At 70.4% G+C, this 41791-nt stretch carries 35 protein-coding genes and 1 tRNA gene (1 of these 36 only partly in view); 16 read left to right on the top strand and 20 right to left on the bottom strand.

Annotated elements, in window-relative coordinates; translation table 11 throughout:
* The 4 genes from Mth01_RS16620 to Mth01_RS16605 form a co-directional block, all read right to left on the bottom strand.
* A partial coding sequence (locus Mth01_RS16620) for a DEAD/DEAH box helicase family protein (RefSeq protein ID WP_204016767.1) occupies positions 1-2578 on the bottom strand: 2578 nt, incomplete at its 3' end.
* 186 nt (positions 2579-2764) lie between these two features.
* Positions 2765-3280 carry a GNAT family N-acetyltransferase gene (locus Mth01_RS16615; RefSeq protein ID WP_204016766.1) on the bottom strand — a complete coding sequence of 172 codons (516 nt, stop codon included), beginning with the start codon at positions 3278-3280 and terminating at the stop codon, positions 2765-2767.
* Positions 3277-3552, bottom strand: a complete 276-nt coding sequence (locus tag Mth01_RS16610; protein WP_204016765.1) for a type II toxin-antitoxin system TacA family antitoxin — start codon at positions 3550-3552, stop codon at positions 3277-3279. The genes Mth01_RS16615 and Mth01_RS16610 overlap by 4 nt, the downstream gene beginning before the upstream one ends.
* Before the next feature lie 281 nt (positions 3553-3833).
* Positions 3834-4556 carry a hypothetical protein gene (locus Mth01_RS16605; protein ID WP_204016764.1) on the bottom strand — a complete coding sequence of 241 codons (723 nt, stop codon included), beginning with the start codon at positions 4554-4556 and terminating at the stop codon, positions 3834-3836.
* A gap of 129 nt (positions 4557-4685) precedes the next feature.
* Between Mth01_RS16605 and Mth01_RS16600 the strand changes: the two genes are divergently transcribed.
* The 11 genes from Mth01_RS16600 (at position 4686) to Mth01_RS16550 (ending at position 14733) form a co-directional block, all read left to right on the top strand.
* Complete coding sequence (locus Mth01_RS16600) at positions 4686-5639, top strand: nitrilase-related carbon-nitrogen hydrolase (protein WP_204016763.1); 954 nt, start codon at positions 4686-4688, stop codon at positions 5637-5639.
* 296 nt (positions 5640-5935) lie between these two features.
* On the top strand, positions 5936-6334 hold the full coding sequence (locus Mth01_RS16595) for a phage holin family protein (protein ID WP_204016762.1): 399 nt from the start codon (positions 5936-5938) through the stop codon (positions 6332-6334).
* A gap of 41 nt (positions 6335-6375) precedes the next feature.
* On the top strand, positions 6376-7233 hold the full coding sequence (locus Mth01_RS16590; protein WP_204016761.1) for a DUF3618 domain-containing protein: 858 nt from the start codon (positions 6376-6378) through the stop codon (positions 7231-7233).
* A gap of 31 nt (positions 7234-7264) precedes the next feature.
* On the top strand, positions 7265-8440 hold the full coding sequence (locus Mth01_RS16585) for a sensor histidine kinase (protein WP_204016760.1): 1176 nt from the start codon (positions 7265-7267) through the stop codon (positions 8438-8440).
* A 124-nt stretch (positions 8441-8564) separates the two neighbouring features.
* Entirely contained in the window at positions 8565-9149 is a 585-nt protein-coding gene (locus tag Mth01_RS16580; protein WP_204016759.1) for a Uma2 family endonuclease, read from the top strand.
* 127 nt (positions 9150-9276) lie between these two features.
* Positions 9277-10029, top strand: coding sequence for a LytR/AlgR family response regulator transcription factor (locus Mth01_RS16575; protein ID WP_204016758.1), 753 nt, complete (start codon positions 9277-9279; stop codon positions 10027-10029).
* A 38-nt stretch (positions 10030-10067) separates the two neighbouring features.
* Complete coding sequence (locus Mth01_RS16570; RefSeq protein WP_204016757.1) at positions 10068-10508, top strand: DUF485 domain-containing protein; 441 nt, start codon at positions 10068-10070, stop codon at positions 10506-10508.
* Positions 10505-11980 (top strand): sodium/solute symporter, encoded by a 1476-nt coding sequence (locus Mth01_RS16565; protein ID WP_239089733.1) that lies wholly within the window; start codon positions 10505-10507, stop codon positions 11978-11980. The genes Mth01_RS16570 and Mth01_RS16565 overlap by 4 nt, the downstream gene beginning before the upstream one ends.
* Positions 11981-12142: 162 nt before the next feature.
* A complete protein-coding gene (locus tag Mth01_RS16560) occupies positions 12143-12463 on the top strand; it encodes a DUF485 domain-containing protein (RefSeq protein ID WP_239089732.1) in 321 nt (106 codons plus the stop codon).
* Positions 12460-14070: a solute symporter family protein gene (locus tag Mth01_RS16555; RefSeq protein WP_204016756.1), complete on the top strand. Its 1611-nt coding sequence runs from the start codon at positions 12460-12462 to the stop codon at positions 14068-14070. Before Mth01_RS16560 ends, Mth01_RS16555 begins: the two co-directional genes overlap by 4 nt.
* A gap of 96 nt (positions 14071-14166) precedes the next feature.
* Complete coding sequence (locus tag Mth01_RS16550; RefSeq protein WP_239089731.1) at positions 14167-14733, top strand: TetR/AcrR family transcriptional regulator; 567 nt, start codon at positions 14167-14169, stop codon at positions 14731-14733.
* Here the strand turns inward: Mth01_RS16550 and Mth01_RS16545 are convergent.
* The 4 genes from Mth01_RS16545 to Mth01_RS16530 all read right to left on the bottom strand — a co-directional run bounded on the left by Mth01_RS16545 (position 14730) and on the right by Mth01_RS16530 (position 19471).
* Positions 14730-16103 (bottom strand): WS/DGAT/MGAT family O-acyltransferase, encoded by a 1374-nt coding sequence (locus Mth01_RS16545; RefSeq protein ID WP_204016755.1) that lies wholly within the window; start codon positions 16101-16103, stop codon positions 14730-14732. The two genes, Mth01_RS16550 and Mth01_RS16545, sit on opposite strands and share 4 nt — an antisense overlap.
* A 179-nt stretch (positions 16104-16282) precedes the next feature.
* On the bottom strand, positions 16283-18073 hold the full coding sequence (gene selB, locus Mth01_RS16540) for a selenocysteine-specific translation elongation factor (protein WP_204016754.1): 1791 nt from the start codon (positions 18071-18073) through the stop codon (positions 16283-16285).
* Positions 18073-19377: an L-seryl-tRNA(Sec) selenium transferase gene (selA, locus tag Mth01_RS16535; protein WP_204016753.1), complete on the bottom strand. Its 1305-nt coding sequence runs from the start codon at positions 19375-19377 to the stop codon at positions 18073-18075. The genes selB and selA overlap by 1 nt, the downstream gene beginning before the upstream one ends.
* Positions 19378-19471 (bottom strand) — tRNA-Sec (locus tag Mth01_RS16530).
* Positions 19472-19639: 168 nt separating this feature from the next.
* Here Mth01_RS16530 and selD point away from each other — a divergent pair.
* Positions 19640-20725 carry a selenide, water dikinase SelD gene (gene selD, locus Mth01_RS16525; RefSeq protein ID WP_204016752.1) on the top strand — a complete coding sequence of 362 codons (1086 nt, stop codon included), beginning with the start codon at positions 19640-19642 and terminating at the stop codon, positions 20723-20725.
* 30 nt (positions 20726-20755) lie between these two features.
* Here the strand turns inward: selD and nrfD are convergent, their stop codons facing one another.
* From nrfD to polX, 5 genes are all read right to left on the bottom strand, one after another.
* Positions 20756-21670 carry an NrfD/PsrC family molybdoenzyme membrane anchor subunit gene (nrfD, locus tag Mth01_RS16520; RefSeq protein ID WP_239089730.1) on the bottom strand — a complete coding sequence of 305 codons (915 nt, stop codon included), beginning with the start codon at positions 21668-21670 and terminating at the stop codon, positions 20756-20758.
* 1 nt (position 21671) lies between these two features.
* Positions 21672-22430, bottom strand: a complete 759-nt coding sequence (locus Mth01_RS16515) for a 4Fe-4S dicluster domain-containing protein (protein WP_204016751.1) — start codon at positions 22428-22430, stop codon at positions 21672-21674.
* A 370-nt stretch (positions 22431-22800) separates the two neighbouring features.
* The gene (locus Mth01_RS16510; RefSeq protein WP_204016750.1) at positions 22801-23103 is read right to left on the bottom strand and encodes a hypothetical protein; all 303 of its coding nucleotides are present in this window, start codon (positions 23101-23103) and stop codon (positions 22801-22803) included.
* Positions 23104-23233: 130 nt separating this feature from the next.
* Positions 23234-26434 (bottom strand): formate dehydrogenase, encoded by a 3201-nt coding sequence (fdh, locus tag Mth01_RS16505; RefSeq protein ID WP_239089734.1) that lies wholly within the window; start codon positions 26432-26434, stop codon positions 23234-23236.
* Positions 26435-26465: 31 nt separating this feature from the next.
* Positions 26466-28148: a DNA polymerase/3'-5' exonuclease PolX gene (gene polX, locus Mth01_RS16500; RefSeq protein ID WP_204016749.1), complete on the bottom strand. Its 1683-nt coding sequence runs from the start codon at positions 28146-28148 to the stop codon at positions 26466-26468.
* A 79-nt stretch (positions 28149-28227) separates the two neighbouring features.
* Here polX and Mth01_RS16495 point away from each other — a divergent pair, with 79 nt between their 5' ends.
* Entirely contained in the window at positions 28228-28479 is a 252-nt protein-coding gene (locus Mth01_RS16495) for a type II toxin-antitoxin system Phd/YefM family antitoxin (RefSeq protein WP_204016748.1), read from the top strand.
* Positions 28476-28904, top strand: a complete 429-nt coding sequence (locus Mth01_RS16490; RefSeq protein ID WP_204016747.1) for a type II toxin-antitoxin system VapC family toxin — start codon at positions 28476-28478, stop codon at positions 28902-28904. Before Mth01_RS16495 ends, Mth01_RS16490 begins: the two co-directional genes overlap by 4 nt.
* Before the next feature lie 26 nt (positions 28905-28930).
* Here Mth01_RS16490 and Mth01_RS16485 read toward each other — a convergent pair whose 3' ends face one another.
* Together Mth01_RS16485 and Mth01_RS16480 are read right to left on the bottom strand one after the other, a co-directional pair.
* The gene (locus Mth01_RS16485) at positions 28931-29446 is read right to left on the bottom strand and encodes a GNAT family N-acetyltransferase (protein WP_204016746.1); all 516 of its coding nucleotides are present in this window, start codon (positions 29444-29446) and stop codon (positions 28931-28933) included.
* 63 nt (positions 29447-29509) lie between these two features.
* Positions 29510-30493, bottom strand: a complete 984-nt coding sequence (locus Mth01_RS16480; RefSeq protein WP_204016745.1) for an aldo/keto reductase — start codon at positions 30491-30493, stop codon at positions 29510-29512.
* Positions 30494-33652: 3159 nt separating this feature from the next.
* Here Mth01_RS16480 and gdhA point away from each other — a divergent pair.
* Complete coding sequence (gdhA, locus tag Mth01_RS16465; RefSeq protein WP_204016742.1) at positions 33653-34996, top strand: NADP-specific glutamate dehydrogenase; 1344 nt, start codon at positions 33653-33655, stop codon at positions 34994-34996.
* A gap of 115 nt (positions 34997-35111) precedes the next feature.
* Complete coding sequence (locus tag Mth01_RS16460; protein ID WP_239089729.1) at positions 35112-36032, top strand: GNAT family N-acetyltransferase; 921 nt, start codon at positions 35112-35114, stop codon at positions 36030-36032.
* 47 nt (positions 36033-36079) lie between these two features.
* Here Mth01_RS16460 and Mth01_RS16455 read toward each other — a convergent pair whose 3' ends face one another.
* The 5 genes from Mth01_RS16455 to Mth01_RS16440 all read right to left on the bottom strand — a co-directional run.
* Positions 36080-36952, bottom strand: a complete 873-nt coding sequence (locus Mth01_RS16455; RefSeq protein ID WP_239089728.1) for a sirohydrochlorin chelatase — start codon at positions 36950-36952, stop codon at positions 36080-36082.
* Between the two features lie 82 nt (positions 36953-37034).
* Positions 37035-39305: an FAD-dependent oxidoreductase gene (locus Mth01_RS16450; RefSeq protein ID WP_204016741.1), complete on the bottom strand. Its 2271-nt coding sequence runs from the start codon at positions 39303-39305 to the stop codon at positions 37035-37037.
* Positions 39306-39346: 41 nt separating this feature from the next.
* Positions 39347-40033: an alpha/beta hydrolase gene (locus tag Mth01_RS29760; protein WP_239089727.1), complete on the bottom strand. Its 687-nt coding sequence runs from the start codon at positions 40031-40033 to the stop codon at positions 39347-39349.
* Entirely contained in the window at positions 40030-40464 is a 435-nt protein-coding gene (locus Mth01_RS29755; protein WP_239089726.1) for an alpha/beta fold hydrolase, read from the bottom strand. The genes Mth01_RS29760 and Mth01_RS29755 overlap by 4 nt, the downstream gene beginning before the upstream one ends.
* 100 nt (positions 40465-40564) lie before the next feature.
* On the bottom strand, positions 40565-41791 hold the final stretch of the coding sequence (locus tag Mth01_RS16440; RefSeq protein WP_204016740.1) for an ATP-binding protein. 1686 nt of this gene lie beyond the right edge of the window; only the last 1227 of its 2913 coding nucleotides appear in the window; the start codon falls outside the window, past its right edge; the stop codon is at positions 40565-40567.

The following is a 41791-nucleotide window of genomic DNA, read 5'->3' as shown; positions in this document are numbered from 1 at the left end:
TCGCCTGGCACAGCGGGTCGTCGGTCACCCCGACGGCGTCGACGATGACGAAGCGGTCCTTGGTCCTGACGGCCTCGTCCGGGGTGACGGCCTGCAGGTCGTCGGGGTCGATGGTCCGGCAGCCGCGTCCCTTCATCTGCTCGAAGTAGACCGCGCTCTGCACGCCGCGCATGAAGAACACGCACTCCAGGGGTTTGACGTCGGTCCCGGTCGCGACCATGTCCACGGTGACGGCGATCCGCAGCTCCGGACTCGTACGCAGCCGCCGCAGCAGGTCCTTGGGATCCTGGCCGGCCAGCTTCGACCGATAGGTGATCTTCGCGCAGAAGTCGTTGCCCTTGCCGAACACCTCGCGTACGGCCTGCACGATGTCGTCGGCGTGAGAGTCGTCGCGGGCGAAGATGAGCGTCTTCGGCACCGACGTCGTGTAGTGCGGGAACATGCGCGGCAGCACCCGTTCCCGATAGGCGGCGATCACCGTCTGGATCTGGTCCTTGGCGACCACCGATCGGCCGATCTCCCGCGCGCCGTACGTGAAGTCCTCATCGAGTTCCTCGTACCGCTGCCTGCGGGTGTGGCGGTCCCGCTTGGGGACGACGGTCCTGGTGCCGTCCTCGTCCAGCGCGGGAATCGTCGAGCCGTCCTCGCCGATTTTGGTCTTGATCCGGAACACGGCGAAGTCGACGTTGACCCGGTCGGCGACCGACTGCTCGTAGGTGTACTCGCTGACCGGGTCGCCGAAGAACGCGAGCGCCTGGGCGGTGGGGGTGGCGGTCAGGCCGATGATCGGCGCGTCGAAATACTGCAGCACGGCCCGCCACCGCCCGAAGATCGACCGGTGACACTCGTCCACCACGATCAGGTCGAACGCCTCGGGTGGCAGCTCCCTGCTGTAGACCGCGTCCACCGGGCGGGGCGGTACGAAATCGTCCACGCCCGGCTCGTCGGCCTCTCCAGTCGGCAGCGGTTGGCCGGTGAGCGCGCCGTACAGCCGCTGGATCGTGGTCACCACCACGCTGGCCGACGCCAACATGGCGCCGCCGGACAGGCGCTGGACGTTGTAGTCCTCCCCGAGCGTCTGCCCGCTGTCGGTGACGTACCGGGCGAACTCGCCCGCCGCCTGATCGCCCAGGTTGTTCCGGTCGACCAGGAACAGGACCCGCTGGGCCCCCGCGTGCTTGAACAGCCGGTAGGAGAGCGTCACGGCGGTGAATGTCTTGCCCGCGCCGGTCGCCATCTGGACCAGCGCCCGCTGATGATTGCCCCGCAGGTGGCGCTCGACCCGTTCGATGGCGTCGGCCTGGGCGGGCCGCAGCCCGTCGGCGTCGAGCGGGGGCATGGCGCGCATCCTGGCTCGGAACGTCGGTGCATCCGGAGCCGCGTCGGCCTCGTCCATCCACCGGGCGATGGTCTCGGGCCGGTGGAAGGAGAACACCTCCCGCGACCGCGCCTCGGGGTCGAGGGTGCAGGTGAAGCGGGTTTCGACGCCGGTGCTCTCGTACCGGAACGGCAGCGGCTCGTCCCGCCGCCACACCGCCATCCGGTAGTCGCCGGGCAGCGTGGCGGCGTAGTCGCCGGACTGCCACTCCACCCCGGTCAGCGGCGTTCCCTCGCGCTTGGCCTCGATCACACCCACGATCTTGTGGTCGACATAGAGCACGTAGTCGGCGCGCTTACGGCCGATGGGGAACTCTCGGACCGCCACGCCCCGGCCGGCGGCGGGGTTCATCTCCGCGAGATCCTGTACGGCCCAGCCGGACTCGGCGAGCATCCCGTCGATGCGCTGCCGTACCTGCGCTTCGGTGAGTGGCGGAGCCTGACGAGCCCGCTGAGCGATGACGTCTCGGCGGGCCGGGCCGACCTTGACCTGCTCGGATGTCCTGCGATCGAACTCGGCCTGCAGCGTGCCCAGTTGCGCCGCAAGGGCCTGGACCTGCGCCGCCACCGCATCGCGCTCGGCCCATGCCCTGGCAAGCTCGGCCTCGGCGGCCTGCCGGGCTTCGGCCTCGGCCTGCTCCCTCGTACGCGTGCCGTCGAGCACCAGCTTGGCCGCGGCCAGCTCAGACTTGAATCGTTCCAGCTCGGTGTCGAGTTCGGTGGCGAGCTCGGTGCCGTCGAGAGCCGTGGCCGGTGTGGCCGGTGTGGGCGGGACGAAGGCGACGAGCTCCCGCCGACCGGTGATCGCCCGATCGAGCAGCAGGCCGAGCTGGAAGCAACGTTCCAGACAACGCAGGGCCATGGGGACGTGGATGGTGTGGCCGTGCACCGCGTCGTTGCCCGTGCGCCGGATCTCGTGGAAGGCGTTCGCGACCCCTTGAGTGATCACGTTCGCGTTGCTCAGCGCGTTGATCCGGTGCACCAGATCGCGGCCGTCCACGGGGATGCCGGTGGCGCGGACCATGACAGCCGTGAGGACCTCGACGAACTGGCGGCACTTGACCAGTGCGCCGTTGGGGTCGGTGAAGACGATCGATTCGGCGCCCGCGCCGTACACCAGCAGGAGCGGTTCGTGCCGGAGGAGGAACCCGAAGTTCGGCGAGTGGTCGGCCAGCCCCCGTAACCGTGGATCCTCCGCCACCCCGGCTCCCTCCGTGCCTGCCGCGCAGTGTCTTTCGCCCAGTCTGCACGATCAAGTACGCGGCTTTTCCGGCATTCGAGACATCCGAGGCCAACCTTCACCGGCACAATCTGGTCACGACCCGATCACCCAGTCCCGCATCCAGGGCGACCGGCGCCCAGGAAGGTCCGGAGCCGATGTCCCTCGTCACGGATGTGCCTCAATGGCGCGTCGCAGGTCCTTGAGCATCAGGAAGAGGTGCAGCGGATCGGTGGGACTCGCCTCGAACCTTGAGAGCTTGAGGTAGAAGGCCCGCGCTGCTTCGGTTTCACAGTGGATCAGCAGAGCCCGTACGCCGACCTGGTCGGCCACGTCCGCCACTCGTCGGAAGGCATCCACCACAAGAGCCCGGCCCAAACCAGCACCCTGCACGGCTACGTCGACACCCAGTCGGGTGAGGACGACAACAGGCTGGTCGTAACGACCCGCACCCTGAAGCAACCTTGCCGGTGCCGATGCGGGCACCACGCTTCCCGCCGCCAGAGCGTAGTAGCCGACCACCCTGTTGAGGCCGATGTCACGCACTACGTAGACCCGCGAACTGCCGCTGCTGTGTGCCTGCAACGCATGACGCTTCAGCCACTCACTCTGGGCTGTGGAACCGCAGTCGAAGTCATTCAGACGATCATCACGCTCGATGGGCCCGACGCGTGCCAGCTTCACGACATCTCGTCGAGGATGGTCGGGGAGTTCATCAACTCGCGCAGACCGGGAACATCACCGGCTTCGCGTGACAAGGCCGCGTCGAAAGCGGCCCATTGCTCCTCATCGAGCCGGAATACCGTACGATCTGCCAGCTCTTGCTGGGCCGCTGAGGTCGCCGCATCGAGGATGAAAGAAGAGACCGTGGCTCCCGCGACTTCGCTCGCGGCCTCGAGCAAACGCTTGGTCCCAGCGTCCACCCGCAAGCTGATGCGTTCATTCTTGGCTCCCACAACGAGAGCGTACGCACGTTGTGCACACACAGCAAAGAGCTTAGCAAAACTTTTGCGTTGAGCGCATGCACAACTACCGAGCGTTACATTTCTTGTGTGGGAGTGCCGGCGACCTGGCAGGAGCCATGTAGCCCTGCTTCCGCTCCCCACACCAAACGCCCGTTGAGCTCCACGGCGGGTTCCCGGGACGGGCGCGAGGGTCGCGGGACGAACCTGGCCAGCTCGGCGCCGAGGTGGCCGACGGGCTTCCGGTCCAGCCGGTGGGCAACGAGTTGGACGTACTACTCCCCGAGGACGTTGACCCACTCCTCGGCATCTTTCCGGGCGGCAGCATCGACCAGGGCCGGGTCCTGCAGCAGCTCCTGGAACAACTCCACAGCCACATCCCGGCAGTCGCCATCGTCCGTGAGCGCCGTGACCGCTCGGACCCGCTCCTTGCCCATGAGACTGCGGTCGGCGGCGATTTCCCTGATCACATCGATGGCCGGTAGCGAATCTCCCTCGCTCATCATCTCTTCAAGGCCGAAGATCAGATTGCGTGTGGGAATGAGTGGCTTGAGAGATCCATATCTGGCCGCTCTTCCGGGACCGTCGCCAAGGCTCTTGGCGAACGCCGATGCCCGATCGACGTCGGACAGGCGCGTGTCCTCAATGATCACCTTGAGTCCGGCCGTTCGATCCTCGGCACTGAGCGAGAGGCCGGTGACCAGATCGTTCACCTCGCTCCGGTGGTCGAACCCCTCAAGCCGGTGAAGGTGACGCGAGTGCATCAGCCACTGGATCGCCGCGGCTGATGAGGAACCAAGCTTTATCAGCTTCTCAACCGCCACGATCCTGTCGTCGTTCTCCGTGTCGGAGTCAACGGCTACCTCAAGGAGCTGATAAACATCCATGCTCTCCAGATCCAGTCGCTCCTCGCCATCGTCGTCTCCGTACTCCTCCTCATCGAAATCAAACTCGTCTTCGAGCCCGAAGTCCTCAGAAGGGAGCTCGTGGTCTGTCATGGCAACGTCTCCAGATGTCGTCGCGGCAGTTGGGTGATCGCACGTTACCTGACAAGCGGTGCTCGAAGAGGGATCGAAGTGGATGATCGAGTGGAGCGCGACGGCCGAAGAGTTTCTATCCTCGACGGCATGACCTCCGCCTCCCCTGAACCCCAGCGCACCGTGAACGTCGCCGTCGTCCAGGCGGCCGCCCCCCTGTTCGACACGCCGGCCGCGCTGGCCCGCGCCGAGGAACTGATCCGCGAGGCCGTCATCGGCCGCGGCGCCCGGGTCGTCGTACTGCCGGAGGCGTTCCTCGGCGGCTACCCCAAGGGCCTGGACTTCGGCATCACGGTCGGCAGCCGCACCCCGGCCGGGCGTGACCTGTTCCGTCGCTACCACGCCGCCGCTATCGAGATCCCCGGCCCCGAATTCGGGGCCCTGGCCGCACTCACCAGGGAGCTCGGCTGCCACGCCGTGGTCGGCGCGGTCGAACGCCGGGGCGGCACGCTGTACTGCGTGGCGCTCTTCTTCGGCCCCGACGGCTATCTTGGGCTGCACCGCAAGTTGATGCCGACCGCAGCCGAGCGCTACCTGTGGGGCCAGGGCGACGGCTCCACTCTTCCCGTCATCGACACCGGCATCGCCCGCCTCGGTGCGGCGATCTGCTGGGAGAACTACATGCCGCTGTTCCGCACGGCGATGTACGCCAAAGGCGTCGACCTGTGGTGTGCACCGACGGTGGACGACCGCGATGCCTGGCAGGCCACGATGCGCCACATCGCCCTGGAGGGCCGCTGCTTCGTCCTCTGCGCCAGCCAGTACCTGCGTCGCGACGCCCTGCCCGCCGACCTGCACCCTGTCCAGGGCGACGAGCCCGACACCATCCTGATCGGCGGCGGCTCCGTCATCGTCTCCCCGCTCGGCGAGGTCCTGGCCGGGCCGCTGCGTGGCGGCGAGGGCATCCTGACCGCCGAACTCGACCTCGACGACCTCGCCCGCGCCCGCTTCGATTTCGACCCCACCGGCCACTACGCTCGCCCCGACATCTTCACCCTCCACGTCAACGAGTCCCCCCCAGACCGCCACGATCACCAGGGTTGATTCGGGGCGTCAGCTGTAAAGATCGACAAAATGGATGCCCGCCTTCCTCGGAGACGGGTCCGCCCGGGGAAGGCGGGCTGCTGGGAAGGTCAGGCGGGGGTGCGGGTCATGGGCGACGGTACGGCGTTCGCGCCGTTCCGATCGAGGGCTGGCCTTTTGCCCGGCATGGGGAATGCCTCGCCGTCGCGTTACTGAAAATTTCATCTTTCGCCGCGAGCGAGTCGGCCCTGCGCGGGGCCGTGGTTAGGCCTCTCGGCTGGGGGTAGGCGCTCCCCAATCCGGAAGGGAGGCAGTCCATGACCAACCAAGTGGAAACGCTGTCCACCGGCGAGCTCGTCCGGAGGCTGTCCGATGACGTCTCACGCCTGGTGCGCGACGAGCTGCGGCTGGCGCGGCTGGAGATGACGCAGAAGGGAAAGCGGGCCGGGACCGGAGCCGGGCTGCTCGGCGGCGCGGGAGTGGTCGCGCTGCTCGGGGCCGCGGCCCTGGTGGCCGCCGCGATCCTGGGGCTGGCCCTGGTGATGCCCACGTGGGCGAGTGCCCTGATCGTGGGCGTCGGGCTGCTGCTGGTGGCCGGACTGCTCGGCCTCATGGGCAAGCAGCAGGTGTCCCAGGTCACCAGGCCGACCCCGGACCAGACGATCCAGAGCCTCAAGACGGATCTCGAAATGATGAAGGAGAGCGTACGCAGATGACCGAGACCGATCCCGGAAGCGCTCGGACCACTGCCGGACGCATGGGAGTACATAGACAGGACGTCGCCGAACCGGTGACGGAGGCCGAGTCGCGGAACGCCGTACCGCAACTCCTCGACGCCCCGCCGGCGCAGCACGAGGCAAGCCGTCAGCGTGGCAACCCGGGGGACGACGTCACCAGAGTGCGCGAGGACATCGAGCGGACGCGAGACGACCTCGGCGACACCATCGAGGCCCTCGCCGCCAAAGCCGACTTGAAGGGCCGGGCGCAGGAGCGGATGCACGCGACCGCCACGCTGGCGCGGGAGAAGGCCGCCGGGGTGGCCGACAGGGTGCGGGCGGTCACGCCCGAGCCGGTCAAGGGGGCGGCCGGCAAGGTCACGGAGCAGGCCAGGCGGCGGCCGATGACGGCCGCGACGGGTGCAGGCGCGCTGGCCGCCGGGCTCATGATCCTACGCGGGATCACCCGGATGGCCCGGAACCGGCGGACCACACCGAAGATGGCCGTCCAGAGCATCCGCGGTGTCTCGGGCCTGCGCCGGATGTTCGGTCCACGTCAGATATCCGGTCCACGCCAGATATCTGGCCTGCGGCGGACGTCGGGCCTGCGGCGGATCTTGGGTGCACGTCGGGCATCTGGTCTGCGCCAGATTTCTGGCCTGCGGCGAGGGTCTGGCCTCCGCCGGATATCGGGCCTGCGCGACATCTTCGGCACGGGCGGTGTCACGGGCGCCCGCGCGATCTCCGGCATGCGAGGCCTGCCGGGCATCGGCCGCACGCCCATGCGCAGATCGGTGCGGAGCGCCGGCATGGCGCGCATGCGACGCATGGCGCGAATGACCCGCATGACGCGGCCGGCCAGAAGGGGGCGCCGGGGCCTCACCGGGCTGTTCACGTAGCCGGGGAGGTGACCGAGTAGGCTCCGGCGGCGTGGAACCCGTCGTAGCCGCTCTGGTCGTCGCCGCGCTCATCGGGGTGCCCGCCGTGGTGTTGTGGCGGGTGTTGCGCGGCCGCCGTGACCTCGGCAGCGGTCCGGCCGAGCGGGCGACGTTCGAGACCCTGCACACGGCCTCACTCGCGGCGCCGCCACTGCGGGCCGGGCTGACCCAGGCCGGCGCGCTCAGGGCGTCGCGCCACCTGCGGGAGCTGCTCGGGTCTCCGGCCATCGCGATCACCGATCGGGATGAGCTGCTCGTCTACGACGGCGCGGGGGAGCACCACGCCGGTGAGGCGTTCGGGCACGCCGGAGCCACGTTGAAGGACGGCAGGACCCAGGTGCTCTCGCTCGACTGCGGGTCGCCCGAGTGTCCGATCCGGCACGCCGTGGTCGTACCGCTCACGACCGACGACCGCGTGGTCGGCTCGCTCGCGGTGTACGGCGATCATGCCTCCGCCGGCCTGGTCAGGGCGGCGCAGGAGGTGGCGCGCTGGGTCGACTCCCAACTCGAGTTGGCCGAGCTCGACCGGTCGCGCACCATGCTCATGGAGGCCGAGGTCAGAGCGCTGCGTGCGCAGATCTCGCCGCATTTCATCTACAACTCGCTGACCACGATCGCCTCGTTCGTCCGGACCGATCCGGAACGAGCCCGCGAGCTGCTGCTCGAGTTCGCCGACTTCACCCGATACTCCTTCCGCCGTCACGGGGACTTCACCACGCTCGCCGAGGAACTGCGGTCGATCGACCGCTATCTCACGCTGGAGCGGGCGAGGTTCGGCGACCAGCTTCAGGTGACGCTGCGGATCGCGCCGGAGGTGCTCGCCGTCGCCGTGCCGTTCCTGTGCCTGCAGCCGCTCATCGAGAACGCGGTACGGCACGGCCTCGAGGGCGTCGGCCGGATCACGATCGTCGCCGAGGACGCGGGCGCCGAATGCGCCATCAGCGTCGAGGACGACGGCGTCGGCATGGATCCCGAACGCCTGCGGCGGGTGCTGGCGGGGGAGGACCGCTCCGGCACGGGCGGCAGCGGCGTCGGCCTGGCCAACGTGGACGAGCGGCTCCGCCAGGTCTACGGCGACGAGTACGGCCTGGTGGTGGAGACCGCCCCCGGCGCCGGCACCAAGGTCACGCTCCGGCTCCCCAAATACCACCCGGCCGTCTCGGCCTGACCCGGGTGAACCTTTTACCACTCCGGACCTTTACCATTCGAAACACTGTACGTATCCAATTGATTACGTGTAGTGTCTCTCCTGGTCAGGCCGCACGACGCCCGGAGGACCTACCCTGATGACTATGACGATCGAGTTCGGCCAGCACGGGCCGCTCTACCCATGGACCCGGGAGGACACGCGCGACCTGCCGGAAGGATTCCGGTACGAGATCGAGGACGGGAACCTCCTGGTCATGAACTCCCCCGCACCCGAGCACCAGTACGTCGCCAACCGACTCATGCGTCTTCTCGATGATGCCGCGGAGGAGGCGGGGCTGGACGTGGTCACCCTCGGACCGCTCGATGTCGATATCCCCGGCCCGCACCCCGGCTATCGCAGTCCGGACCTCGTCACGATCCCCTACAAATTGACCGAGGGTGGGTACGACCTGCTCACCGGCCACGACATCCTGCTCGCCATCGAGATCACCGGCAAGGACGCCGTCACCCGCGACATGATCACCAAGCGGCAGGTGTACGCGGCCATCGGCATCCCCTACTACTGGGTGGTCCGTCTCGACCAGTCGGAGCCGCGACTGATCGCCTTCGAACTCGTCGCCGGGGAGTACCGGGAGACCCACAACGTCCTGGCCGGCGGTCCGGTCACCATCACTGATCCGTTCCGGGTCACCGTGGATCCCGCCACCCTGCTGCGCCGCCGGACCTGATCCGCCGGTGGTGCCCGTACCGCTCCTGACATCGGACGTAACCCTGTCGTGATGGTGAGAGTCGTTGACTTTCCAGTGCCCGGGTCATCACTCTCTAGGGGATCGTCGGCGGTGAGAGGGGTGTGTGGTGACCGGCCTGCGCGTCCTGGCGGTGGACGACGAGCAGCCCGCGTTGGAGGATCTCGCCTACTTGTTGCGGGCCGATCCGCGGATCGGAGACGTGCTGACCGCCCGTGACGGGGCCGCCGCGCTGAAGCTGCTCGACCGAGCGATGGCGGACGGCCGGCCCGTCGAGGCCGTGTTCCTCGACATCCGGATGCGGGGCCTCGACGGCGTTGTGCTCGGCCGGCTGCTGACCAGGTTCACCCGGCCCCCCAAGATCGTGTTCGTTACCGCGTACGACGATCACGCGGTCGACGCGTTCGAGCTCAAGGCCGAGGACTACCTGCTCAAGCCCGTCAGGCCCGAGCGTCTGGCCGAGGCGATCAGGCGCGTGTGCGGGAGCCGTACCGACTCGCCCGAGGGGCAGGAGGTGGACACGATCCCGGTGGAGCTGGGCGGGGTCACCCGCTTCGTGGCGAGCACCGAGGTGCGGTACGTCGAGGCCCAGGGCGACTACGCCCGGCTGCACACGGCGACCGGCAGTCATCTGGTGCGCATCCCGCTGGCCACGCTGGAGGAGCGCTGGGCGACGGCGGGCTTCCTGCGGGTCCATCGCAGCCATCTCGTCGCGGTCAAGCACATCGACGAGCTGCACATAGACTCCGGCAAGTGCGTCGTACGGGTCGGGGAGACCGAGATCCCGGTCAGCCGCCGTCATACCCGGGAACTGCGCGATCTCCTCGTGCGTCGTGCCCGCCGGGCCAAGCGGGACGGATGAGCCATGCTGAGTGCGATGGATGAGCCGATGGGTGCGCGATGAGCGGGAAGCCGCGCCGGGTCGTGGTGACCAGTCCGCGTACCGGCGCCGCACGTCGCCCCCGCCATCCGCTGACCCGCGAGATAGACGAGCAGACCCAGCTCGGCGAGGTTTACATGCGGTCGCTGGTGCGGACCCAGTTCCGCCTGGCGCTGTTCGTCTGCACCCTGCTCGCCTGCGTGGTGGGCGGGCTGCCGCTGCTGTTCCTGCTGGTCCCCGAGTTGGGCGAGGTACGGCTGCTCGGCGTGCCGCTCGCGTGGGCGGTGCTGGCCGGGTTCATCTACCCCGCCTTCGTGATCGGCGCGTGGCTCTACGTGCGGCAGGCCGAGCGCGGCGAGCGGGACTTCGCCGAGATCGTGGACCCGGTCGCCCCAGCGGACCCGGTGGACCCGGTCGTGGACGCGGTGGACCCGGTCGCGAACCCGGCGGACGCTGAGTGAGCGGCATCATCGCGGTCGTCATCGTGATGCTGGCGACCGTCCTGATCGGCGCGTTCGGCATCCGCTTCTCGCGCACGACCTCCGATTTCTACGTCGCGTCCCGGACGGTCTCACCCCTGTGGAACGCGTCGGCGATCGGCGGCGAATATCTGTCGGCCGCGTCGTTCCTCGGCATCGCCGGGTTGATCCTCGCGCACGGCGCCGACATGCTCTGGCTGCCGGTCGGCTGGACCGGCGGCTATCTCGTGCTGCTGGTCCTCGTGTCGGCACCGCTGCGCCGGTCGGGGGCGTACACGCTGCCGGACTTCGCCGAGGCGCGGCTCGAGTCGATGACCGTGCGCCGGGTCTCCAGCGTCCTGGTCGTGCTGATCGGCTGGCTCTATCTGATGCCGCAGTTCCAGAGCGCCGGGCTGGTCTTCCGTACGATCACGGGCGCGCCCGCCTGGGCGGGCTGCCTGCTGGTGGCCGTCGTGGTCGCGGTCAACGTCCTGTCGGGCGGGATGCGGTCGATCACGTTCGTCCAGGCGTTCCAGTACTGGCTGAAGCTCACCGCGCTCGCGGTGCCGCTGGTGTTCATGCTGCTCGCCTGGCGGGCCGACGGCGCGCCGGGGCTCGCCCCGGGCGACACGTGGGCGCTGCCGCTGCACGGCCGCGACCACGTGGTGTACGAGACGTACTCGCTGATCCTGGCGACGTTCCTCGGGACCATGGGGCTGCCGCACGTGCTCGTGCGCTTCTACACCAACCCCGACGGGCGGGCGGCCCGCCGGACGACGCTGGTGGTGCTGAGCCTGCTCGGCGCCTTCTACCTGATCCCCGCCGCCTACGGCTACCTGGGCCGGGTGTACGGCCTGCCGGAGAGCGACATGGTGGTCATCGCGCTGCCCGACCGGGTGATCGGCGGGACGCTGGGCGAGCTGCTGACCGCGCTGGTCACGGCGGGAGCGTTCGCCGCGTTCCTGTCGACGTCTTCGGGGCTGACGGTGTCGGTGGCGGGTGTGATCGCGCAGGACATCCTGCGCGGCGGGGTGCGCTCGTTCCGGATCGCCACGGTCCTCGCCGTCGTCGTGCCGTTCGTGCTGGCGGGGACCGCCAGGTCGCTGCCGGTCGCCACCGTGGTCGGGCTGGCGTTCGCGGTGGCCGCCTCGTCGTTCTGCCCGCTGCTCGTGCTGGGCATCTGGTGGCGCAGGCTCACCACGGCCGGGGCGATGGCGGGACTGCTCGTCGGGGGTGGGCTCGCCTGTGTCGCCGTGCTGGCCACCATCACCGGCGGGCCGTACGACGGCTGGACGGGCGCGCTGCTGTCCCAGCCGGCGGCCTGGACGGTGCCGGTGGCGTTCGCGGTGATGATCCTGGTCTCCCTGCTCACGCCGTCGCGGGTGCCGCCCGGCGTGGCCAGGACGATGGTCCGCCTGCACACCCCCGAGACGCTGAACGTCGACCGCGGCGACTGGCGACCGCGCTCGGTCTGAGGCTCGACCGTTCGGCGCGCGGGATCGACCTTTCGTCGCACGTGCTTCTCATGTGAACGACCGGGCGGTACGGCTGGGCGACGCGTCGCCGTGCGGGTCTCGAAAGGGCTGGGAGGGTGCTCATACGTTGAGGTGATCCAGATCACTGTCGAAGGAGGGCACGTGACCGTTCAGCATGATTCATCGGTCTACGAGCGGATACAGGCGGGTGAACGGTTCCAGGAGTTGCGCCGGCGCTACCGCTCCTGGGCCTTCCCGATGACTGTCGCGTTCCTGGTGTGGTACCTGCTGTACGTGCTGTTGTCGGGCTTCGCCCGCGACTTCATGGGGACCACGCTGTTCGGCCACTTCAACGTGGCGCTGCTGTTCGGGATCCTGCAGTTCGTCTCGACGTTCCTGATCGCCTGGCTGTACTCGCGGCACGCCGCCGCCAAGCTGGACCCGATCGCCGACGAGTTGCGCGCCGAGGAGGAGGACAAGTGAGTCACGAGACTCTGTCGACGATCCTGTTCGTCGTCTTCGTCGCCGCCACGCTCGGCATCACGTTCTGGGCCGGCCGCAACACGAAGACCGCCGCCGACTACTACGCGGGCGGCCGGTCGTTCAGCGGCCTGCAGAACGGCCTGGCGATCGGCGGCGACTACATGTCGGCCGCGTCGTTCCTGGGCATCGCCGGCATCATCGCGCTGTCCGGCTACGACGGGTTCCTCTACTCGATCGGCTTCCTGGTGGCGTGGCTGGTGGCGCTGCTGCTCGTCGCCGAGCTGATGCGCAACTCCGGCAAGTTCACCATGGCCGACGTGCTCGCGTTCCGGATGTCGCCCCGGCCGGTGCGCACCGCGGCCGGGGTGTCCACGATCGTCGTGAGCATCTTCTACCTGCTGGCCCAGATGGTCGGCGCCGGCGCGCTGGTCGGCCTGCTGCTCGGCGTTCACTCCGAGGCCGGCAAGATCTGGACGATCATCGCGGTCGGCCTGCTGATGATCATCTACGTGGTCTTCGGTGGGATGAAGGGCACCACCTGGGTTCAGATCGTCAAGGCCGTTCTGCTGATGACCGGCGCCGCACTGATCACCCTGCTCGTCCTCGGCAAGTTCGGGTTCAACCTGTCGGGCCTGCTCGGCGACGCCGCGGCGCAGAGCGGCAAGGGCGAGGCGTTCCTGCAGCCCGGTCTGAAGTACGGCACCGAGGCCCAGGGACTCGCCGGCAAGATCGACCTGATCAGCCTGGGCCTGGCCCTGGTGCTCGGCACCGCCGGCCTGCCGCACGTCCTGATCCGCTTCTACACCGTGCCCACCGCGAAGGACGCCCGCAAGTCCGTGCAGTGGGGCATCGGCATCATCGGCGTGTTCTACCTGCTCACGCTGGTGCTCGGCTTCGGCGCCGCCGCACTGGTCGGCCGCGATGCGATCGTGGCGCAGGACAAGGCGGGCAACACGGCCGCGCCGCAGCTCGCCCAGAAGGCGGGTGAGCTGATCTTCGGCGAGGTCGGCGGCACGATCCTGCTCGCGATCATCGCGGCGGTCGCGTTCGCCACGATCCTCGCCGTGGTCGCCGGGCTGACGCTCGCGTCCTCCTCCAGCTTCGCGCACGACCTGTACGCCCATGTGTTCAAGCGCGGCAACGCCACCGAGCGTCAGGAGGTGGTGGTCGCCAGGATCTCCGCCTTCGTCATCGGCGCGGTCTCGATCGCGCTGAGCATCTTCGCCCAGTCGCTGAACGTCGCCTTCCTGGTCGCGCTGGCCTTCGCGGTCGCGGCCTCCGGCAACCTGCCCGCGATCCTGTACAGCCTTTTCTGGAAGAGGTTCAACACGGCGGGCGCGGTCTCGGCGATCTACGCCGGTCTGATCGCGTCGGTCATCCTCGTCTTCTTCTCGCCGGTGGTGTCCGGCGCGGCGACGTCGATGTTCCCCGACTCCGACTGGCACTGGTTCCCGCTGTCCAACCCCGGCATCGTGTCGATCCCGATCGGCTTCCTCGCCGGATACCTCGGCACGATCCTCAGCAAGGAGCACAACGCCGCGAAGTACGCCGAGATCGAGGTCCGCTCGCTCACCGGCCTCGGCGCCGAGAAGGCCTCCCAGCACTGATCGTCTGGTGATCGACCGTACGCCACGGTCGGGGTGTGGTCGCCCTGACCGTGGCGGCATGGTGTGAGGGGGGCGGCAGTGGCTATCGTCTGCCCTGTGGACAGGAAGGAAGCGCCGGACGCCGGCGCCCGCGCGCGCATCATGGACGCGGCCGAGAAGCTGTTCGCGGGCGGCGGCTACGACGCCACCCCCACGGCGCGGATCGCGGAGCTGGCCGGGGTGCCCAAGGGGCTCGTTTTCCACTACTTCCCCCGGAAGATCGACGTGCTCATCTCGCTGGTGGACGAGCGGACGGTGGTGACCGACGAGGAAGTCGAGGCCTTCCCGGGAGACCCGGCCGGCACGTTGTCCCGCCTGGCCCGCCGGATTCCGCTGCGTGCCTCCCCGGCGATGCGGCGCATCCTGTTCCGTGAGGCGGACACCCACCGCAGCGTCCGCGAGCGGCTGGGCCGCCTCAACAGTGAGATCATCAGGCGGGCCCGGTTCGCTCTGGAGCTCGCCCTGCCGGGCAGCCGTGGGGACGCCGCCCGGCTGGAGGCCGCGGCCGCCACGTTCGCCGCCGTCCTGATCTACCAGGAGAGCCTCTGCCTGCTCACCGGCCACCACATCGACCCCGACGCCGTCGCCGAGTTGATCGCCCACGCCCTGGGCAACCTGGGTTAGAGGAGATCCAGGAGCTCGTCCATGGAGTCGCGCAGGTGGCCGATCATGCTCCACACGTCCGGCACCCGGGACGGGCAGGCGACGATGCCGAAGTCCAGCCGCCCGTCGTAGGACACGCAGGTGATGCTGATCCCGCCGGTGGCGTCGGTCACCACGGACAGCGGGTGGTAGGACACCATCCGCGCCCCGCACAGGTAGAGCGGCGTCCGCGGTCCGGGGACGTTGGAGACGATGAGGTTCACCCCGGCCCCGGCCAGCCCCGCCAGCCGGAACGCCACCGGAGTTGCCAGGGTGGACAGCGTCGAGGGAAGCACGGCGCAGACGTCGCTCAGCCAGCTCCTGTGGGAGCGCGCGAAGCGACGCTTGGCCGTCGCCATCGCCGTGCGGACGGCCGACAGCCGCTCCTTGGGGCACGCCACGTCGGTGGCCAACGGCGTGATCATGGCGGATATCCGGTTGCCGACTCCGTCGCTCGCCCCGCCGGCCGACCTGCGCAGCGCGACTGGGACGGCCGCGACCAGCGGACGGCCGGGCAGCGCCTCGCGGGCCAGCAGCCAGCGGCGCAGCGCCGAGGAGCACAGCGTCATCACGACGTCGTTCGGGCCCATCCCGAAGGCCCGCGCGACCTGCCTGACCTCGCTCATCGGGACCGATCCGAAGGAGAAGGCCCGCTCGGATGTGATCGGGCCGTTGAACGGCGTGCGCGGCACGGCCAGCATGGGCAGCGCGTCCAGGTCGGCCGCGGCGCGGGCGAGCGAGCACAGCGTCTCGACCGGCTGGACGATCGACCGGGTGATCGCCCCGGCCAGCATCCCGAAGACCCCTGGCCCGGGATCGGGCGGCGGGACCTCAGGCGGGACCTCGGGCGGGGGCTCGACGGCGCGCGGCTCGGGGGACGGGTCGAGCAGCGAGGAGAGGATCTCCGAGCCGGACACGCCGTCGATCGCGCAGTGGTGGACCTTGATGTAGAGGGCGACCCGGCCGCCCGCCAGGCCGTGGATCAGGTGCGCCTCCCACAGCGGGCGCCGCCGGTCCAGCCGCCGCGCGTGGATCCGCGCCACGTACGCCGCGAGCTGCCGGTCGTCTCCTGGGGCGGCCAGGACGGTCTCGTGTACGTGGCGGTCCAGGTCGACGGCAGGATCGTCGATCCAGTACGGCCGGTCCAGCCGGAACGGCACGTCGGCCAGCCGCATCCGCAGCGGCGGCGCCAGATGCAGACGCTCGCGCAGCAGCGTGACGAGCCGGTCGCGGGTCATCGGCCCGGCGGAACCGGTGCCGGGGTCGAGGACCGCCATCCCGGCGACGTGCGCGGTCGTGGTGGCCGACTCCAGGCTCAGGAACTGGGCGTCGAGTGCCGTCAGTTGGCGCATCGCCGTCCTCCACCCTGGCCCGCGGCCGCGCGATCACATTTCCGTTCTCCGGAATGACTCTCCGGATGACGGTAACGGTACGCCCGGCCATCCGGCCGAAGCGACGGCCCATCGCGATGTAAGCCGTGCGCAAAGACTCATGGCCGAAGACTCATGCGCGAAGACTCATGTGCGAAGACTCAGGAGCCGCCCGGAGAGCCGGTCGGCCGGCAGCGGCGGTGGACATCGTCCAGCCGCTCGGTCAGTCCCTTCCCGTCCAGGTGCTCCAGCAGCGGCACCGCCGCCCTGCGGGTGGTGCGCAGGGCGGTCCTCGCCTGGCCGACCGTGAACGGCTGGGGCAGCGTGGCAAGCAGGGCGGCGGCGCGCTCATCGGCGTCCGGCGGCAGCACGACGCCGTCGGCCACGCGCAGCAGCGCCCCGGCCCGTACGGCCGCCGCCAGCTCGCGTGGTCCCAGGCCCAGCTCGGCCAGGCGTCCGGCCTCCGGCGCCCGGAACGGGCTGCCCGCGAGTTCGGCGAGAAGACGGCGTACGGCCAGGGCCACCGGAGCGGGCAGGCTCCCGGGCCCGCCCACCATCCGGCCGGTCATGATCCGTCCGTCCGCGAGCGTGAGCGGGGGCCGTACGAGCGCCGCGACCAGGCGGTGATCCGGCAGCCCCAGCGCGTGGCGGGCCGCCGCCAGGGGCATCCCCGGCTCCAGCGGGTCGCGGGCGGCGTGACGCCGGACGATCTCGGGAAGCCGGGCGGCGAGACCGGCCCAGTGCTCGGGGTCGGCGTGCCAGTCGGCGAGCACCGGCCGTGTCCGCGGCGGGCAGCCCATCGCGATGAGGTCGCGCTCCCGGAGCAGCAGGTGCGTGCGCAGGAGGGACGCCGCGTCCGCCGACGCGTGAGCGAGCGCGTGCGCCCGCTCCCGGGCAGCGCCGCGGCGGCGCAGTGCCGGCGGGCGCACGTCGAGTACCGTCGCCCCCGCCCGCACCCGCGATACACCGTGTGCGTCGTGCTGCTGCTGCGCGCCGGGGTCGCGCAGCAGCAGCACGTCACCCAGGTGCAGGGGCAGCGGCCGGGCCAGGCGCAACCGTGCCACGCCCGGCCCGAGCGGCCGCACCTGGCACGCCACGGCCGCCGAGCCGACGTGCGCGACGACACTTGCGGGCAGGGCGACCGCGGGGGACACCCGTACGTCGACCAGGTCAGCCGGATACCAGGCATCGGGGGTGACGAGCGCCTGCCCGCGCTCCGGTGCGATCCGCCCGCGCAGGTTGACGGCGACCCGGGCCACCCCGGCGACGGATGTCACCGGCTCCTTCAGCGACTCCATGCCGCGCACCCGCACCCGCTCGCCGTCGAGTTCGAGCTCGTCACCGGTAGAGACGCGGCCCGCCGGGAGGGTCCCCGTCACCACCGTCCCGCTGCCGCGCACCGTGAACGCGCGGTCGATCCACAGCCGCACCGGCGCTTCGATGTCCGGCGCGGGCAGCGCGGCCACCAGCCGGTCCAGCGCCGCGCGCAGCTCGTCCAACCCCTCACCGGTGCGCCCGCTCACCGCCAGCGCCTCCGCCTCGCCCAGCCCGGCCTCCGCTAGGCGGGCCCGCGAGTCCTCCAGGGCGGGAGCGGGGTCGGCGAGGTCGGCGCGCGTGATCGCGAGCAGGCCGAGCCGTACGCCGAGGGTTCGCAGCGCGATCAGGTGTTCCTCCGACTGCGGCATCCACCCCTCGTCGGCGGCGACGACGAACAGCACGGCGGGCACCGGACCGACCCCGGCGAGCGTCGTGCGCAGGAACCGCTCGTGCCCGGGGACGTCGACGAACGCCACCCGTTCGCCGGAGGGCAGGGTCGTCCAGGCGTAGCCCAACTCGATCGTGAGCCCCCGTCGCCGCTCCTCGGCCAGCCGGTCGGGCTCCATCCCGGTGAGTGCCCGCACCAGCGTCGACTTGCCGTGGTCGACGTGTCCCGCGGTGGCGACGACGTGCATCAGGGCCGCCCGCGTCCGCCGGCCGCCGCGAGGACGGCCGTCAGCACCTCGCCGTCGCGGGCCGGGGCGACCATGCGCAGGTCGAGCAGCAGCCGGCCACCCTCGAACCGGCCGACGACCGGCGGATCGCCCGTCCGCAGCGGCACGGCGAGCCGCTCGGGCAGGCTGACCGCCGCGCTCGGCAATCTCACGCCCGGTGCCGCTCCGCCGCCCACGGTCGCCTCGGCCGGTACGGCTCTCGCCTCGATCCCCGCCCGGTGCAGCGCCTCCGCCAGGGCGGCGGCCCGCCGGGCGAGGACGGCCGGTTCGGCGTGCAGCGCCCGGTGCACGGGGGTCTCGGGGCCGCGCAGCGTGGCCTCCAGTGCGGCCAGCGTCAGCTTGTCCACCCGCAGCGCCCTGGCCAGCGGGTGGCGCCTGAGCCGGTCGACGAGGCCGCGGCGGCCGAGCAGCAGGCCGGCCTGGGGCCCGCCGAGCAACTTGTCGCCACTGGCCGTCACCAGGTCGGCGCCGGCGGCGAGCGTGCTCGCGGCATCAGGCTCGCCGGGCAGCAGCGGCTCGCGTCGCAGCAGGCCCGACCCGATGTCCGCGATCACGGGCACGCCGAGCCCGGTCAGCTCCGCCACCTCGACCGAGCCGGTGAAGCCCGCGACCTGGAAGTTCGACGGGTGGACCTTGAGCACGAACCCGGTCCGCGGTCCGATGGCCGCCCGGTAGTCGTCGAGCGTGGTGCGGTTGGTCGCGCCCACCTCGCGCAGCCGGGCACCGGTGGAAACCAGCAGGTCGGGGATCCGGAACCCGTCCCCGATCTCCACCATTTCGCCGCGGCTGATCACGATCTCCCGTCCGGCGGCGAGCGCGGTGGCCGCCAGCACGAGAGCGGCCGCGTTGTTGTTGACGACGTGCACGTCCTCGGCGGCCGGCACCGCCCGGGCGAGGGACTCGAGCGCGCCGCGTCCCCTGCGCGCCCGCGCCCCGCCCGTCAGGTCGAACTCCACGTCGGTCGCCCCGGCGGCGGCCGTGACCGCCTCGACGGCGGCCGGGGACAGCGGCGCCCGGCCCAGGTTGGTGTGCAGCAGCACACCGGTCATGTTGATCACCGGCCGGAGGCTCGTGGGATGCGGCGGCAGCACGGCCAGGGCGGCGTCCGTCACACACTCCGGGCCGATCTCGCCCTGCCGTACCCGCTGCTGGGCGCGCGCGACGGCGTCCTTGACCACCGCGCGGCCGAGCCGCTCCGTCAGGGCGGCCAGCCGGGCATCGGCCAGGACGGCGTCGGTGCGCGGCACCCGCCTTCGTGGATCCACGCGGAGGTGGACGGGAATCGAACCCGCCAGGCCGAGAGCCTCGGCCTCGTCGGTTTTGAAGACCGCGGGGGCCACCAGGCGCCCAGACACCTCCAAGAGCAGCGGACGTCCAGGAGAACCGGAACTCCGCGTGGAAATCTAACCGGAGCCGGTTGGCCAGGTCACGGCACCGCCCGGCGCGGCGCGTCGTACGCGGCGTGCTGTGCGAGGGATATTCGGGCTGGGAACCCACCTCCCACGGGCGCGGCGGATCGGAGAGACGATGACGGCGACGGAGAGGGACACGACGCGGCTGACCCGGCATGCGCGCGGAGGCGGGTGCGCCTGCAAGATCCCGCCAGGCGAGCTGGAGAGCATCGTGGCCGACCTGCTCGCACCGCAACCGGCGGATCCCCACGGGCCTGGGTCCTCCCGGCCGTCTCGGCTCGCGGCCCGGCCCTCCTCGGACGGGCTCACGCCGCCTTCGCCGAACGGCGAGCTGGTCATCGGGCTCGACGACGGAGACGACGCGGCGGTGGTCCGTGTCGAAGGCGGCCGGGCGATCGTCGCGACCGCCGACTTCTTCACCCCCGTGGTGGACGATCCGTACGACTGGGGGCGGATCGCCGCGACCAACGCGCTGTCGGACGTGTACGCCGTCGGCGGCACACCCGTCGTGGCGGTGAACCTGCTCGCCTGGCCACGTCAGACGCTCCCGACGGACCTCGCCCGCGCGGTGCTGCGCGGCGGTCTCGACGTCGCCCGAATCGCCGGGTGCCACGTGGCGGGCGGCCACAGCGTCGACGGCCCCGAGCCGATGTACGGCATGGCGGTCACCGGCCTGGCCGATCCCGAGCGGCTGCTGCGCATCGACGAGGGCCGGCCGGGGATGCCGATCTCGCTCACCAAGCCGCTCGGCGTCGGCGTCCTGAACACCAGGCACAAGGCGACCGGCGAGGTGTTCCCCCAGGCGATCGAGGCGATGACGACCCTGAACCGGGACGCGTCGCTGGCGGCCCTGGCCGCCGGGGCCCGGTGCGCCACCGACGTGACCGGGTTCGGCCTGCTCGGCCACCTGTACAAACTGGCCAGGGCGAGCGGGGTCACCGCGCTGGTCGACGTCGCGGCCGTGCCGTACCTGGAGGGGGCCCGCGAGGCGGTGCGCGACGGCCACGTCAGTGGCGGCACCCGCCGCAACCTGGCCTGGGTGGCGCCCCACCTCGACGCGAGCCGGTTCGGCGAGGAGGATCTGCTCCTGCTGGCCGACGCCCAGACTTCCGGCGGCCTGCTCGTCGCGGGGGAGATCCCCGGCGCGCCGGTCGTCGGCGAGCTCGTCCCGAGAGAGTCCGCTGCGCTGCGGCTGATCTGAAGGACTGACCTGAAGGGGGCCGGCCTGGGATCAATCTCCCGCCGCCACGCGCCGCCGCTGCGGGACGACCGTGTACTTCGGGTCGGCGGCGGAGCCGCGTCCGGCTTCGAGCACGCCGAACCGGGTGCACAGCGCGCCGGCCGTGATGGCGAGTCCGGACAGCGCGGTGAGCGCCCGGCTGCGCCCGGCCACCGCGGCGAGCAGACCGCCGGCGAGGGTCAACGCCCGGGACGCCTTCATCAGCCTGCCCGCCCTGCCCAGCCGGTACGGCTCGCCGACCAGGCCGAGACGGCGTTCCATCAGCATGCCCGCGGCCGTCTCGGCGGCGGCGCCCGCGACGGCGGCGACGCGGGCGGGCCCGGCCTCGGCCCGGGGGGTGGTCAGCATGAGGGCCGCGCCCGCCGAGGCGAGCGCGCTTCCCGCGAACAGGAACGGCAGTTCGCACAGGGCCTCGTGCCAGGCCGGCACCGCGGTGTCGGCCAGGAGCACGGCGGTGTAGGTCGCCATCACGGGCCCGGTCACCGCGCCGCCCGCGGTCGCCGCGCGCCCGACAGCCGGCAGGACGCCGGTCACGGCGCAGGCGGCGCCGATCGCCGTCAGGCCGCCGTGCGCGGCCAGCGTCCAGGAGCCGACGCTCATCGGCGAGGTCGGTTTGAACAACCTCAGCATGTTGAGGAAGCGCTCCGGCCTGCCCAGCTCGGTGATGAGGAGGACGGATCCCACACCCGCCCCGGCGGCGGCGGCCACCCGCGCGGCGAGCGCGAGCCGGTCGTGCCCGGTGACGCGTGCCACGGCGGCCATCACCGAGGCCGCCCCCGACATGCCGCCCAGATAGAGATAGACCGGCATGTGCGGCTCGTGCCAGACGGGCGCCTTGATGACCGGCCGGCCGTAGTAGGACCGGAACTCGGCCTCCGGCACCGTCTCGTCCCGCCGCTTCGGCACGTCAGTTCCTCCTCAGGAAGCAGGCGGCCACGCCCGCGGCCAGGGCGAGTGCTGCGCCGCCGGCCCACCGCCACATGGCGGGCAGGTCCCGCGTGGTCACCACCGGATCCGGCGGCAGGCCGTACGTCTCGGGCGCGTCCAGCAGCAGGAAGAACGCACCGGTTCCGCCGACGCCGTCGCCGGTGCTCTCGCCGTACAGCCGGGCCTCGGTCACGCCGTCGGCGCGCAGTCGCCCGACCCGCTCCTCGGCGCGCTCGCGCAACTCGTCCAGCGGCCCGAACTGGATCGACTCGGTCGGGCACGCCTTGGCGCAGGCCGGCTCCAGCCCGCCGCGCAGCCGGTCGTAGCAGAGCGTGCACTTCCACGCCCGGCCGTCCCCCCGCCGGCGGTCGATGACTCCGTACGGGCAGGCCGGGACGCAGTAGCCGCAGCCGTTGCAGACGTCGGGCTGGACGACGACCGTGTCGAACTCGGTGCGGAACAGCGCGCCCGTGGGACAGACGTCCAGGCAGGCCGCATGCGTGCAGTGCTTGCACACGTCGGACGACATCAGCCACCGGCCGTCCTGCTCGACGAACGCCACGTGCCGCCAGGTGTCCGCGCCGAGCGACCCGGTGTTGTCGTAGGAGGTGGCCAGGAAGACGAAACCGTCGTCGGGCACCTCGTTCCACTCCTTGCACGCCACCTCGCACGCCTTGCACCCGATGCAGATGCTCGTGTCGGTGAAGAAGCCGTACCTATGTGGTGCTACGTCCGTCACGGGAAGCCCTCGAATGATGAGTGTCCGAGTTTCTGCCCAGACCTGGGAGAACGCTGAGGCGTCTCTGCCCGGGTCGGAGCGGGACAAAACTTTCAACGGCCGTCGTGACGGACTCGGTGACAAATTCCCCTGACAACGCGAACGGCCCCAAGCCGGTGCTCGAACACCTGCTCAGGGCCTTGATCCCCCACCTGCATCAACCAGGAGAGGACCCATGAACGACGTTAGTATCAGTCCCGAGCCGGATGACATCTCCGTGTTGATCATCGAGGCGGAGGCCTTTCTGGCCAACCAGCAGTCGGCGCAGCCCGTACCCCGTCGTGGAGGAACCATCGCCGGCCCGATTTTCCGGCCCGGCGTGGGGCGCGTCCTACTGGTGGGACAGCCTGGCGTCAATCGCGTCGAGTCGCTCCAGGATCCGGCCGAGTACCTCGGTGTGCTTGGTGAGGATCTCGCTCTGCTGTGCCTGGGTAGCCTGAAGGTCCCGGACATCGGCGTGCGTCTCCTGCACGATGCGGTAGGTCTCAGAGATCGCTACACCGGCCATCGCGTCCTGGCGGGCCCGCAGTGTACGAACCTCTTCCTCCAGGCGCGCGGTTCGCTCGGCCTCGGCCGCCAGCACGGCAACCCGCGACTCCAGGTAGGTCAAGCGTTCCTCCATGGTGTTCGCCATGAGTCGATGGTAGACGCACCGGGCGACATCCGCAGGCCTGGTCGATTCTCCGGACCGACGTGCGGGGGGGCCGAGGGGTTCCATCTGTGCGTCAGGTGGCTCCCCTCGGCCTTGCGCAAGGGTCATCCGCTCAGCCACGCCGATACCTCTCGATGAGTTCGAGCAGCGCCGTGCCCGTTGGCCGCCTGCCCGGCAGCACATCGCACGTGCCGGCCTTGCTCTCCTGGATGAACACGTTCGGGTCGAGCACGATCGGGATCAGATCGTTGACCACGTCGCCGGTCGCCAGCCCGCGATACCCCCAGTGGTAGGGCAGGACCACCTGGTGCACGGTCGCCTGTTGCTCGGTCGCCTGTTGCTCGGTTGTACCGCGCAGCCGGATCGGCCTGACCCGTTCGGTCACCAGCACCCGCGTCTCGATCGCGGCGCGCGCGGTCACGATCGTCGCCCAGCCGCCGTTGACCAGCCCCACCTCGGCGGCGAGCTCGGGCGACACCTCGCAGAACGGCTCCGGCTGCAGCTCGGTCAGATACGGCAGGGTCCGGCTCATCGCGCCGGAGGTGTGGTGCTCGGTGAGCCGGCTGGTCGTGAACACGTACGGGAACCGCGACGAGAGCGGCGGGTTGTACGGATTGTCGCGCCGGTGGAAGACGCGCCGGGCGGGGTTGGCCCGGGTGCCGTACAAGGTGTTGCGCACCGGCGACTCGTGCGGCTCGTAGTGCACGGGCAGCGGCCCGTCGGACAGCCCGGACGGCACGTAGAGCCAGCCCCTGCCGTCCGACTGCATGATGAACGGGTCGGTCCCGCGCAGCGCCGCCTCGGCCTTCGCCCCCTCCGGGGGTTCGTAGCCCGGCGGTTTGTCCTCCTCGAAGTCCGGCACGTCGGCCCCGGTCCACACACCGCGGTCCGCGTCCCACCAGACGTACCGCTTGCGCTCGCTCCACGGCCGGCCCTCCGGATCGGCGGAGGCCCGGTTGTAGAGGATGCGCCGGTTGGCGGGCCAGGCCCAGCCCCACTCCGGCGCGACCCGCGACTGCTCCCGCCCCGGCCTGCGCCGGGCGGCCTGGTTCACCTCATCGGCGTACACCCCGCAGTAGATCCAGCAGCCGCAGCTCGTCGACCCGTCCGGCCGCAGCTCCCTGATGTGCGAGAGCGCCCGGCCGCCTGGCCCGATGCCGCCGATCTCGCGCAGCACGGCCCGCGCCGAGGGCTCGCGAAGCGCCCCCTCCTCGGGGTAGTCCCAGGTCAGCTCGCGCACCGGCCGGTCGATCTCGTCGTCGGTCAGCCGCTCCCTGATCCGCCTGCCCAGGTGGTAGAAGAACCACAGGTCGCTGCGGCAGTCGCCCGGCGGGTCGAGCGCCTTCTCCCGCCACTGCAGCAGCCGCTGGGTGTTGGTGAACGTGCCCTCCTTCTCCACGTGGCTCGCGGCGGGCAGGAAGAACACCTCGGTGCCGATCTCGCCGGGGTGCGGCCCCCCGGTCTCGATCTCCGGGGCGTCCTGCCAGAACGTCGCGGTCTCCACCAGGGTGAGGTCCCGTACGACCAGCCAGTCGAGGTTGGCCAGACCGAGGCGCTGCGCCCTGCCGTTCGCCGATCCGACCGCCGGGTTCTCACCGATGACGAAGTAGCCCTTGACCGTGCCGTCGATCTGGCCCATCACGGTCGCGTAGTGCCCGTGGTCGCCGGTGAGCCGCGGCAGGTGGTCGAAGCAGAAGTCGTTCTCCTCTGTCGCCGCGTCGCCCCACCACGCCTTCAGCAGGCTGACCACGTAGGCGCGCCGGTTCCCCCAGAAGCCGGTGTCGGCGCCCTCCCCGCGGATGTAGTCGTCCAGGTCGTCGTGCCGGTGGGCGTGCGGCATCGCGATGTACCCCGGCAGCAGGTTGAACAGTGTCGGGACGTCCGTGGAGCCCTGGATGTTCGCGTGGCCGCGCAGGGACAGGATCCCGCCGCCCGGACGGCCCATGTTGCCCAGCAGGAGCTGCAGGATCGAGGCCGCGCGGATGAACTGCACCCCGGTCGTGTGCTGGGTCCAGCCCACCGAGTACACCCAGGCCGTGGTGCGCTCCCGGCCGGAGTTGGCGGTGATCGCCTCGGCCAGCTCGGCGAACTGTGCGGCGGAGATCCCGCACAGCTCCTCGACCAGGTCAGCGGTGTAACGGGAGAAATGCCGCCTGAGGATCTGGTAGACGCAGCGCGGGTGGCGCAGCGTCGGGTCCGCAGGCGGGCGGGCGCTCGCCCCGGCCCCGCGGGCGCCATAGGAGTCGGAACCGGCCGCCTCCGCGTGGGCCAGACCGCCCTCGCTCAACATGCGCATCCGCCCCACGTCGCCTTCGTACGCCCAGGAGGACGGGTCGTACCTGCCCGTCTCCGGGTCGTAGCCGGAGAACAGGCCGTCGAGGTCCTCGGTGTCCCGGAACTCCGCATTGATGATCGTCGCCGCGTTCGTGTACGCGAGGACGTACTCGCGGAAGTCGAGCCCGCCCGTGAGCACGTGGTTGATCAGCGCCCCGAGCAGCACGATGTCGGACCCGGCCCGGATCGGCAGGTAGCGGTCGACGGACGCGCTGGTCCGGCTGAACCTCGGATCGATGTGGAACACCTTCGCACCGCGCAGCCGGGCCTCCGTCACCCACTGGAACCCCACCGGGTGGCATTCGGCCATGTTGGAGCCCTGGATGACGATGCAGTCGGACTCCGCCAGGTCCTGCTGGAACGTGGACGCGCCGCCACGCCCGAAGCTGGTCCCCAGACCGGGGACGGTGGAGGAGTGTCAAATGCGCGCCTGGTTCTCGACCTGGACCGCGCCCAGGGCGGTGTAGAGCTTCTTGATCAGATAGTTCTCCTCGACGTCGAGCGTCGCCCCGCCCAGATGCGCGATGCCCGTCGTCCGCCTGACCGTCCTGCCGTCACGCGTCTGCTGCCAGGTCTCCCGCCGGGTGCGGACCACCCTGTCGGCGATCATGTCCATGGCCGTCTCGAGGTCGAGCGGTTCCCAGCCCGTGCCGTACGGCCGGCGGTAGAGGACCTGCGTCGCGCGGCCGGAATGGGTCACGAGCTGCTTGCTCGCCGAGCCCTTGGGGCAGAGCCGGCCGCGGGAGATCGGCGAGTCCGGATCGCCCTCGATCTGGGTGACCCTGCCGTCCTCGACGTAGACGAGCTGACCGCAGCCGACCGCGCAGTAGGGGCAGACCGACCGGGCGACCGTGTCGGCCCGCTCGACCCGCGGCCGCAGCGCGTCGGTCCGCGCCGAGCGCGCCGCCTCCCGCCTGCCGTCCTCTCCCCGCAGCTGCCGCACCAACGGCCAGCGGGAGACCCAGCCACCTGCCACGATGTCTCTAGTCCCCGCGGCCTGTCCGGTTCAATCACCGCAGGTGTGCGAGCAGCCGGTCGAGCGGCCAGGTGTTGACCACGTCGTCGGGGGTGAGCCAGGCCCGCTGGGCGATCCCGACGCCGAACCGCTGGTGTGCCAGGTGCGGGATCGCGTGGGAGTCGCTGTCGATCGAGAACTTCACCCCGTGGTGACGGGCGAGCCGTACCAGATCGGAGGGCAGGTCGGCCCGGTCGGGGTAGGAGTCGATCTCCATGATCGTGCCGGTGCGGGCCGCGGCGCGGAAGACCTCGTCCCAGTCGGCGTCCACCGGCGGCCGTTTGCCGATCTTGCGGGTGGTGGGGTGCCCGATGATGTGCACGTGCGGGTTCTCGCAGGCGGCGATGAAGCGACGGGTCATCTCCTCGCGTGACTGGTTGAAGTGCGAGTGCACTGAGGCGACGCAGACGTCGAAGCCCGCCAGGATCTCGCCGGGCCAGTCCACCGAGCCGTCCGGGGCGATGTTCAGCTCGGTGCCGTGCAGCAACCGCATATCCGGATATTTCGTTTGAAGGTCGGCGATCTGAGCACGCTGGGCGAGGGCCTTGTCGAGCGTCATCCGCTGCATGACCAGGTCCGGAGCATGATCGGTGATCGCGTAGTAGGAATGGCCGCACCGCGCGGCCGCGGCCACCATGTCCTCCAGCGAGGCGATGCCGTCGGTCAGATCGGTGTGCGTGTGCAGGTCGCCCCGCAGGTCGGCGAGTTCGACCAGCCGGGGCAGCGCGCCGCGCAGCGCGGCGGCGATCTCGCCGCCGTCCTCACGCAGCGTCGGCGGGATCCACCGCATGCCGAGCGCGTCGTAGACGTCCTCCTCGGTCTCCGAGACGATCAGGTGATCCTCACCGTCGAACAGGCCGTACTCGGAGAGCTTCCAGCCCTTCTTGACGGCCATCTCCCGGATGCGGACGTTGTGCTCCTTGCTGCCGGTGAAATAGATCATCGCGGCGCCCCACGACTCGGCGGGCACCACCCGCAGGTCCACCTGCAGCCCCCGGTCGGTCCGTACCGAGGTCTTCCGCTCGCCCTTCGCGATCACCTCGGTGACGTACGGCTGTCGGGCGAACAGGTCCATCAGGCTCGGCGGGCCGACCGCCAGGATGTCGATGTCGCCGATCGTCTCGCGCATCCTGCGCAGCGAGCCGGCGTAGGCGATCCGCTCGGCGGGCAGTGAGGCGATCACCCGCTCGGCCAGGTCCATGGCGATGCCGAGGTGGACCCGGCCGCCCGACAGCTCCAACTGCTCGACCCCCTTGAGCAGGTTCTCCTCGGTCTTGGGGCCGAAACCCCTCAGCCCGGCCAGCCGGCCGTCTCTGATCGCGTCGGCCAGCGCGGCCGGTGAGTCGATCCCGAGCTCCTCGAACAGGAAAAGCGCGCGTTTGGGCCCGAGTGACGGGACCCTCGTCAGCTCGCGCACCCCCTCGGGCACCCGGCCGCGCAGGTCGTCGAGTTGGCGGAAGCTTCCCCGTGCCAGGAACTCCTCGACCTTCTTGGCGATGGCCTCGCCCACGCCGGGGATCTTGCGGATGTCGGCGTGCCGCAGGTCCTCGGGGAAGCCGGCGATGGACTTCGCCGCCTTCTGATAACTCCGCACCCGGAACGCGTCGCCGCCGCTCAGTGCGAACAGCTCGGCGTACTCCTGCAGCGCCGCCGCCGCCTCGTCGTTCACCCGTCCCATGAATTCAGCGTAAGTGGGCGCGACCGAGGGAGGACGAGATTATGCTCGGTCTAGACAGCCTGGACAGAAGGGGTGCCTGATGAATGGGTGGCAGGTTCAGGAAGCGAAACAGCGCTTCAGCGAGGTCATCCGGCGTGCGGTGAGCGAAGGCCCTCAGGTGGTCACCCGACACGGAGAGGAGGTGGCAGTGGTGATCGACATTGCCGAATACCACCGGCTCAAAGGCGATACTCCCGACTTCCGGGATTTCCTCCTGTCGGACCCGGACTGGGATGATGACATCGATTTTCCCCGCAACAGGGATCTGCCCCGAGAGGTCGACTTCGGATGAGGGGCATCGGCTACCTGCTCGACACGAATGTGATCTCCGAAGTGCGCAAGCGAAACGGGAGCGCACAGGTGAAGGGGTGGATCGCCGAGGCCAATGGACCCACGCTGTATCTCAGCAGTCTGTCGGTCGGAGAGATCCGGCGGGGCATTGAATCACGGAGACGTACCGACCCCAAGCAGGCGGTGGCGCTGGAACGGTGGCTGCACGGGCTCCACCTGCAGTTCCGTGACCGCATCGTCCCCGTAACCCCGGCGGTGGCCGATGAGTGGGGCAGGCTCAACGCCCTACGGACGCTGCCGACCATGGACGGTCTGATCGCGGCGACCGCCAGAGTGAACGGCTGGACCCTGGTCAGCCGCAATGTCAAGGATTTTTTGGGCACCGGCGTGTCGGTAATCAATCCTTTTGAACCGATCGCTCCATAACGCGTAGGCGCCGGCTCGCAGCGCGGTCAGACCCGGGAGAACGGCTCGGCGTAGGTGAACAGACCGCGGGGCGGTGGGGCGGGCCCGTCGAACACGCGCGCCTGGAAATAGGGTCCCCAGGCGGGCACCGGGGGCGTGACGCCGTGCTCTTCCGCAGCGGCGAAACCGAACCGCGAGTAGTAGCCGGGATCGCCGAGCAGCGCCACGAGCGGTTCCCCGAGGGCCTCGGCCGCCCCGAGCGCGGCGTGCATCAGCGCGGATCCCACGCCACGGCCCTGGTGGTCTGGACGCACGCTCAGCGGTCCGAGGCCCAGCGCCGGGACCGGGCCGACGTGGCCGCGGCTGCACACCACGTGCCCGACGACGTCCCCGGCGGGGGAGACCGCGACGAGCGAGAGGCCGGGCAGCCAGCCCTTGTCGGCACGCAACTCGTCGACCAGTACCGCCTCGACGGGCACCCGGCCGGGCTCCTTTCCGAAGGCGGCGGCGGTCACGGCGCGGATGGCACCGACGTCTGCGGGAGTCTCCCGGCGGATCAGCATGCGCCCAGCCTGCCGCTCATCGCGGCCCCCGGGCAACCCGGTTTCTTCCCGCCGGGATCGTCGTCACATCTGGACGGGACGGGGGAGATAGGGCTCCTCCAGGTAGGCGATCTCCTTGTCGGTGAGCGCGAGGTCCACGGCGGCGAGCGCGTCGTCCACGTGATGCTCCTTGGTCGCGCCCACGATCGGGGCGGTGATGCCGGGCCGGCTCAGCAGCCAGGCCATGGCGACGGTCGCGGGCGCGACACCGCGCTCGGCCGCCGTCCGCGCCACCCGCTCCAGGATCGCGGCCTCGCCGTATCGGCCGTCTGCGTCGCCGTAGAGCTGCCGCTGCCGTGCCCCGTCCCCCGTCTGGCGACTGGTGTCGGAGGCCACGCCGGCCCGGGCCAGCAAGCCCCGCGCGAGCGGGCTCCACGGGATCAGCCCGACCCCCTGGTCGAGGCAGAGCGGGACCATCTCCCGCTCCTCCTCGCGATAGAGGAGGTTGTAATGACCCTGCATCGTGACGAAACTGGTCCAGCCGTGCATATCGGCCGTGTGCTGCGCCTTGGCGAACTGCCAGGCGAACATGCTGGAGGCGCCGATGTAGCGGGCCTTGCCCGCCCGGACGACGTCGTGCAGCGCCTCCATCGTCTCCTCGATCGGCGTCTCCTCGTCCCAGCGGTGGATCTGGTAGAGGTCCACGTGGTCGGTGCCCAGGCGGGTCAGTGAGGCGTCGATCGCCGACAGGATGTGCTTGCGCGACAGGCCGCGGTCGTTCTGGGCGTCGCCCATCGGAAAGTAGACCTTGGTGGCCAGCACGTAGTCGTCGCGGCGGGGGAAGATCTTGCGGAGCAGGCTGCCGGTGATCTCCTCGCTGACGCCGCGCGAGTACATGTCGGCGGTGTCGAAGAACGTCACGCCGCCGTCGGCGGCCCTGCGGACGATGGGTTCGGCGCGCTGCTCATCGAGAAGCCACTCCATCATGGCCGGGTCGCCGTAGCTCATCATGCCGAGGCAGATCCTGCTGACCTTCAGACCGGTGTTGCCGAGCCGTACGTAATCCATGCGGATCACCCTATCCAGCGACGGATCGCCATGGCCGAGCCGCAGACGATCTCGGCCGGTCACTGAGTCGTCGAGACTGAATGTGTCCGATTGGATGCCCTATGTGAGAAATATTGGCATTGATGTGTTGATCTTGATATTCAATCCGCTTTTCGGCGACCGTGAAGGCTATTCCGTAAACGCTGAGAAAATGAGGTCGTATTGTCTCGTGCGTGTTATGTGTTTACCTGTTCCTGGTGTCAAGGTCGGCGTCCGGATATCTCCATCGGGGTATCTCCAGCGCGCATCGCCGGGAAAGCGATGGCTGTGTACGTATTAACATCAAAGGGGAGCATCAATTGATTCTTCCTGGAAGCGGGTCGGTTGCCGGGCCGCTTACCGGTCGCTGTCGCCGCAAGTCCGCCGTAATCTTGATGGCGGCGGTGGCGATGGCGGCAGCGGGATTTCTGCCCGCGAATGCCACGACGCAACATGAAATGGTGAAGGACCGTGCCGGTCGGTTGAGTGCGCCGGACAAGAATCTGGCTCCTCTCATGGCCTCGCAACTCCTCTCACATCACCCCTGCGGTAAGCGGGCTGGTTGTAAGCCGGGCCGGCGCGGGCCGAAGGGGCGACGCGGCCCGCGCGGCTCCCGGGGTCCCCGTGGGCTTCCCGGTCCGCCAGGTCCGCCCGGCCCGGACGGCCCGCGTGGGGCTCCGGGTGCTCCCGGTGTGCAAGGCCCGACGGGTCCGCAAGGTCTTGCGGGTCCGCCCGGTCTGCAGGGTCCGCTGGGTATTCGTGGGCTTCCGGGTCCGCCCGGTCTGCAGGGTCCATTCGGTCCTCGTGGGCTCGCGGGCCCGCCCGGTGTGCAGGGTCCGTTCGGTTCGCGCGGGCTTGCCGGTGCTGCTGGTACTCAGGGTCCGGTCGGTGTCCGTGGGCTCGCGGGTGCTGCTGGTACTCAGGGTCCGGTCGGTGTCCGTGGGCTCGCGGGCCCGCCCGGCGTGCAGGGCCCGATCGGTTCACGTGGACTTGCCGGTCCGCCCGGTGTACAGGGGGTGCCGGGTGCCCAGAGCCGGCAGCGCGAGCAGGGTGCGATGGGAGTCGACGGCTCAGTAGAGGGCGACGTCGGGATCGACACGCCTTATATCGACACGCCTTATAGGGAAACGGCAAGCCCATTCGATATGCGCCTGGGAGACGGCCGAAGCGTGATCGGGAACCCGGGGGCACTACCGCATCGGTATGGCCGCTCATTCCAGCTGGCCATACCGGAAATATCATCGGATCCTCTCCCGAGGTGATAGGAGACTCTCCGCACGACACCGCGCTGAACCGGGCCGGTCGACTCGCGCAGACCACATGCGGGCTCATCCCGACACCCGGCAGCGTCTGTTGACCGACGTTCGTCGCGTCCATGACGGCGTCGACATCTGCAGTGGGCTCGCGGGACCCGTGAAGGCCTCGTCCCGGCGTGGGGAACGAGGCCTTCTGTGGTGCTCCGTCCGCGATGATGCTCCCTCGCGGGCGGAGTGATCTGTCCGGCGCGTGGAGGTCAGCGACGGTGAGAGCGACACCGGGCCGCTCTCGACGACGATGCGCGCTGACAAGGCCACGGATTCGGGTAATTCGCCTCCAAGGCCCGAAATGTGGACGGGCGTCGGCCGCCGAGCCATCCAGGGAAAAGTGTGTTTTTGCCGACAAACCCATTTTCGATGGATGGTGACATCCATTTGGGAAAACGTCGGGGGAAATCGGGTGGCATTTCTTTCCTGTGTCCTATGTTTACCTGGTTCTGATTATGGAGGCGCGGTCCGGCGCTTACTGGTGAGGTAGCTTCGGCAGGCGTCATCGGAAAAGCCGTGGAACTGTAGACGTATCAACATCTAAGGGAGCGTCAATTGGTTCTTCCTGGAAGCGGGTCGGTCTCCGGTCTGCTTGCCGGTCGTCGTCTTCGTAGATACGCCCTGATAGTGGCGATGACGGGGGCGGCGGTGTCGGCCCAGTTGCCCGTGAACGCCGCTGCTCATCCTCAGATGGCGAAGGAGCGCATCGGCCCACTGAGCGCGATGGACGGGGTTCCCGCTCCGCATCTCGTCTCGCCCGGGCCCGGGCCGGGGCCACGCGCGTCCGGCGGACACAAAAAGCGGCGGGGTCAGCGAGACGCCAAACGCCGGCGGGGACCGGCCGGCCCGCACGGGTCTCGCAGCCAGCAGGGTCCGCCCGGCCCACCTGGACCGCCCGGCCCACCTGGACCGCCCGGCCCACCTGGACCGGCGGGCCCGCCCGGCCCGGTGGGACCCGGTGCGACGGGTGGGACTTCTGGGCCCGGAATGACCGGTGGGCCCGGTGGGACCATGGGTGGAAACGGTCCAGGCGCCTGGGGCACCCCCGGCTTCGGTGGGATGCCCAACACGGGCTTCCCGGGCACGGCAGGCGGAGCGATGCCCTTCCCTGGCATCCGGACCGTACAAGGTCCCGCCGGTCCGGCAGGTCCCGCCGGTCCGGCAGGTCCCGCTGGTCCGCAGGGTCTTCCTGGTGAGCGGGGTGAGACCGGCTCGACAGGTCCGCAGGGGCCGCAGGGCTCGACAGGTCCGCAGGGGCCAGAGGGACCGCAGGGCCCTGGCGGTCCACAAGGGCCTCAGGGCCCGCAAGGTCCGGAAGGCCCGCAAGGTCCGCAAGGTCCGGAGGGGCCTCAGGGTCCGCCGGGTTCTCACTGCCCGTGCAAGACCTGCCAGCCGACGTGCAAGACCTGCGCGCCCGCGTGCAAGCACACCTGCCAGCCGACGTGCAAGACGTGTTCACCCGCGTGCAAGCACACCTGTCCGCCCGCGTACCAGCCGAGCTGCCCGCCCACGTGCGAGCACGCTCCATACTGTGAGGTCGACGATGACGATCTCTACTGGCCGAGCTGGCTTGAGGAGCTTCCCTGGCTCGGCTGAGTGATGAACTGCGACCAAAGCCACGGCTGTAGATGACACGAGCGGGCGAGTTCGGGGTATGGCCCCGGACTCGCCCGCCTGTCGTTTGCCGGAGAGGAGCGCTTTTTGCCGGATCTTGGGAGGCGTTGGTGTCACCTCGTTGGTTGGACTATATGCCGGGCCTGCCCCGATGTGGCCGTTACTCGTGGTCGCGCTTACAGTGAAGCGGGCAATATCACGACATCAAGAGAAGGGATGGTCGATGCTGCACGAGAGACTGTCGTCGGTGTACGACAACGTGCTGCGCCGCAACCCGGGTGAGATCGAGTTCCACCAGGCGGTCCGGGAAGTGCTGGAGAGCATCGGGCCTGTCCTCGGAAAGGACCCCGAGTATGCCGAGCACAAGATCATCGAGAGGATCTGCGAGCCTGAGCGGCAGATCATCTTCCGCGTGCCCTGGGAGGACGACCAGGGCGAGGTGCACATCAACCGCGGCTTCCGGGTCGAGTTCAACAGCGCGCTCGGGCCGTACAAGGGCGGGCTCCGCTTCCACCCGTCGGTCTACCTGGGCATCGTCAAGTTCCTGGGATTCGAGCAGATCTTCAAGAACGGTCTGACCGGTCTGCCGATAGGCGGAGGCAAGGGCGGTTCCGACTTCGACCCGAAGGGACGCTCCGACCGCGAGATCATGCGCTTCTGCCAGAGCTTCATGACCGAGCTCTACCGTCACCTGGGCGAGTACACCGACGTGCCCGCGGGTGACATCGGTGTCGGCGGACGCGAGATCGGCTACCTGTTCGGCCAGTACAAGCGCATCACCAACCGGTACGAATCCGGCGTGATCACCGGTAAGGGGCTCACCTACGGTGGCGCGCAGGTGCGTACCGAGGCCACCGGGTACGGCTGCGCCTTCTTCGTGGAGGAGATGCTGAAGGCGCGCGGCACGTCGTTCGACGGCAGGCGGGTGGTGGTCTCCGGCGCCGGCAACGTCGCGATCTACAGCATCGAGAAGGTGCAGCAGCTCGGCGGCATCGTCGTCGCCTGCTCCGACTCCTCCGGGTACGTCGTGGACGAGAAGGGCATCGACCTCGACCTGCTCAAGCAGATCAAGGGGGTCGAGCGGCGCCGGCTGAGCGCCTACGCCGAGCGCCGGGGCACCGACGCCACGTTCGTGGCCGGCCGCAGCGTCTGGGAGGTGCCGTGCGAGGTGGCCATGCCGTCCGCCACCGAGAACGAGATCACCGGCAAGGACGCCGAGGCGATGGTCCGGGGCGGCTGCATGGCGGTTGGCGAGGGTGCCAACATGCCCACCACCCCCGAGGGCATCCGGGTCTTCCAGGAGGCGGGTGTGTCGTTCGGGCCGGGCAAGGCCGCCAACGCGGGCGGCGTCGCCACCAGCGCCCTGGAGATGCAGCAGAACGCCAGCCGCGACAGGTGGACGTTCGAGTTCTCCGAGCGGAAGCTGCAGGAGATCATGAAGGACATCCACCGCCGCTGTCTGCAGACCGCCGACGAGTACGGGATGCCGGGCGACTACGTCGCCGGTGCCAACATCGACGGGTTCAAGCGGGTGGCGGACGCGATGCTCGCCATGGGGCTCATCTGATCGGACACCGCTTCAACGCTGATCGCAACCCCTGATCCGACCCGCGGATCTCCACTCGGAATCCTGCAAATCACACGCAAGTCACCGCCAAGTGTCGCATCGTATTAACAATGGCGTGAACGAATTCGACATCAGACGGCCCGATCGGGCCGACGCCATGGCGGTCCACGAACTGGTCGCTGAGCACGACGCCGAGGTGATCGGCAAGCCGGACTGGACCTTCCAGGACATAGCCGACACGCTCGCCGAGATCGACCTCGCCAATGACGCCTGGGTTTTACACGCCGGCGACCGGATGGTGGGCTGGGGCTACGCCCAGCGCAAGGGCATGAGTGACAACGTGGACATCGACGTCCAGGCCAGGGATCCGGAGGCCGCGGACCTCCTGTGGGACATGGTGCTGGGGCGGGCCGCCGGGCTCGCCCGAGAGGCCGGCCACGAGCGCGCGCGGGTGGATGTCAGCCTCTACGCGCAGGACGCCGCCATGCGGGCCGCGGCCGGCACGCGCGGGTTCGAGCCCGCGACCGGCTTCCACCGCATGCGGATCGATCATCAGGGGACGGAGAGGGCGTCCCTGCCCGGGGTCACCGTCGACCGGGGCGCACCGGGCAGGGACGAGCCGCTTCGTACGGCGCACGCCGTACAGCAGGAGGCGTTCGCCGAGCACTTCGGATTCGTCCCGATGACGTTCGAGGAGTGGGCCGAGCAGATGGAGGCCTCCAGCGCCAACGACTGGAACCAACTCCTGCTGGCCCGGGTCGACGGCGAGCCGGCGGCGATGCTGCTCGGGACGGACCATTTCGTCCCGGACGAGAACTGCGGATACGTCCGCACGCTGGCCGTGCGTCCGCGATTTCGGGGGCGGGGCCTGGGCAGGCTGCTGCTCAGGCGGGCGTTCGCCGACGACGAGCGGCGGGGGAGGGTGGGCACCATCCTCCACGTTGATTCGAACAACGTCACGCCCGCCCTCGACCTCTACCTGTCGGTCGGCATGCGCCCGGTCCTCGCCATCGAGGTCTGGCGGGCGTTGATCTGATCAGCCAGATGGTCCGATCAGCCAGATGTTCTGATCAGGCGGATGGTCTAATCGGACAGGTCGTCGAAGCCGTCGAGCTCGCCGAAGGCCGCGCCGTACCGCACGCACACCATCCGGGCGACCGCCTCATGGGCGCCGAGCGGTGCGGCGCAGCCCGCCTCGATCGCCTCGGCGGCCGAGGCGATGCGACTGTGGTCGGCCTCCGGTCCGATCACGAAGGGGACGAGCGCCAGGCGGTTGGCGCCGATCTTGCGCAGCCTTTCCGCGGCGTCCCGGACCGCCGGCACCCCGTCGATCGCCGCCGGGACGACGGGCAGGGTCAGCCGGGAGGCCAGCAGGACGGCGGTGGCGTCGGCTCCCCGTGCCGCCTCGTCACCCCCGGCCGTGACGACGATGATCCCGTCGACCGGCGAGGAGACGTTGAACAGCCGCATCCGGTCGGCACGGGCAAGGCCCGCCTCCGCCAGCCGGACGTGCAGCGCCTCGGCCAGCACGGGATGGGGCCCCAGCGGTTCGGTGATCCTGACGTTGGTCTCGCTCTGCGCCGCGGCGTCGCGCACCGCGCGCATCAACCGGGGGTGCGGACCGGTGACCAGGGGGACCACCACCGCGGCGGGGCCCTCGGTGGTGCGCTCGGCGGAGATCACGCCGATCTCCTTGACCAGTTCTGCGCCCCCGTCGGCGAGCGAGACGAGACGAAGGTCGATCTGGGGATTGTCGACCCGGACGATGGAGGCGACCTCGGCCGCCACGTCCACGTCGTCGGCCACGGTCCCCACCTTTCCGGGCACGGCCAGGACCAGCGTCGGCGCCCCTGGCGGCAGATTCGCCGGCAGCGGCCGCCGGTGCCGTCCGCCTCCGGGCCGGTGGGACCGCTCCCGCGTGGGAAGCCGCGGCGGCTCTTCGTGACCTTCGTTCACAAGGGCGGATTCTAGGGCGAAACCGGTCGAATGGTAGAACCAACGCGACGCTTGTTGCCGAGGGGTGATCTAGCGCGCGATCTTACGCACCCTGGCGCGGCCGGTAGACGTCCCACAGCTCGCCGAGGAAGAACCCGCAGAAGCGGGCGAGCGCGGCCGTGCCGTCGGGCCCCTCCGTGCGGAAGGTGGCCAGCATGCGGGCCAGGTCGACCGGCATGATCCGCAGCGTCCCCGACGCGATCTCCTCGGCGTCCCCGTCCTCGCCCTCCGCGACGTGGCCGGCCAGCAGCCGGACGTACAGCGTGGAGGTGTCCAGCCACAGCCGGGTCGGCGGGCCGTGGCGCACGTCCTTCCAGCCCGTCAGGGTGCGGGGCTGGTTCGAACCGTCCCAGAAGTGCAGGCGATAGCGCATGCGCCTGTGGTCGGGTGCCTCTCCGGGGGCGAAGAGGTTGAACCAGCCCCGCGCGATGGGACGCCGGCCCCCGCAAATGGCGGCGTCGATCCAGCCCTCGGCCCGAGCCTGATGCTCCGGCTCGGCGAGGAATCGGTCGGCGTCGTCGACCGTGATGGTGAGCCTGAACTCGCACCGGCCGGCCCCGAGGACGCCCCGCATCTCCTCGATGAACCACAGTGCCGTCGGCGTGGCGCCGCGCGTGCCGGGCCCGCCGGGCCTGCCATGGGCGAGAGGCCCCGGCGTGCCCTGGCGCGTCTCCAGCATCCTCGTGCTCATGCGGTCGGCCAGCGCCGCGATGGTCAGCGCCGGGTTCGCCCCGACCGGTCCCGGCATGGCCGCGCCGTCCGCGACGTACAGTCCGGGGAAGCCGAACACCTCGCCGTAGGCGTCGCACACCCCCTCCCCGGGGTGGCGGCCCATCGGCGCTCCGCCGAGCGGATGTGCGGTGATCACCCGGTCACGCCACCGGGAGGGCATGTCGGCGTAGTCGGCGCCCAGCACGTCGCCGATCCTGCGCATGGTCGCGCGCAGCCGGTCGAAGTAGTCCTTGCTCGTCTCGGGCGACCAGACGAGGTCGAGCCGGCCGTCGCGCAGCCGTAGCACGCCGTCGGGCACGTCCAGCCCCATGCCGAGCAGCGGCAGCGAGCTTCCCGACAGCTCGCCCCGGCCGATCAGGTGGGCGAGCTCGGCCGACAGGTTCGTGTCGTGCGTCAGCAGGCCGCGCACCCGCTCCAGCACGAACCGCGCCGCCCGGCCGAGACCGGCCCGGACGTCGGCGCCCTCGACCAGGTAGTCGACGAACGCCGGGTAGCCGCCGTCCTCGATGTAGGAGTCGCCCAGGCGGATCGCACTCGTGATCACCGGCCCCCGGGCGGCGTTGATCGGCCGGGTCCTGCTGCGGTCGGTGGCCCGCAGCAGGAACGCCAGCACGTCGCCGTTGCCGGAAAAGCGCGTCCCGAGCGTACGGCTCAGGCCGGGGAACGCGGTGCGGTCGCGCAGCAGAAGCTGGGACGTGCCGAACGTCCCGGCGGCGAGGACGAGGCGGTCGCAGCTGATGGTGTGCGGGCCGGTCCATCGCGGCCGCAGGCGGTCCCCGGTGCCCGGCGAGGCGGGCGGCAGGTGCACGACGTAGGCCACGTCGTAGCCGCCGTTCACCCGCGGCCGGATGCCGCGCACCTCGTGCAGGGTCCGCAGGTCGGCCCCGTGATGACGGGCCGCCGCGAGATAGGTGTGGTCCAGGCTGTTCTTCGCGCCGTCGTTGCAGCCGATGTCGCATTCCCCGCACAGACGGCAGGTGCTGCGGGGCACCCCGTGGAGGCTGCCGTACTCGGGATCGGCGATCGGCAACCCCGGGCCCGGCTCGGCGCCGGGGGAGGGGGCGAAGCTGACGGCCAGCGGCGGAAGCCGCCAGTCGAGCCCCAGCTCGGCCGCCGCGTCCCGCATCGCCCGCGTCTTCAGCGTGTCGGCGTAGACGGGATGGGCCAGCGGGTACGGCGAGACGCCGATCATGCGTTCCACCGCGTCATAGTGGGGGTCGAGCTCGGCCCGGGTCACCGGCCACGACTCGTAGCCGCCGCCCGGCAGCGGCTGCTCGTGGACGAACCACTCCTCGTCCTTGCGCAGCAGCACGTTGGCGTACACGAGCGACCCGCCGCCGAGCCCGCTGCCGACGACGGAGTCGCAGTCGCGGAAGCTCCACACGTCGAACATCCCGTACAGGCCGGCGTCGGGGTCCCAGAAGGCGCGGCCGAACTGGGCGGGGCCGCGCGGGAACGAGCCGGGCGGGTACGGCCGGCCCCGCTCGAGCACCACTACCGACAGCCCCGCCTCGGCCAGGCGGTAGGCCGTCACCGCTCCGCCGAATCCGGAGCCGACCACGACAGCGTCGACGTGTTCCATCTATGTCCGTTGCTCTCAGTTTCGCCGCGACGTCAGCCGCTTCAGGAATTCCGCTTGAGGAAGTCGAGGATGTGCGGGAACACGTCCAGGTGCGCGTTCCCGCCGATCAGGGGATCGATGTGCCCGTAACCGGGGATGACCCGCAACTCGTGCCGCCCGGGATTGATCCGTGACAGCAGTCGGTGGCACACCACGTTGGAGTCGGTGAACACATCGTTTCGGTCGCCGGTCAGGTAGAGGACCGGCGTGTCGATCTCGGCGGCGCGGGCCAGGTAGTGGCGCGGCAGCGCCGCGTGCCGCGGGTCGCCGGGGTCGAACCGCACCACCCGCCCCGCGGCGACCATCTTCCGCATGTGCCGGTAGTAGTGCAGCGCGCCGGCGCCGTTGAGGTCGGCGAGGCGCTCGTGGACATGGGTCTGCGGCCGCAGGTTGCGGTGCCGGTACATGGCGGGCCTGCCGCTGCCCCACATGAAGCTCTGCATGTGGCAGGCCGGCTCGCCGCATTCGGGATGGGCGAGGGAGACGGCTCTGGCCAGCAGCCACCGGCCGGTCAGCGGGGGTGCGTCCCGGAACCGGGGATCCAGGTACGGCAGGCCCAGGCCGTACCGCAGCAGGGCCGGCCCGAGCATGAGCTTGAGCCGCGCCCAGGGGTGCACCCGGGGCGTCAGGCCCACGCTGTTGGCGACCACGCTCGCGATCCCGTCGATCAGCCCGCCGAACAGGCTCATGTGGAACGCCACCGACCCCAGGCAGTGCGCGATGACATGAACCCGCCGCGCCCCCGTGCGGCGGCGGAGTTCAGCAGTGCCGCCGGGAAGTCGAAGCAGGCGACGTCGTCCAGCGTGTCCCGGCGGCGGGTCTCCACGTTGTACGGGAACCGGTTGCTCATCCGCAGGTCCAGCGCCCACACGTCGCCGTACCCGTTGCGGTGCAGGAACCGGACCAGGTTCACATGCTCCGGCATGATGAACATGTCGCTCGACGAGGTCAGGCCGTGGACGAGCAGCACGACGTCGTCGTGACCGTCTCGTCCGTCCTGCCCGCCCCGGCGGAACCGGGTCAGGGTGAGCCCCAGCTCGTCCTCCGTGGCGAACGGATGCACCGAGACCTCGGCGTCTTCCACTCCCGCCATCGTGAACCGCGGGATGCGGTGCTCCATCCTCGCCTCCTCGTACCCCTGCCTTCAGGGCACCGGGGGCAACCATCCCAGTCTCGCCCCGTGCGACGGCATCGTGGAAAACCCGTAACCAGTGCCGTAACTAGCGCGCGCGGCCTTCGCCGGGTGCGTTCAGCGCGGTGGCCACGCCGACCCGCGACGAGACCTCGAGCTTGGCGAAGATCCGCGACAGGTGCGTCTCGACCGTGCGCACGCTGAGAAACAGCCGCTGGGCGACCTGCTGGTTGGTCAGGCCCTGCGCCACCAGCCCGGCGACCTCCAGCTCCCGGGGGGACAGCCCGAGCACGGCGGAGGGCGCGGCGGAGGTCGCGGCGGAGGGCACCCGGACGCCGAGCCTGCGCAGCGCGCGGTGCGCCCGCGCCGTCAGGCTCCGCGCACCGCACGACTCCAGGATCTCGGCGGCGGCCCTGAGGCAGTCGCGCGCCCGGCTCCGCTGCGCGGCCTCCTGGTGGGCGAGGCCGGCCGCGAGCATGGCGCGCCCGGCGTCGAGCCGCCGCTCGCATCCCGTCAGCAGGCCGGCCGCCTCCTCTGCGGCGGCGGCCGAGTCGGCCGACTGGGCGCGGCGCAGGCCGTGGGCGCGGGCGAGCGGGACGAGCCCGGCGAAAGCCGGCAGCCGGGGGTCGTCGAGCCGCGCCGTACGCTCCGCCCAGGCCGACGCCTGAACGTCCTCGCCGCGGAGCGCCGCCGCCCACGCCAGCGACTCACAGGCCTGCAGCAGCGTCCCACGGTCGAGCTTCGGCGACTCGAACCGGTCGCAGGCGTCCAGCACGGCCTCGGCGCCCTCCTCCGGCCGCCCCGCGTTGATCAGCGCCTGGCCCCTGGCGAAACGGGCGGTGGCCTCCCATACCTCGCCGCCGCCCACGCCGCGCCGTACGGCCTCGTCGCCGGCGAGCACCGCGGTCTCGTCGCCACCGCTCCACGTGGCCGCCAGGCAGAGCTGGGTGAGCGCGAAGACGAGTTGCTGGCCCGAGTCGAGCAGCCGCGCACCCTCGACGGACTCCTCGGCGGTGACCGTGGCCTCGTCCAACCGGCCGAGCGCCACCAGTGTCTTGGCCCGGCCCGCCAGCAGGTTCGTCAGGATGTAGCTCTGCCCGGTCGACCGGGCGACGGCCGCGGCCCGGTCGAAGTGGCGCAGGGCGTCGCCGTACCGGCCGAGGTAGCTCTCCGCCCAGCACAGCCACGCGACGGCGTCCAGCCACTCCGACAGGTGCTCGTCGGGGGCCGCCGCGAGCAGCCGGTCGGCGGTCTCCGCGCTGCGCAGCGCGTCTTCGGCCCGTCCGGCGGCGAAGGCCGGCATCGGCCGCAGCGC

Source organism: Sphaerimonospora thailandensis (genome assembly GCF_016863115.1).
Classification (GTDB): domain Bacteria; phylum Actinomycetota; class Actinomycetes; order Streptosporangiales; family Streptosporangiaceae; genus Sphaerimonospora; species Sphaerimonospora cavernae.
The sequence above is the reverse complement of the archived record's forward strand: the minus strand, read 5'-3'. Positions and strand labels throughout refer to the sequence as shown.

Bases quoted from the DNA above. Each gene is read 5' to 3' on its own strand.
- Mth01_RS16605 (WP_204016764.1), bottom strand. From the start codon at position 4,556: ATGACAGACCACGAGCTCCCTTCTGAGGACTTCGGGCTCGAAGACGAG.
- Mth01_RS16600 (WP_204016763.1), top strand. From the start codon at position 4,686: ATGACCTCCGCCTCCCCTGAACCCCAGCGCACCGTGAACGTCGCCGTC.
- Mth01_RS16595 (WP_204016762.1), top strand. From the start codon at position 5,936: ATGACCAACCAAGTGGAAACGCTGTCCACCGGCGAGCTCGTCCGGAGG.
- Mth01_RS16590 (WP_204016761.1), top strand. From the start codon at position 6,376: ATGGGAGTACATAGACAGGACGTCGCCGAACCGGTGACGGAGGCCGAG.
- Mth01_RS16580 (WP_204016759.1), top strand. From the start codon at position 8,565: ATGACGATCGAGTTCGGCCAGCACGGGCCGCTCTACCCATGGACCCGG.
- Mth01_RS16570 (WP_204016757.1), top strand. From the start codon at position 10,068: ATGAGCGGGAAGCCGCGCCGGGTCGTGGTGACCAGTCCGCGTACCGGC.
- Mth01_RS16545 (WP_204016755.1), bottom strand. From the start codon at position 16,103: ATGCGCCAACTGACGGCACTCGACGCCCAGTTCCTGAGCCTGGAGTCG.
- selB (WP_204016754.1), bottom strand. From the start codon at position 18,073: ATGCACGTCGTCGCCACCGCGGGACACGTCGACCACGGCAAGTCGACG.
- selD (WP_204016752.1), top strand. From the start codon at position 19,640: ATGACGGCGACGGAGAGGGACACGACGCGGCTGACCCGGCATGCGCGC.
- Mth01_RS16510 (WP_204016750.1), bottom strand. From the start codon at position 23,103: ATGGCGAACACCATGGAGGAACGCTTGACCTACCTGGAGTCGCGGGTT.
- polX (WP_204016749.1), bottom strand. From the start codon at position 28,148: ATGGGACGGGTGAACGACGAGGCGGCGGCGGCGCTGCAGGAGTACGCC.
- Mth01_RS16495 (WP_204016748.1), top strand. From the start codon at position 28,228: ATGAATGGGTGGCAGGTTCAGGAAGCGAAACAGCGCTTCAGCGAGGTC.
- Mth01_RS16490 (WP_204016747.1), top strand. From the start codon at position 28,476: ATGAGGGGCATCGGCTACCTGCTCGACACGAATGTGATCTCCGAAGTG.
- Mth01_RS16485 (WP_204016746.1), bottom strand. From the start codon at position 29,446: ATGCTGATCCGCCGGGAGACTCCCGCAGACGTCGGTGCCATCCGCGCC.
- Mth01_RS16480 (WP_204016745.1), bottom strand. From the start codon at position 30,493: ATGGATTACGTACGGCTCGGCAACACCGGTCTGAAGGTCAGCAGGATC.
- gdhA (WP_204016742.1), top strand. From the start codon at position 33,653: ATGCTGCACGAGAGACTGTCGTCGGTGTACGACAACGTGCTGCGCCGC.
- Mth01_RS16450 (WP_204016741.1), bottom strand. From the start codon at position 39,305: ATGGAACACGTCGACGCTGTCGTGGTCGGCTCCGGATTCGGCGGAGCG.
- Mth01_RS29760 (WP_239089727.1), bottom strand. From the start codon at position 40,033: ATGAGCCTGTTCGGCGGGCTGATCGACGGGATCGCGAGCGTGGTCGCC.
- Mth01_RS29755 (WP_239089726.1), bottom strand. From the start codon at position 40,464: ATGGAGCACCGCATCCCGCGGTTCACGATGGCGGGAGTGGAAGACGCC.